Source organism: Microcoleus sp. CZ3-B2, from assembly GCF_036705055.1.
Classification (GTDB): Bacteria; Cyanobacteriota; Cyanobacteriia; order Cyanobacteriales; family Microcoleaceae; genus Microcoleus.
Genome location: NZ_JAUBTN010000013.1, coordinates 1 through 54,883 on the forward strand (window position 1 = coordinate 1; position 54,883 = coordinate 54,883).

Annotated in this window: 64 protein-coding genes (1 of these 64 cut by a window edge); 21 read left to right on the top strand and 43 right to left on the bottom strand. The window is 44.9% G+C overall.

Annotated elements, in window-relative coordinates; genetic code table 11:
- Positions 1-287: 287 nt before the first annotated feature.
- From QUA97_RS08065 to QUA97_RS08100, 8 genes are all read right to left on the bottom strand, one after another.
- Positions 288-449: a hypothetical protein gene (locus tag QUA97_RS08065; protein WP_333194316.1), complete on the bottom strand. Its 162-nt coding sequence runs from the start codon at positions 447-449 to the stop codon at positions 288-290.
- A complete protein-coding gene (locus QUA97_RS08070) occupies positions 450-1,631 on the bottom strand; it encodes a YcjF family protein (RefSeq protein ID WP_194066541.1) in 1,182 nt (393 codons plus the stop codon).
- Between the two features lie 143 nt (positions 1,632-1,774).
- On the bottom strand, positions 1,775-2,314 hold the full coding sequence (locus tag QUA97_RS08075) for a Uma2 family endonuclease (RefSeq protein WP_333194318.1): 540 nt from the start codon (positions 2,312-2,314) through the stop codon (positions 1,775-1,777).
- A 74-nt stretch (positions 2,315-2,388) separates the two neighbouring features.
- Complete coding sequence (locus QUA97_RS08080; RefSeq protein ID WP_194066539.1) at positions 2,389-2,886, bottom strand: DUF29 domain-containing protein; 498 nt, start codon at positions 2,884-2,886, stop codon at positions 2,389-2,391.
- Between the two features lie 182 nt (positions 2,887-3,068).
- Positions 3,069-3,452: a hypothetical protein gene (locus QUA97_RS08085; RefSeq protein WP_333194321.1), complete on the bottom strand. Its 384-nt coding sequence runs from the start codon at positions 3,450-3,452 to the stop codon at positions 3,069-3,071.
- An 11-nt stretch (positions 3,453-3,463) separates the two neighbouring features.
- Positions 3,464-3,901 (bottom strand): hypothetical protein, encoded by a 438-nt coding sequence (locus QUA97_RS08090; protein ID WP_333194323.1) that lies wholly within the window; start codon positions 3,899-3,901, stop codon positions 3,464-3,466.
- A gap of 375 nt (positions 3,902-4,276) precedes the next feature.
- Positions 4,277-5,551, bottom strand: a complete 1,275-nt coding sequence (locus QUA97_RS08095; RefSeq protein WP_333194325.1) for a phospholipase D family protein — start codon at positions 5,549-5,551, stop codon at positions 4,277-4,279.
- A 451-nt stretch (positions 5,552-6,002) separates the two neighbouring features.
- A complete protein-coding gene (locus tag QUA97_RS08100) occupies positions 6,003-6,446 on the bottom strand; it encodes a hypothetical protein (RefSeq protein ID WP_194066535.1) in 444 nt (147 codons plus the stop codon).
- A gap of 253 nt (positions 6,447-6,699) precedes the next feature.
- On the opposite strand from QUA97_RS08100, the gene QUA97_RS08105 reads away from it, so the two are divergent.
- From QUA97_RS08105 to QUA97_RS08120, 4 genes are read left to right on the top strand one after another with little or no spacing between them, the layout of a single operon-like run.
- Complete coding sequence (locus tag QUA97_RS08105) at positions 6,700-6,912, top strand: helix-turn-helix domain-containing protein (RefSeq protein WP_106149040.1); 213 nt, start codon at positions 6,700-6,702, stop codon at positions 6,910-6,912.
- A gap of 58 nt (positions 6,913-6,970) precedes the next feature.
- Positions 6,971-7,183, top strand: a complete 213-nt coding sequence (locus QUA97_RS08110) for a helix-turn-helix domain-containing protein (RefSeq protein WP_106333817.1) — start codon at positions 6,971-6,973, stop codon at positions 7,181-7,183.
- A 56-nt stretch (positions 7,184-7,239) separates the two neighbouring features.
- Complete coding sequence (locus QUA97_RS08115) at positions 7,240-7,452, top strand: helix-turn-helix domain-containing protein (RefSeq protein ID WP_106149042.1); 213 nt, start codon at positions 7,240-7,242, stop codon at positions 7,450-7,452.
- Between the two features lie 34 nt (positions 7,453-7,486).
- Positions 7,487-7,768, top strand: coding sequence for a DUF2442 domain-containing protein (locus tag QUA97_RS08120; protein ID WP_333194328.1), 282 nt, complete (start codon positions 7,487-7,489; stop codon positions 7,766-7,768).
- A 296-nt stretch (positions 7,769-8,064) separates the two neighbouring features.
- On the opposite strand, the gene QUA97_RS08125 is transcribed toward QUA97_RS08120, so the two are convergent.
- The 9 genes from QUA97_RS08125 to QUA97_RS08165 all read right to left on the bottom strand — a co-directional run bounded on the left by QUA97_RS08125 (position 8,065) and on the right by QUA97_RS08165 (position 15,207).
- Entirely contained in the window at positions 8,065-9,015 is a 951-nt protein-coding gene (locus tag QUA97_RS08125) for a F0F1 ATP synthase subunit gamma (RefSeq protein ID WP_333194330.1), read from the bottom strand.
- A 184-nt stretch (positions 9,016-9,199) separates the two neighbouring features.
- Positions 9,200-10,717, bottom strand: coding sequence for a F0F1 ATP synthase subunit alpha (gene atpA / locus QUA97_RS08130; protein WP_333194332.1), 1,518 nt, complete (start codon positions 10,715-10,717; stop codon positions 9,200-9,202).
- 309 nt (positions 10,718-11,026) lie between these two features.
- Positions 11,027-11,572, bottom strand: coding sequence for an ATP synthase F1 subunit delta (gene atpH / locus QUA97_RS08135; protein ID WP_194066532.1), 546 nt, complete (start codon positions 11,570-11,572; stop codon positions 11,027-11,029).
- Between the two features lie 3 nt (positions 11,573-11,575).
- Complete coding sequence (locus QUA97_RS08140; protein ID WP_194066531.1) at positions 11,576-12,103, bottom strand: F0F1 ATP synthase subunit B; 528 nt, start codon at positions 12,101-12,103, stop codon at positions 11,576-11,578.
- 101 nt (positions 12,104-12,204) lie between these two features.
- Positions 12,205-12,672, bottom strand: a complete 468-nt coding sequence (locus tag QUA97_RS08145) for a F0F1 ATP synthase subunit B' (RefSeq protein WP_228042322.1) — start codon at positions 12,670-12,672, stop codon at positions 12,205-12,207.
- Between the two features lie 27 nt (positions 12,673-12,699).
- Complete coding sequence (gene atpE, locus QUA97_RS08150) at positions 12,700-12,945, bottom strand: ATP synthase F0 subunit C (RefSeq protein ID WP_194009253.1); 246 nt, start codon at positions 12,943-12,945, stop codon at positions 12,700-12,702.
- Between the two features lie 140 nt (positions 12,946-13,085).
- Positions 13,086-13,841, bottom strand: coding sequence for a F0F1 ATP synthase subunit A (gene atpB, locus QUA97_RS08155; RefSeq protein WP_194009252.1), 756 nt, complete (start codon positions 13,839-13,841; stop codon positions 13,086-13,088).
- A gap of 27 nt (positions 13,842-13,868) precedes the next feature.
- Positions 13,869-14,300, bottom strand: a complete 432-nt coding sequence (locus tag QUA97_RS08160; protein ID WP_442922495.1) for an ATP synthase subunit I — start codon at positions 14,298-14,300, stop codon at positions 13,869-13,871.
- A gap of 457 nt (positions 14,301-14,757) precedes the next feature.
- Positions 14,758-15,207 carry a nitrate reductase associated protein gene (locus QUA97_RS08165; protein WP_194066530.1) on the bottom strand — a complete coding sequence of 150 codons (450 nt, stop codon included), beginning with the start codon at positions 15,205-15,207 and terminating at the stop codon, positions 14,758-14,760.
- A 370-nt stretch (positions 15,208-15,577) separates the two neighbouring features.
- Between QUA97_RS08165 and moaA the strand changes: the two genes are divergently transcribed.
- The gene (moaA, locus tag QUA97_RS08170; protein WP_194066529.1) at positions 15,578-16,567 is read left to right on the top strand and encodes a GTP 3',8-cyclase MoaA; all 990 of its coding nucleotides are present in this window, start codon (positions 15,578-15,580) and stop codon (positions 16,565-16,567) included.
- Positions 16,568-16,672: 105 nt separating this feature from the next.
- Here moaA and QUA97_RS08175 read toward each other — a convergent pair whose 3' ends face one another.
- On the bottom strand, positions 16,673-16,891 hold the full coding sequence (locus QUA97_RS08175) for a type II toxin-antitoxin system HicA family toxin (RefSeq protein WP_194066528.1): 219 nt from the start codon (positions 16,889-16,891) through the stop codon (positions 16,673-16,675).
- Positions 16,888-17,091: a type II toxin-antitoxin system HicB family antitoxin gene (locus QUA97_RS08180; protein ID WP_194066527.1), complete on the bottom strand. Its 204-nt coding sequence runs from the start codon at positions 17,089-17,091 to the stop codon at positions 16,888-16,890. The genes QUA97_RS08175 and QUA97_RS08180 overlap by 4 nt, the downstream gene beginning before the upstream one ends.
- A 459-nt stretch (positions 17,092-17,550) precedes the next feature.
- On the opposite strand from QUA97_RS08180, the gene QUA97_RS08185 reads away from it, so the two are divergent.
- On the top strand, positions 17,551-18,600 hold the full coding sequence (locus QUA97_RS08185) for a restriction endonuclease (protein ID WP_333194340.1): 1,050 nt from the start codon (positions 17,551-17,553) through the stop codon (positions 18,598-18,600).
- A 336-nt stretch (positions 18,601-18,936) separates the two neighbouring features.
- On the opposite strand, the gene QUA97_RS08190 is transcribed toward QUA97_RS08185, so the two are convergent.
- A complete protein-coding gene (locus QUA97_RS08190) occupies positions 18,937-19,182 on the bottom strand; it encodes a hypothetical protein (protein WP_194066525.1) in 246 nt (81 codons plus the stop codon).
- Between the two features lie 89 nt (positions 19,183-19,271).
- Between QUA97_RS08190 and QUA97_RS08195 the strand changes: the two genes are divergently transcribed.
- Positions 19,272-19,448, top strand: coding sequence for a hypothetical protein (locus QUA97_RS08195; protein WP_194066524.1), 177 nt, complete (start codon positions 19,272-19,274; stop codon positions 19,446-19,448).
- Positions 19,449-19,655: 207 nt separating this feature from the next.
- Here QUA97_RS08195 and QUA97_RS08200 read toward each other — a convergent pair whose 3' ends face one another.
- Together QUA97_RS08200 and QUA97_RS08205 are read right to left on the bottom strand one after the other, a co-directional pair.
- The gene (locus QUA97_RS08200) at positions 19,656-20,843 is read right to left on the bottom strand and encodes a class I SAM-dependent methyltransferase (protein WP_194066523.1); all 1,188 of its coding nucleotides are present in this window, start codon (positions 20,841-20,843) and stop codon (positions 19,656-19,658) included.
- A gap of 228 nt (positions 20,844-21,071) precedes the next feature.
- Positions 21,072-21,329, bottom strand: coding sequence for a hypothetical protein (locus QUA97_RS08205; protein WP_333194343.1), 258 nt, complete (start codon positions 21,327-21,329; stop codon positions 21,072-21,074).
- Between the two features lie 147 nt (positions 21,330-21,476).
- On the opposite strand from QUA97_RS08205, the gene QUA97_RS08210 reads away from it, so the two are divergent.
- The 3 genes from QUA97_RS08210 to QUA97_RS08220 all read left to right on the top strand — a co-directional run bounded on the left by QUA97_RS08210 (position 21,477) and on the right by QUA97_RS08220 (position 27,741).
- Positions 21,477-24,257 carry a phycobilisome rod-core linker polypeptide gene (locus tag QUA97_RS08210; RefSeq protein WP_194066521.1) on the top strand — a complete coding sequence of 927 codons (2,781 nt, stop codon included), beginning with the start codon at positions 21,477-21,479 and terminating at the stop codon, positions 24,255-24,257.
- 973 nt (positions 24,258-25,230) lie between these two features.
- Complete coding sequence (locus QUA97_RS08215) at positions 25,231-26,607, top strand: P-loop NTPase fold protein (RefSeq protein ID WP_194070989.1); 1,377 nt, start codon at positions 25,231-25,233, stop codon at positions 26,605-26,607.
- A 576-nt stretch (positions 26,608-27,183) separates the two neighbouring features.
- A complete protein-coding gene (locus QUA97_RS08220) occupies positions 27,184-27,741 on the top strand; it encodes an HPP family protein (protein ID WP_194070990.1) in 558 nt (185 codons plus the stop codon).
- A gap of 472 nt (positions 27,742-28,213) precedes the next feature.
- Here QUA97_RS08220 and QUA97_RS08225 read toward each other — a convergent pair whose 3' ends face one another.
- Entirely contained in the window at positions 28,214-28,399 is a 186-nt protein-coding gene (locus QUA97_RS08225; protein WP_194070991.1) for a hypothetical protein, read from the bottom strand.
- Between the two features lie 215 nt (positions 28,400-28,614).
- On the opposite strand from QUA97_RS08225, the gene QUA97_RS08230 reads away from it, so the two are divergent.
- Both QUA97_RS08230 and QUA97_RS08235 read left to right on the top strand, forming a co-directional pair.
- Complete coding sequence (locus QUA97_RS08230) at positions 28,615-29,592, top strand: shikimate dehydrogenase (protein ID WP_333194346.1); 978 nt, start codon at positions 28,615-28,617, stop codon at positions 29,590-29,592.
- 115 nt (positions 29,593-29,707) lie between these two features.
- Entirely contained in the window at positions 29,708-30,139 is a 432-nt protein-coding gene (locus QUA97_RS08235; RefSeq protein ID WP_194070993.1) for a hypothetical protein, read from the top strand.
- 240 nt (positions 30,140-30,379) lie between these two features.
- On the opposite strand, the gene QUA97_RS08240 is transcribed toward QUA97_RS08235, so the two are convergent.
- The 4 genes from QUA97_RS08240 to QUA97_RS08255 all read right to left on the bottom strand — a co-directional run bounded on the left by QUA97_RS08240 (position 30,380) and on the right by QUA97_RS08255 (position 32,031).
- Positions 30,380-30,667: a YggT family protein gene (locus QUA97_RS08240; RefSeq protein ID WP_194012794.1), complete on the bottom strand. Its 288-nt coding sequence runs from the start codon at positions 30,665-30,667 to the stop codon at positions 30,380-30,382.
- 236 nt (positions 30,668-30,903) lie between these two features.
- The gene (locus QUA97_RS08245; RefSeq protein ID WP_194070994.1) at positions 30,904-31,227 is read right to left on the bottom strand and encodes a hypothetical protein; all 324 of its coding nucleotides are present in this window, start codon (positions 31,225-31,227) and stop codon (positions 30,904-30,906) included.
- 156 nt (positions 31,228-31,383) lie between these two features.
- Positions 31,384-31,752, bottom strand: coding sequence for a YkgJ family cysteine cluster protein (locus QUA97_RS08250; protein ID WP_194070995.1), 369 nt, complete (start codon positions 31,750-31,752; stop codon positions 31,384-31,386).
- Between the two features lie 60 nt (positions 31,753-31,812).
- On the bottom strand, positions 31,813-32,031 hold the full coding sequence (locus QUA97_RS08255; protein WP_194070996.1) for a hypothetical protein: 219 nt from the start codon (positions 32,029-32,031) through the stop codon (positions 31,813-31,815).
- A gap of 203 nt (positions 32,032-32,234) precedes the next feature.
- Here QUA97_RS08255 and psb30 point away from each other — a divergent pair, with 203 nt between their 5' ends.
- Positions 32,235-32,375 (top strand): photosystem II reaction center protein Ycf12/Psb30, encoded by a 141-nt coding sequence (gene psb30, locus QUA97_RS08260; RefSeq protein ID WP_106149210.1) that lies wholly within the window; start codon positions 32,235-32,237, stop codon positions 32,373-32,375.
- 275 nt (positions 32,376-32,650) lie between these two features.
- On the opposite strand, the gene recJ is transcribed toward psb30, so the two are convergent.
- Positions 32,651-34,726 carry a single-stranded-DNA-specific exonuclease RecJ gene (gene recJ, locus QUA97_RS08265; protein ID WP_194070997.1) on the bottom strand — a complete coding sequence of 692 codons (2,076 nt, stop codon included), beginning with the start codon at positions 34,724-34,726 and terminating at the stop codon, positions 32,651-32,653.
- Positions 34,727-35,034: 308 nt separating this feature from the next.
- Between recJ and QUA97_RS08270 the strand changes: the two genes are divergently transcribed.
- Positions 35,035-35,940: a bestrophin family protein gene (locus QUA97_RS08270; RefSeq protein WP_194070998.1), complete on the top strand. Its 906-nt coding sequence runs from the start codon at positions 35,035-35,037 to the stop codon at positions 35,938-35,940.
- 362 nt (positions 35,941-36,302) lie between these two features.
- On the opposite strand, the gene lnt is transcribed toward QUA97_RS08270, so the two are convergent.
- On the bottom strand, positions 36,303-38,087 hold the full coding sequence (gene lnt, locus QUA97_RS08275; RefSeq protein WP_333088002.1) for an apolipoprotein N-acyltransferase: 1,785 nt from the start codon (positions 38,085-38,087) through the stop codon (positions 36,303-36,305).
- Between the two features lie 499 nt (positions 38,088-38,586).
- The gene (locus QUA97_RS08280; RefSeq protein WP_194071011.1) at positions 38,587-38,934 is read right to left on the bottom strand and encodes a histidine triad nucleotide-binding protein; all 348 of its coding nucleotides are present in this window, start codon (positions 38,932-38,934) and stop codon (positions 38,587-38,589) included.
- Positions 38,935-39,261: 327 nt separating this feature from the next.
- Between QUA97_RS08280 and QUA97_RS08285 the strand changes: the two genes are divergently transcribed.
- Positions 39,262-40,791: a YifB family Mg chelatase-like AAA ATPase gene (locus tag QUA97_RS08285; RefSeq protein WP_333194348.1), complete on the top strand. Its 1,530-nt coding sequence runs from the start codon at positions 39,262-39,264 to the stop codon at positions 40,789-40,791.
- A gap of 22 nt (positions 40,792-40,813) precedes the next feature.
- On the opposite strand, the gene QUA97_RS08290 is transcribed toward QUA97_RS08285, so the two are convergent.
- From QUA97_RS08290 to QUA97_RS08320, 7 genes are all read right to left on the bottom strand, one after another.
- Positions 40,814-41,035, bottom strand: coding sequence for a type II toxin-antitoxin system HicB family antitoxin (locus QUA97_RS08290; RefSeq protein ID WP_333194349.1), 222 nt, complete (start codon positions 41,033-41,035; stop codon positions 40,814-40,816).
- Complete coding sequence (locus QUA97_RS08295; protein ID WP_333194350.1) at positions 41,032-41,289, bottom strand: type II toxin-antitoxin system HicA family toxin; 258 nt, start codon at positions 41,287-41,289, stop codon at positions 41,032-41,034. Before QUA97_RS08295 ends, QUA97_RS08290 begins: the two co-directional genes overlap by 4 nt.
- A gap of 22 nt (positions 41,290-41,311) precedes the next feature.
- On the bottom strand, positions 41,312-41,758 hold the full coding sequence (locus QUA97_RS08300) for an excisionase family DNA-binding protein (protein WP_333194351.1): 447 nt from the start codon (positions 41,756-41,758) through the stop codon (positions 41,312-41,314).
- A 108-nt stretch (positions 41,759-41,866) separates the two neighbouring features.
- Complete coding sequence (locus QUA97_RS08305; RefSeq protein WP_333194352.1) at positions 41,867-44,287, bottom strand: dynamin family protein; 2,421 nt, start codon at positions 44,285-44,287, stop codon at positions 41,867-41,869.
- Positions 44,288-44,340: 53 nt separating this feature from the next.
- Positions 44,341-44,571: a type II toxin-antitoxin system HicB family antitoxin gene (locus QUA97_RS08310; RefSeq protein ID WP_333194353.1), complete on the bottom strand. Its 231-nt coding sequence runs from the start codon at positions 44,569-44,571 to the stop codon at positions 44,341-44,343.
- On the bottom strand, positions 44,568-44,774 hold the full coding sequence (locus QUA97_RS08315; protein WP_106148795.1) for a type II toxin-antitoxin system HicA family toxin: 207 nt from the start codon (positions 44,772-44,774) through the stop codon (positions 44,568-44,570). The genes QUA97_RS08310 and QUA97_RS08315 overlap by 4 nt, the downstream gene beginning before the upstream one ends.
- Positions 44,767-45,009 carry a type II toxin-antitoxin system HicB family antitoxin gene (locus QUA97_RS08320; RefSeq protein WP_333194354.1) on the bottom strand — a complete coding sequence of 81 codons (243 nt, stop codon included), beginning with the start codon at positions 45,007-45,009 and terminating at the stop codon, positions 44,767-44,769. The genes QUA97_RS08315 and QUA97_RS08320 overlap by 8 nt, the downstream gene beginning before the upstream one ends.
- Before the next feature lie 144 nt (positions 45,010-45,153).
- Here QUA97_RS08320 and purB point away from each other — a divergent pair, with 144 nt between their 5' ends.
- The gene (gene purB / locus QUA97_RS08325; protein ID WP_333194355.1) at positions 45,154-46,449 is read left to right on the top strand and encodes an adenylosuccinate lyase; all 1,296 of its coding nucleotides are present in this window, start codon (positions 45,154-45,156) and stop codon (positions 46,447-46,449) included.
- Between the two features lie 16 nt (positions 46,450-46,465).
- Here purB and QUA97_RS08330 read toward each other — a convergent pair whose 3' ends face one another.
- Together QUA97_RS08330 and QUA97_RS08335 are read right to left on the bottom strand one after the other, a co-directional pair.
- Positions 46,466-46,807, bottom strand: a complete 342-nt coding sequence (locus QUA97_RS08330) for a type II toxin-antitoxin system PemK/MazF family toxin (RefSeq protein WP_194071020.1) — start codon at positions 46,805-46,807, stop codon at positions 46,466-46,468.
- Complete coding sequence (locus tag QUA97_RS08335; protein WP_194071021.1) at positions 46,807-47,043, bottom strand: hypothetical protein; 237 nt, start codon at positions 47,041-47,043, stop codon at positions 46,807-46,809. The genes QUA97_RS08330 and QUA97_RS08335 overlap by 1 nt, the downstream gene beginning before the upstream one ends.
- A 94-nt stretch (positions 47,044-47,137) precedes the next feature.
- Here QUA97_RS08335 and QUA97_RS08340 point away from each other — a divergent pair, with 94 nt between their 5' ends.
- The gene (locus QUA97_RS08340; RefSeq protein WP_333194356.1) at positions 47,138-47,887 is read left to right on the top strand and encodes a M15 family metallopeptidase; all 750 of its coding nucleotides are present in this window, start codon (positions 47,138-47,140) and stop codon (positions 47,885-47,887) included.
- Between the two features lie 259 nt (positions 47,888-48,146).
- Here the strand turns inward: QUA97_RS08340 and QUA97_RS08345 are convergent, their stop codons facing one another.
- Together QUA97_RS08345 and QUA97_RS08350 are read right to left on the bottom strand one after the other, a co-directional pair.
- Complete coding sequence (locus QUA97_RS08345) at positions 48,147-48,470, bottom strand: transcriptional regulator (RefSeq protein ID WP_333194357.1); 324 nt, start codon at positions 48,468-48,470, stop codon at positions 48,147-48,149.
- A gap of 358 nt (positions 48,471-48,828) precedes the next feature.
- A complete protein-coding gene (locus QUA97_RS08350) occupies positions 48,829-49,671 on the bottom strand; it encodes an SH3 domain-containing protein (RefSeq protein WP_194067050.1) in 843 nt (280 codons plus the stop codon).
- A 241-nt stretch (positions 49,672-49,912) separates the two neighbouring features.
- Between QUA97_RS08350 and QUA97_RS08355 the strand changes: the two genes are divergently transcribed.
- Both QUA97_RS08355 and QUA97_RS08360 read left to right on the top strand, forming a co-directional pair.
- Positions 49,913-51,280 (top strand): NACHT domain-containing protein, encoded by a 1,368-nt coding sequence (locus QUA97_RS08355; RefSeq protein WP_333194358.1) that lies wholly within the window; start codon positions 49,913-49,915, stop codon positions 51,278-51,280.
- 174 nt (positions 51,281-51,454) lie between these two features.
- Entirely contained in the window at positions 51,455-51,736 is a 282-nt protein-coding gene (locus tag QUA97_RS08360) for a type II toxin-antitoxin system HicB family antitoxin (protein ID WP_228049896.1), read from the top strand.
- A gap of 86 nt (positions 51,737-51,822) precedes the next feature.
- On the opposite strand, the gene QUA97_RS08365 is transcribed toward QUA97_RS08360, so the two are convergent.
- Together QUA97_RS08365 and QUA97_RS08370 are read right to left on the bottom strand one after the other, a co-directional pair.
- Positions 51,823-52,398: a Uma2 family endonuclease gene (locus tag QUA97_RS08365; RefSeq protein ID WP_194067052.1), complete on the bottom strand. Its 576-nt coding sequence runs from the start codon at positions 52,396-52,398 to the stop codon at positions 51,823-51,825.
- A 43-nt stretch (positions 52,399-52,441) separates the two neighbouring features.
- Positions 52,442-52,576, bottom strand: a complete 135-nt coding sequence (locus QUA97_RS08370; protein WP_255515840.1) for a hypothetical protein — start codon at positions 52,574-52,576, stop codon at positions 52,442-52,444.
- A gap of 13 nt (positions 52,577-52,589) precedes the next feature.
- Between QUA97_RS08370 and QUA97_RS08375 the strand changes: the two genes are divergently transcribed.
- Together QUA97_RS08375 and secD are read left to right on the top strand one after the other, a co-directional pair.
- Entirely contained in the window at positions 52,590-53,573 is a 984-nt protein-coding gene (locus QUA97_RS08375; protein ID WP_194010298.1) for an alpha-ketoacid dehydrogenase subunit beta, read from the top strand.
- Positions 53,574-53,713: 140 nt separating this feature from the next.
- Positions 53,714-54,883: the 5' portion of a protein translocase subunit SecD gene (gene secD / locus QUA97_RS08380; RefSeq protein ID WP_194067053.1), read on the top strand. The gene runs 222 nt beyond the window's last position; the window shows 1,170 of its 1,392 coding nt (coding positions 1-1,170); its start codon is at positions 53,714-53,716; its stop codon lies off the right edge, out of view.

Genomic DNA, 54,883 nt, shown 5'->3' on the forward strand with positions numbered 1-54,883 from the left:
TTGTTAGTTGTTAGTTGTTAGTTGTTAGTTGTTAGTTGTTAGTTGTTAGTTGTTAGTTGTTAGTTGTTAGTTGTTAGCTGTTAGTTGTTAGTTGTTAGTTGTTAGTTGTTAGTTGTTAGCTGTTAGTTGTTAGTTGTTAGTTGTTAGCTATTAGTTGTTAGTTGTTAGCTATTAGTTGTTAGTTGTTAGCTATTAGTTGTTAGTTGTTAGCTATTAGTTGTTAGCTATTAGTTGTTAGCTATTAGTTGTTAGTTGTTAGTTGTCAATTGGTAATAAAAAATGGGTAATTAGTAATTGAAACTAACCAATTCCCAATTCCCAATTCCCAATTCCCAATTCCCAATGCCCAATGCCCAATTCCCAATTCCCAATTCCCAATGCCCAATGCCCAATGCCCAATGCCCAATGCCCAATTCCCAATGCCCAATGCCCAATTCCCAATGCCCCATTTACTCAATATTAATTTGATTGGGAGGCTTCGGTTGATTCTGCTTGTCATCCCTCAAAGTTTTGCGTCCCGAACTAGCATAATCCTTGTACAATTCCACAAACATCTTTGTCAACTGCTGCAAAGAAACTTCTTCACCATTAATTTGAGCTTTCATATAAGTTTTAAGCACTTCAATGTAAGCCAAACCGAGGGCAAGGGTGAGAGTTGCCGCCGTTGCACCGGAGATTGCACCGCCGACAACAGTACCAGCACCGGGAATCATTTTGATCAAATTAGTCACAATACTTCTACCCACAGCAGTAACCCCGCCAGCACCGCTAATCGCAGATAGCATCGCCGAAACAAACCCCTTATCAAAGGGCATTCCAAAAATCACAGTAATATTAGCAATCATTGCCGTTTGCATCGCCATCAAAATCGGCGCATCAGCAAACGGTACAGGAGTCGCACCGACAATTGCAGAACCGGCAACATAACCAGTTACATACTTAAATGCCATGTCAGATTTGAGCGAAACATTGGCAATTTGTTCTTTCACAAAAGCTTTTTGAGCGACTTCCGGCAGCAGTTGAAAAGTTGCATCCACCAATTTGTCTAAACCGTGAGATTTTACTGTATAATCCTCATCTATTTCTTCCGGTTCTGCCATGACGGGGATGATTTGACTGACTGGCAAATTCATGTGTTCGAGTTGCTTGAAAAACTCGCTGGGCTTTTTCGATGTAGTTTGAGTGAGCACTAAAATCACTGGTACATCTTTGACTTCCATTTCTTTTAGCCAGTTTTCCTCGACTGATTCTATTCTATTGGCGCTGTGATTGATGCAGTACCAGATGACGTGAATGTGTTCTTTGGGGTGCAGGAGTCTTTGGTCTTCAATTAGTTTAGCAACGTTTAATTGAATAATTTTAATTTGTTCGGCGTTGAGTTCTAGTCCGGGAGTGTCGTAAACTGCGATCGGGCAATTCGGTTTGGTATATTGGCGAATACCGTGAGTGACGGGGCGGCCGACTCCGGTTTCTGCCAAGCGCTGGCGAAACACAGAATTGATCAGGGTACTTTTGCCGACTCCGGTTTTGCCGATGACTAAAACATTGCACTGTCCCACTTGGTTTTCTGCTTCTTTGAAAGCGTCGTAACTTTTGTTTAACAGCTCGTCTAGGGAAAAGTCGTCTGACATGGCGGTTTGTGCTCCGAGAAGGATGGGAGATTAAAGCTGGATTTCAAACACCACCGAAGAGAATTCGGAGGCTCTACAAACGAAGTCCGCACAACGCGAGACTGGGGGAGTCTTAAAGATATTGTAGCAATTTAGTTTGATGTTTAAGCTAACAGTCGATCGACATCAATGCTGAAACCGCTGAGGATTTGTTGAGTGGTGGCAGTTTCACCGGCTCTAAATGTCAGCATTCTATCTTGAGTTATCACGAATATTAAACGACTTTCTGGAAAAACTAACCAGACTTCCTGACAGCTAGATGCTAAATATTCCTGTGCTTTGAGAAAGACATCTTCCGCGATATCGGTGGGTGAAACTATTTCGGCAATTAAGGGGAAACTTTGGGGTAAAGTGGCAATATTACCAAATTGTGCAACTAATTCGGGTGTGAGATAAGCGACATCGGGCCGGCGAATTTGTCGGCTAGTGCGACAAGGTGGTGAAATATAAAGTTTACCTCCATTTTTGCTTAAAGTTCTGTAATTTGCCCAAGCACAACCCAGCCTTGATTGAATTTTACCATGCTTGACTGTGACTCCATCTTTCTCAACGAGTTTTCCATCCACCCATTCGATTTGGTCGAGGGGATTAGCCGTGAACTCTTCTAGAGTAAAATGCTTCTGTGCGACAGTAGCAGCGACCATAGTTATGTATTGGCTTTTGCATATTCGCCGATCCTATTATGACAGATCGGTACAGAGAAGGATATCTGATTCAATTATTCAATATTCTCAGAATTTTCAGATTGATCGCTGTCAGGCGGTAAAAAATCAGGATTAAGAACTTCTTCTTCCGTAAAAGGAGACTCTGGGGGGAATATCGCAATAGATAAACCTGTTTCATCTGCGGCTAATTCCCTAGCATCTTGATAAGATTCATTAAATATCTCTTCAAAAAAACGATATAAACTCGGACTGGTTTTGAAGGTATCTCGGATGCGTTTACGATGTTCACGAATGGTGTACACCCAACTATTTGTTCGTTTTTCTGGCTGATATTTATACTTAAGTAAGTGCATTAAAAGTACCCTCAAATTACTTTTTAAAGCATTTTTATCGCTTTTTCCCATACTTTCTAGTTCCTCTAGTAAGTTCTCTAAATCTATTTCGGCAAACTTTCCCTCTTTTAATAAGTTGATAGTTGTCTGTAACCACAGATAAAAATCCCGTTCGTAAAGGGATGTTATTGCAGTTGTTATTGATTGGATAGTTGTCATTTTGTTTGACTCCCTTTCTCTTCTCTAGACATAAAGTGTAACATATTCGATAATTTATCGCTGAAGTTAGCTTTACGGGCTCAAATGAGCCGAAATATGCAAGAAGTGCGATCGGTTTGTTTAAAGGTATGGATGACAACCCCTAAATTTCCTGTTTCATCTAAGCCTATTATGATGTTCGATCAAACCTTCACCAATGGCGCAAACTCCTCTAATTTCACTTGTAGGTTATCTACCAGCATTAAACGATAGCTTTCTGTAGCTTTCAACTTTTGGAAAACATAACTAGCAAAATCATCACACCACTTTTGCCTCTCAAGTTCATTCGAGATGTTCAACGCTCTGATTGATAGGTTATAAGGGTATTCTTCAAATTTGATATCTCGATCGTTTTCAAAATCATGCTTTCCTACAGTAAGAGTGATTGTTGAGTTGTGAAACTCATACCAGTTATCAGTACCATCAGAAATCAGCTCGAACTTGAGAGCCAATATAAACTCTAATTCTTTGATTAAATGTTCGATGTCCTGCGGAAAGTCTACAAAAATATCTAGTGTGCGAGACATAAAAACCTCCTTTATTGAAACTCAGTAAAAGTGATGTCATAGATATCGCCAATAATTCGGACGCTATCAATTTTTCCGCGTGTAATATTTTTCGCCCTCTGCAAACCTCGTTCAGCCTCAGCCTCTATCAACCCAGACACCCTAGCATCTATAATTATATCCCTAGCTTGTCCTCCTCGTCTAATCGAGTTGTTGATCTGATTTTTTACTGTCGCGCTTGTAGCACCGGCATCTAGACTTTTGAATTCAGTGAATTTTCCATCTACCTCAGCATCGGGATTTCTACCTCCATCGGTTTTTTCCACCAAGGCTTTAACATTCTTTCCCTCTCTTTCCAGAAATTCAGCGATCGCTCTTTCGTTTGCACCAAAAGCTCTTTCTGATTCATCAATACTGCCACAATTAGCCGAAGTTTGCTTAGGGGTTTGGTTAGTCCCGTTATTCACCATTTTTGGTTATTTAAAATTTTGGTGAATTATCGCACATTATGAGCCAAGTAACTTGAGAAAAAGAACCGGGTTTCTCACTTAGTCAATACAATGATTCCTCTCCCATCAGGTTCTACTATTACCCTAATACTAACACTATCTCTAGTTCCTTCAATATGCCATCTTACAGGCTTACCAGCAAAGAAGTTACTTAAACTTTTAGCAAAGACTTAAGATAAGTATAAACTCTGAAACAATAAATTATCTTTGATTTTCTGACAATTAATGGCACTTTTGCAAGAAGCCTGGTATTAATATTATGGCCGGTAAAGACGATGATTTTATCCCATAATCATTGTAAAATTAAGTTGGTATTGAGAACACAATGATGGCATATTAAATGGATTGACGGAGTAATTCTAGCGCTTCCTTCATTAAAGTGGGATCGCCAATTTCTAATATTCTGTCAATAATTTCTAATTGCCTCTTTTTCTTATCTTTTTCTATCCATTTTTGATATTTCGGCTCGGCGAGCATTTTCTGATATTCCTGATATTCATTAACTTCTTCTTCAAAATCCTTTAGAATTTCATAAGGTAATTCCTCCATATCCTTAGCATCAGATATTATTTTATACTTTTCATTCGTAAGAATTTCATCAATATCATCAGAAGGCTTATAAGTTACATTTACTCTATATCTTACAAAACATCCTTCTGTCGTTTCTTGATCGGAACTATGAGGCATTATTTCACCAATTTGGAATATCTTGTTTTCTGTTGAAAATAAGAGGCATAAAGAACCTTCGCGAAAATCCTCTTTCGCTTCCTCTAGAGTTGTGGGTGACGAGTGAAAACAATTTATCTTCTCCCTACCATTAACGAGATTAGTTGCCTTGGCAATAAGATCACTATCAGTCAAGACACCTAGTTCAATGAATTTACCATCTGATCTGTTTGGTATGGGTTGTTGATCTTGATTTACAGACGTAGAGTTTTCTTGAGACGGTGGGAGAACTTCATTTTGATTTTCAGAAGACTCTCCATTATATTTATTAATTTTTTCTGCAAATTCCTTGATTTTTTGTTCCCATGAATTATATTGATTGTTCTGGTACTCGTCAATTATTTTTTCCCATAAATCATATTCCTTAGAATCAATATATATCTCAGACAAACGAGCAATTAATGTTTTTGTTAAGTTGAAGTTGTGGATACTAATACATAATTCTCCCTCACATTCAAGACCTGGCCGAGTTAGATTAGATGACCCTATGATCGAAACACCTATCTGAATGTCAGCTTTTATCTTCACATTCCGACTCCGACCTAAAAAACAATAGGCTTTGATATGAAAGTTCTTCTTAGGGCATATAAAGTGAACAGATTTATTATTAGGTTTTTTTGATTTTTCTGATTCGATAAAATCTAATATTTTTTTAATATTTTTAATCTCATTAAAGAAGTTTTTGCTGCCGATGGCAATCACAACTTTCGCATCTTCTGTTAAAAAATCGGCTGAAAGAATTTGTTTTACTTGTGTCACCCCAGCATCATCAAAAAAAGCAGAAAAAATATAAATTTCACTCCAATAAAATTGTTCGGAATCTAATAAAGTATTGATTTTATTTTTTAAGCTTTCTTTGTCGTCGTACAAAAACTGATAATTCATCGTAAATACCTCCAATTAATTGATATAAAACTTTTTAGGTAAGATGTAAACCACAATTTGATTATCTTCCCTAAAACTGCGCGATCGCACCTAATAAAGTTGACTAAAAACATAATCAGCCAACTCAATCACAGCCTACTTCGACTCCGACGGCGGGAACCCACCAAACGCATAACCGCAGACTGAGCGGACTTAGCCTGTAATTCCCGCGATCGCCTGGGATGTTTGAAAGGTTACTCATGGGCTTAACAAGGGATAGAGAGGGAAACGCATGGAGAAATTATAACTGTTGCAGTCGAGCTTGAACCAATTTTTGAATATTTGTGGCAGAGATCGGATTTATGGCAGTTACGCACAGCAAAGAAACCGGGTTTTTCACTTAGTTAAAGGCTTGGATACCGTATTTTCGCAAAAAAACCCGGTTTCTAATCACCCGTGTTTTAGTCATAATTTAAAAATGTTGCAGCAGAGATTTCTCTTGTGCATAAACCTTTCGCAGCGATTCCAGGGCGATCGCACTTAACATCAATTTAATCACCCCCACCATTTCCCCCCACTCCAACAATTCAGAAACACAAACAGCTTTGTGAAATTTCTCCGCATAGAAATCCACCCAAAAATCCGGCGCGTGTCTCTCTTTCTGACTCGCTATCCGGCGCTTCCAATAACCAAAATCTAAACCAGAGGGCGATTCCACTCCCACCACTGGCGGAAAGTCGGCATAACTCACAAACCGACTCATCCCTTGGGCGTGTACGTACAGGATATGCGCCCAGCACTCGAAGCGATATATTTGTTCTACCTTGATTTTCAGCAGCCGCGCGATCGCCTCTTTGGTGACAAACCGGCTCAATCTGTGTCTGGGGGTTGATTTTCTCGAAAAGCTTGCTAACATTATAGAAATCTCCTTCGCTTGATGTCTCTCTTGAGTTAATGTCTCTCTTGATTGATGTGTATCTCTTGACTGATATGTCTCTTGATTTGGGAATTTAGTTGATAAGTTTCTTGTTTAGGGAATGTGGTTGATGAGTCTCCTGCTTAGGGATTTGAACTTTGACAGGCGATCGTCCTTGAGTTTTCCAGGCCTGGGGGCGATCGCTTTTTACATTATAATCTTACGACCTATATCAATCATCTGTCAAGAGCTTATGGGCTTAATTAGATTGCGGGTTAGAGAATTTGCTGGTGAGAAAGGCTGGACGATCAAAGAGGTTTCTGACCGATCGGGAGTCAACTACAGCACCCTCAGCACCTATTCACGTTCTCCGGGAATGGCGATGGTTGATTTTACTTGTCTGCTCAAGTTGGCACGTACTTTTGATGTGATGGTCGAAGATTTGGTTGAGGTCGTCAAAGAGTAGGTCGATCGCCTTTTGTAGTATAATTTCATGACTGATATTAGTCACACCTGAAGAGCTTATGGGCTTAATTAGATTACGGGTTCGAGAGTTTGCTGCTGAGAAAGGCTGGACGATCAAAGAGGTTTCAGAGCGATCGGGCGTAGTCTACAGTACGCTCAGAACCTATGCCCGATCGCCCGGATTAGCAACAATTGACGTGACAGCCTTGGACAAGTTGGCGAGGACTTTTGACGTGATGGTCGAAGATTTGTATGAGATTGTCGAAGATTAGCCGATCGCCTTTTGGAATAAAAATATCTTATGATGGTACACCATCATTCGTCAAGTATGGGTTTAGTCAGACTAAAAGTTAGAGAATTCGCCGCTGAGAAAGGTTGGACGCTAAAAGAGGTTTCAGAGCGATCGGGAGTAATTTACAGCACCGTCAGACACTACGCCCGCTGTCCGGGAGTGTCAACCATTGACTTTATTTCTATACACAAATTGGCTCGCACCTTTGATGTAATGATTGAAGACTTGGTGGAAATTGTGCAGGAGTGAGCGATCGCCCAAGCTAATATAGAGAAGTAAGCTTTTGACATCAGTAATGGTTGAATTGCTACAAATCCCCCAAGCACAAAACGTAGTTGTTACAGACGACGCGCTAACAGTAGATATCTCTGATGGTCGTACTATTTCTGTACCTTTAGCTTGGTATCCTCGGCTATTGCACAGCCCACCAAACGAACGCAATAATTGGCTATTTATTGGTGGAAATGATGGAATCCACTGGCCTGATATTGACGAAGACATTAGCATCAAAAATATTATTCTCGGTAAACCATCTGGAGAAAGTCATACCAATTTCATAAAGTAGCGCTAGATATTACCCCCCCCAACCCCCCCGCGATTTCGGGGGGGGAGCTAAAACTTCATCTATACCACATCTTTAGAAAAATGGTATCAGAAGTCATTTCAGGGGTGGTTAGACGAACGCGCGAAAATATTCTAATCCCAAATCCGCCTTAAATACCTTTCTTAGTCCGCTAGGAGTGGACTTCGTTTGACAAGAAGCGGTTGCAACCGCCGAATTATAGAAAGTATCACTCCAAAAAAAAGCGCCTGAGTTCCCCCAGACGCATAGCATAAAATCAACAAATTGTCAACCCTAACTTAACCGTTCAAAGCCTCAGCACCGCCGGAAACTTCCAGGATTTCCTGGGTAATTGCCGCCTGCCGCGCCTTGTTATAAGTCAGCGTCAAACTACGGATCAAATCGCTAGCATTCTCACTAGCATTATTCATCGCCGTCATCCGCGCAGCCAACTCGCTAGCTGCAGATTCTTGCAAAGCCCGCAGCAATTGGTTGTTCAAATACAAAGGCAAAAGTGCCTCCAGAATTTGTGCCGGATCTTGCTCGAAAATCATGTCGGCCGGCAAACTCTTTGTAGGTGCAGCAACCTTCTCCCGCGATACTTGAAACTGTCCGCCTTTCGTTGTCAAGCGGAAGATTTCATCATCGGAACTTTCCAAACCTTGGGGATCGAGGGGTAACAAGGTTTGGATTACCGGACGCGAACTAATTAGCGACACAAACTTGGTGTAAATTAGTTCAACTCTGTCCACAGTTCCCGACAGGAACAGAGACAGCAATTGGTCAGCAATTAGCGCTGCTTCCGGTGCTGTCGGAATTTGTTCTAAGTTAGTGTAAGTAGCATCGATCGGCTGTTCGCGGCGCTGGAAATACTGAGTAGCTTTGCGTCCTACCAACACGTATTTGTATTCTAAACCTTCAGCTTTGATTTCCTTAGCGCGATTTTCGGCGTATCTGATGATGTTGCTGTTGTAGCCACCGCACAAACCCCGATCGCCCGAAACTACCAAAATTCCAACTGTTCTGACTTCGCGTTTTTGCAGCAGCGGTAAATCCTGGCTGTCAAACTGCAAGCGTTCCGCCAAACCGTACAATACCTCTGCGAGGCGATCGGCAAAAGGTCGAGTAGCAGTCACTTGTTCTTGAGCGCGGCGCACCTTAGCAGCAGCCACCAAACGCATCGCTTCTGTAATCTTTTTAGTGTTCTTGACCGACTTAATGCGATCGCGAATAGTTTTTAGATTTGCCATAACTTTCTCCTTTTTTCTTGGTTTTTATTTCCGAGTTTTTAGTTCCTCGCCATCAGTTTTAAGTTGGTAATTTTTTACTTACGTCTTTACTTTAGCTTTCAGTCATTAGCAATCAATCATTAGTTACTTCACTAATAACTAATGACTGATGACTAATGACTGATGACTGATGACTAATGACTAATTACGCAGAAACCAAGAAACTTTGCTTGAATTCCGCAATGCCTTCTTTCAGCAGCTTCTCAGCTTCATCAGTCAAGGCCTTTCCGCCTTGAACGATTTCGCCGTACTTCGGCTTGCTAGTCCGCAAATAATCGCGCAAACCAACAGTAAACTTGCTGACTTTTTCCACAGCGATATCATCCATGTAGCCGTTAATACCGGCATAGATTATAGCCACTTGTTCGTTCATCGGCAGGGGCGAACTTTGGTCTTGTTTCAGGAGTTCCCGCAAGCGTTGACCCCGCGCCAATTGATTTTGAGTAGCTTTATCCAAGTCAGAAGCAAACTGAGAAAATGCTGCCAGTTCTTCAAACTGCGCCAATTCCAATTTCACCTTACCGGCTACTTTTTTCATGGCCTTAGTTTGAGCCGCCGAACCTACCCGCGATACCGAAATACCGGGGTTTACTGCCGGACGCAAACCAGAGTTAAACAAGTCAGAAGAAAGGAAGATTTGACCGTCGGTAATCGAAATTACGTTCGTCGGAATGTAAGCAGAAACGTCGCCAGCTTGGGTTTCGATAATTGGCAAAGCAGTCATGCTGCCTTCGCCCAAATCGTCGCTCAATTTAGCAGCGCGTTCTAGCAAGCGAGAGTGCAGGTAAAACACGTCTCCGGGATAAGCTTCGCGACCGGGAGGACGGCGCAGCAACAAGGACATTTGGCGGTAGGCCTGTGCTTGCTTGGAAAGGTCATCGTAAATGACCAAAGTGTGCTTGCCTTTGTACATGAAATACTCGGCTAAGCTAGCACCAGTGTAGGGCGCCAAATATTGCAGGGTTGCGGGGTCGCTAGCGTTGGCTGCTACGACGATTGTGTAGTCCATCGCGCCCTTTTCTTGCAGGACGTTGACGATGTTAGCTACTGTAGAAGCTTTTTGACCGATCGCCACGTAGACGCAAATTACATCTTCCGATTTTTGGTTGATGATTGTGTCAATTGCGATCGCAGTTTTACCGGTTTGACGGTCGCCAATAATCAGTTCCCGCTGTCCTCTTCCCACAGGAATCATCGCATCAATAGCGGTAATTCCTGTTTGCATCGGTTCGTAAACAGAACGGCGAGAAACAATCCCTGGTGCCGGAGATTCAATCAACCGAGACTCAGTAGTTTTAATTTCGCCCTTGCCGTCAATCGGACGCGCCAAAGCATCAACTACCCGTCCCAACATTGCTTCACCAACGGGGACTTCAGCAATTCTGCCAGTAGCAGTAACTACCGAACCTTCTTGAATACCTAGGCCTTGGCCCATCAACACTGCACCGACGTTATCTTGTTCGAGGTTCAGTGCGATGCCCACGGTGCCGTCGGCAAATTCTAGCAATTCCCCAGACATAGCTTTATCCAAGCCATAAATCCGGGCAATGCCGTCGCCTACTTGCAAAACAGTACCGACGTTAGAGACTTTTACATCTTGGTCGTACTGTTCAATTTGCTGGCGAATAATGCTGCTAATTTCGTCAGGTCTGATTGCTGCCATGTTAATTATTATGTGTCAGTTGTCAGTTTTCGATCGATGTTTTCGGTAAGAAAGAATTGAGATTTGGTAGTAAGAATTTGGGACTAGCAACTCGAAAACATAAATTCATTTATTCCTGTTTCCTGTTTGATTCTTCCCGAAGGCCGGCTTCCTTCTTCCTTCTTCCTTATCCCTTCTTCAAGAAAGAATTGAGATTTGGTAGTAAGAATTTGGGACTAACAACTTGAAAACATAAATTCACTTATTCCTGCTTCCTCTTTGATGCTTCCTTCTTCCTTCTTCCTTCTTCCTTCTTCCTTCTTCCTTCAATTAAGAATTCAAGCGAATTCCCAGACGGCGCAATTGTCCCCGCAGGCTGGCATCAATTACTTGAGAGCCTACTTTGATGACCACACCGCCGATTAAATCTGCGTCTATTTTGGTTACAATTTCTACGCTTTGAGCGCTGCTCATCGCCTGCACTTTCTCGCGAACAGTCTGCATTTGAGCATCTGAAAGCGGGACGGCAGATGTAACTTCAGCCAATACTGTTTGGTTGAGCTCTCGGAGCTTTGCCAAGTATTGTTGACCAATTCCTTCTAAAAAAACAATTCTTCCTTTGTCTACTAATAGCTTCAGGAAGTTGTGCATCAAGGGGTTCATTTCTTCACCCGCTATTTGCCCAATTACGGCTTTTTTATCATCCGGTTTAATCAGCGGATTGCCTAAAAATTGACGCAAATCTTCCGAACCTTCTAGCAGACCGAGCAAAGAACGAACGTCTTCGCCGAACTTTTCTGCAAGATTGCTCGACTGAGCCAGTGACATCAAGGCAGATGCGTAAGGCTGCAAGACTTCTGTGCTGACTTTACTCACGTTTTAGCCTCCCAGTAACGCAATGCTGCGATCGATTAATTGGTGTTGAGCGCTGTCATCCAAGCTAGTTTTTAACTGGCTTTCCACCCTTTCTAGTGCCATTAAAGCCACTCTTGCTCTGAGTTGGGCGATCGCTCTTTCTTGCTCTGCTTCCAACTCTTGACCTGCTGTTGCTTTCATGCGTTCAACGTCCTGCGCCCCTTGAGCTAAAATTGCTTCTTTGGCTGCGATCGCATTTTCTTGTGCAGCGGCTCGAATCCGTTCTGCTTCTGCTTGAGCCTCAGTCAATTGTTGCTGCTGTTCTGCGAGAGCTGCTGCGGCCTCTTTTTGGCGAGTTTCTGCTTCTTTAATTGCCTCTTCGATAGCGGAGCGTCTTTCGCTGAGGATATTTCCTAAAAAGCCGCGCCCGAAGTAAAAAAGCAATCCAACAAGAATGATCAGGTTAATCAGGTTGGCTTCTAAAATATCAAAATTTAAACCGAAACCACCTTCCCCGCTAGCTTCTGTGGCTAGCAATAAAACAGTCCCCATGATTCTCTTCCATAATTGCGCGTGCAGGTTTGATGAACCGATTTTAGATTTTAGATTTTAGATTTTCTAATTTACCCAAAATCTAAAACTGTTCGATCGAGCTATTTGACCAATGCTTTGCCTAATAGCTTCTCAAGAATTTGTCGGCTCAGGGCATCTACTTCTTTTTCTAGCGAGCGCATAGCCTCTTGTTTTTGCTGCTCTATCTCTTGGCTTGCCTTTTCTCGCGAAACTTGAGCTTCTTTTTGAGCCTCAGCTACTTTGGCCGACGCGATTTTTCTGGCATCCGCTTGAGCCGTAGCAATTACGGCTTGAGACTGTTTGCGAGTTTCTCCCAGTTTTTGTTCGTATTCCTTCGCTAATTTCTCGGCTTTCGCCAACCGTTCCTGAGCTGACAGTTTAGTGGTACGAATGTATTCGTCCCTATCGTCGAGCATCTTAGACATCGGCTTATAGAAAATCGCATTCAGAACTACCGTCAAAACTAGGAACTGCAACGCCATCAAAGGCAAAGTTGCATCAAAATCAAACACTTTTAGTTCCTCCTTGTTTTTGGGGCGGAAACACATCCGCCCCCTTTTGGCAGTCCTTCAGTATTAAGCGAAGGGATTAGCAAACAACAGCACCAATGCAATAACCAGACCGTAGATAGTCAAGGATTCCATAAATGCTAAGCTGAGCAGGAGAGTACCGCGAATTTTGCCTTCTGCTTCCGGCTGACGAGCAATACCTTCTACTGCTTGAGCGGCGGCATTACCTTGACCGATACCAGGGCCGATCGTACCTAAACCAATAGCTAGACTGGCGGCGATAACTGAAGCTGCGGCAATTGTCGGATCCATGATAAATTTCCTTAACCTTAGTGTACAGAATGAAATACAGATTTTGGGCGATCGGTCATTAGTAATCAGCCATCAGTCATCAGTCATCGGACATGAAACTGCAGACTGTTCCCTATTAACCTTTACCCACTTGAGGAGTGTTAATCGTGCTGTTCGTCGCCGTGTCCTTCCAATGCTTCGTGAATGTAAGCTCCTGCCAAGGTGGCAAATACCAAAGCTTGAATCGCACTGGTAAACAGACCCAACATCATTACGGGCAGAGGTACGAACAGCGGAACTAATACCACCAGAACCGCCACCACTAATTCATCCGCTAAAATGTTACCAAATAAACGGAAGCTCAGAGAAAGAGGCTTGGTGAAATCTTCCAAAATCGCGATCGGTAACAAAATTGGGGTTGGTTCGATGTACTTACTAAAGTAACCCAAACCCCGCTTACTGAAGCCCGCATAAAAATATGCCAGAGAAGTCAGCAAAGCAAGTGCCACCGTCGTGTTGATATCGTTAGTCGGAGCAGCTAGCTCGCCTTCTGGTAACGTAATTAGCTTCCAAGGAAGCAAAGCCCCCGACCAATTGGATACAAAAATAAACAGGAACAAAGTGCCAATAAACGGCAGCCACGGACGGTACTCTTTCTCGCCGAGTTGATTTCTAGCCAAGTCTCGAAGAAATTCTAAGGCATACTCCATAAAATTTTGCATTCCGCGCGGAATTCTCTGCATATTGCGAGTTCCCGCGAAGGCAGCTATCAGGAGGATAGCAATCACAATCCAGGAGGTAATGAATACCTGACCGTGAACTTTGAGACTACCTATGTGCCAGTAGAAATGCTTACCTACTTCCAACTCAGCGAGGGGAAAAGCATTAAAAGCATTTAAGACATTTAGCATTTCCATTCACAAGAAGTTCACACAGTGGAGGATTCACCGACTGCCTGACCCGTTCTCCGGGTCGGGAACAAATAGGTTTTGCACCACATAAAAGACGATCGCGCCCTTATACGTCAGAAATCCCAAAAATATGGGCAAAATCTGTAACTGATTCCACTGAGTTGCTACTATAATCAACCCAATAAAGACAGCTAACCTATTTTTACTCAGACTCGTCTTTTGCTGGCCGATGCGCTCAACGTCTTTAGCCAACATTCTCAAGTAAACCACACCGGCGATCGCCCCAATCACATAATTTAGGGCAATGTTGAGCGAATACAAAATCCACACCGAGACAAAAACTATTCCCGTGAAAGCAAGCGTGACTACAAACAACTGTTGTTGAAGCTTGTAGAAATCTTGCATAGCGTCGGTGGACTCCGGTTCGGGCGATCCCGTATGAGAGATGTCCTCCGTTTCAGCGATGGATGCGAGAGATTTATCTGACAAGGTTACTTGACTTTTAAAGCAGTCGGTGTTAGTTGACTCCCACTACAATTAATTCGGTTGAAACCGTCTTGTAGCGATAAGTGTGACAAAAGCTACAGCTCGTACACTTCAGATCGAATAATACCACGTGCAGGTAACATAACTTAAAAAAAAATGAATTTTTTGATCGGCGTCAGAGAAGAGTAGAGCCGAGGTACTGTGGCGAGGCAAGCGTGCATACCATAAACGTTTTACGCTCGTAGCAGGCAGCCGTTGTATCACAGATCGATCGCCCTTACCACAATCACTGTTCTTATGCTGCAATTATATTTTTTTTTGATGTATTTCTCAATATATATAATCTTTTAATATAATGCGGAACAGTCTCCGATCTCGCTCCTCTGTAGAACAGGCGTCTGGTCGGTAAATTTCTGCGGTTAATTAAAACTCCAACTCATTCAATCACCTTAAACTCTTGCAGCGCCGGGATGAAATTTTTATTCTCGTGGCTCGATCGACTAAGCTTAATCAAAGCAAACCGCTGCAGAGGCTGCAAACTCGCCCACTCTGCCAAACTAATCACAATATCCAACTCTTGAGCTTTTGCAGAAACAGACTCCGGTATAGTTGCAGCATCCATCCAGGGGGGATTCTCATCAACCGCCAAATCAGTACCCGGTTGACCAGTCTGTTTGATTAATACTTGGTTTAACTGTTCTCGGTAATCGCTAATTTCTGATTCAGTCAAACAAGGTAACTCGACAAGCATTTGACGTTCTGCTTGGTTGAAGTGATTCCAATCTTGTAACTTTAATTTAATCCCGCAAGTATCTAATTTCAGTCGTACCTGCATCGGAACGCAGCGCAGGGCTTCTACAAAGTCAGCTTCAAATTCAAAGAACATATATTTAGGGAGTTTGTTGGATTTGTGATTGAGATTTTTTTGATTTACCGCAGAGGGCGCTGAGGGCGCTGAGGAGAGAGTAAGAGAGAGAAGAAGTTGAGTAGGAAGTTTGTTGGATTTGTGATTGAGATTTTTTTTTATTTACCGCAGAGGGCGCAGAGGGCGCTGAGAAGAGAGTAAGAGAGAGAAGAAGTTGAGTAGGAAGTTTGTTGGATTTGTGATTGAGATTTTTTTTATTTACCGCAGAGGGCGCTGAGGGCGCTGAGGAGAGAGTAATAGAGAGAAATCGATGCAGGTTTCTTGCTTTCAATTAATAATTGCAGAAAATCGAGTCAGGATTTATAATTAAGTAATATTACATAGTATTGACATGAATCCCGTAGACTACCTTCGGATTAGTTTGATAGACCGCTGCAATTTCCGCTGTCTCTACTGTATGCCGGAAGGTAGCGAGTTGGACTACGTGTTGCAGCAGCAGTTGTTAACTCACTCGGAATTGCTAACTCTGCTGCGCGAAGTTTTTATACCTGTAGGATTTACTAAGTTTCGGCTGACTGGTGGGGAACCGCTGCTGCGCCCTGGGGTGGTGGATTTGGTGAGGTCGATCGCCTCGATGCCCGAAACGCGAGATTTATCCATGACAACCAACGGATTTTTGCTTGCGGGAATGGCCGAAAATCTCTACAGTGCAGGTTTGCGGCGGATTAATATTAGTTTGGATTCCTTGGAACCGGAGACTTTCGATAAGATAATTGGCAGTCGGGGACGATCGCGCTGGATGCAAGTTTGGGAAGGAATTCAAGCGGCTTATCAAGCTGGATTTGACCCGCTGAAACTGAATGTTGTGGTAATTCCCGGTGTGAATGACGGGGAAATATTGGATTTGGCAGAGTTAACTATTAACCGGAATTGGCACGTTAGATTTATTGAGTTTATGCCGATCGGCAATGGCGACTTATTTGGCGATAAAGGTTGGGTAGCTTCGGCAGAATTGCGGCAACAAATTAGCGATAAATACGGGTTAGCCGAGTCGGGAATTCGCGGTAACGGGCCGGCGGATGTGTTTCAAATTCCGGGGGCGAAGGGCACTTTAGGATTTATCAGCCAGATGTCGGAGTGTTTTTGCGATCGGTGCAACCGGATGCGTTTGTCTGCTGACGGGTGGCTGCGGCCTTGTCTGCTGAACGAAACGGGGCAAATTGACTTAAAAACTGCTCTGCGGAATGGGGTGTCTACGGTTGAATTGCGCGATCGAGTGCGGCACATATTAGAGATTAAACCGGAGATTAATTTCAAGCAGCGGGATTCGGGAACTACTCAAGGAAATTACAGCCGCACCATGTCTCAAATCGGCGGGTAGTATCAATTCCGGTAACACCGGAATGATATAGAGGAGACGGCAGTGCCGTGTCCCTACAGTATTATTTTCGGTAGGGACACGGCACTGCCGTCTCCTAATTTCGGCTTAAGACAAACTTTGTAAATCTTCCTCAGATAGCTGGGCTATTTTCATTAAGGCTTTTAAGGTTCCAACTTTCAAATCTTGATTCCGGTGAACGGGAATTGACAAAATTTGGTCTATTTCGGGGTTTTCATAGATATGATGACTGCCAGTAATTCTTCTCAAAACCCAACCTTTATGCTCTAGTATTTTGCCCAGTCGCTTCCCTGAAATAGATTTCATACAGCAATTTCAACAATTTTATCTGTGGAGGCAATTGCTTCACAACTATTAGCAACATCGAGCCAACCGACCATCGCATCTTTTAAATTAGCCATCACTTCTTCCATAGTATCTCCTTCGGTAATGCACCCAGGAAGTGCAGGTACTTCAGCCCAATAGCCACCTTCTTCTGCAGGATGGATGATTGCTCTAATTTTCATACATTTATTTAGTCCTTTGTTAAGGATATTATAACGATTATTAATAAATACAGGAAAACTTCTTTTTCTCGCGGTCTGCGGCAAAAGCAAGGCAGGCTTTGATGTCTGCGGAAGTTAGTAGGGTTTTCCACCAATAAGACTCCAAAATTGGCGGCAGTCCGATCGACACGGGGCGATCGCCCCGACACCACAAGCAAGGCTACAAAATGCACCATCTGGCGGGGTCTAGCGGGTTTTGGGATGATTCCACCTGTGGCAGTGGCAAGGCTGGCAGAGTTGCATCACAGGCAAAGTTTGCGGGTCTAGCGTGGGTCTAACGTCTGGCAAGGTTGCCACGGTCGGAGCGATCGGATTGGAGCGGTGGCCGTCTAGCTTTTTTGCGTCACAATTGTACTGCAACTGCGCTATAATTATAAGTTAGGCATAGTAGTCTGAAAATGCACTTTCGTAATAAATCTAATGATTGTTCAACCTGATGAAGTTGATGCGTTTGAGGCTTTCCTCGACGATTACGAAGACAAAACCGCTTGGGTACGCGCCCTGCATTTAGGTATTCGTAAAAATTCAGGTCAATTGTCAGCTAACGAATTTGTTGCGTCAGTTTTTTCAAATATTTCCCCTGAACAGTTTCGGCATGGTCTTGAACGCTCAGGACACATAGATCCTTCTGCAATATTTTTTAAGTACCTATACAGTAATCCTCATTTGCTTATTCCCTTGGGTTTTGATGAAATTCGCATTGAGAGAGCACAAGCTGAACAACTTGCATCAGCCTTTAATAAAGGCATGAAAAAACATGGATGGATATCAGAAGTTGATGCATCTTTTCGCTTACCTAACCATGAATCTTTTGAAGTTATGCTCGGTTTACACTGCCGTCAACTTTCTTCTGGGATTTGGTATCAAGGTGTAGCTTTAGATTTAGCAGAAAATTCGCTTCAGTTTCGCTCTACTCTTCAAGGAGCCTCCCTGAAAGTCTCGTTACGTGAAATTGTTGCTTGCTGTCGTACAGCGCTGCAAGGAGATTCATACCCTTCCGTGTTATTACTTCCAAACCTTTGGCATTCACCTTCTACAACACCATCTATTCAGATCGCAGACGCTACACGAGATATTGTAATGGCGCTTTCGCAAGGCTATAAGACTTTGCAAGACTTGACATGGAGACAACTAGAAGAGTTGGTCGCTGAGCTACTCAGATCAAGAGGTCTTGAGGTGAAACTTACGCCACCGTCAGGAGATGGAGGGCGAGACATTATAGCGCGTGGAGAATTAATTCCAGGCGAAACTGTATTATTAGCAGTTGAAGTTAAACATCGCCCTGTTGTAGGAGTGAGCGATGTTAGAAGTGCTTTGTACGCAAACCAAAATTTTCCTATGTTGCTCGTTGCAACTTCAGGTAAATTCACAGCAGGAGTAGTAAAGGAGAAAAAAAGACGAGACAACTTTCTACGCTTGCATTTAAGAGATGGCTTGGCTTTACAGTCATGGATTAACGACTATGTGTAATGATTTGCGTAATGCTTCTTCCTCATTGTGCCTTATGTATTGCCTAACACGTCACGGGAGCGGACGGACGAAAAATGCTGGTGCTTAGTTCAAGGTTATCTGCCGCCGCTGCGTTTTGCCGTTAGCTTGCCAGCCCACTCATACTCCAACTCTTACAACTCTGCCTAGTTCCTATAAAGAATGGGAAATTAGAGTTTCCCCGCCTAGCTTTTTTTATAGATGTTTCAGCCTCTAAATTAGGATATGCTCTTATCCTGATTTAGTAAAGTAACGTGCCTGAGATTTGTTGGTCTTCTTAACTGGTTCCCAGGCTCTAGCCTGGGAACGAGCAAACACCTACGCTTTGCGCTTCCGACGGCGAATCAGCACACTCATCACTTGCTTCGGATTGGCTGCACGTTGTAGGGGACTCCAATCGCCAACTTGGGCAAATCCCAGGCGGTACAAGGTGAGTATGGTTTCCCTGACACCCGATTGCGAACCTGTCACCGTTACACAAACCACATCCTGTTCCGATTCTGCTGCTGAGTCGTCATTTGGCCGTGCAAATTTGTTGTCGTCAGGCAAGAATTCCTGTGACATAATTATGTTCTCCTGGTTTTGGGTTTTCTAAAAAAACCCAAAAACCCAGCCGCCCCGCTTTTCAAGACATAGCAGGGCGGCTACAGAGAGTGTTATCATACTCCGTTAGCCTCCAGACTGCTGTGATCAGTTTGGCGGTTATGCTGTCCATTGCTGTTACCAGCAGCTTTGGGCGCAGCGAAGCGGAGGGAGTGCAACTAGATTTTTGGGCGGAGCGAAGCGGAGGGGACGCGGGCTACTTCCTCTACAAGCAAAGCAACCTCTAACTTCAAAGCGTAGCCGCAGAGGGGGGCCTGTGTCAATCCATTTGGGATTTTGGATTTTACGGGAAGTTACCCACAATCAGGAGACGGCAGTGCCGTTTCCCTACAGTTAATCTGGCGATGGTTATATCTGTTGCGAGGGGGATCGATCGATTATTTTGGGGTAGGGAAACGGCATTGCCGTGTCCTCAATTCCCCTGTTGTCGATTGTTATATCCGATCGCACGGTGTTAGCAAAATTAGCTGTTTTGATAAGATCGATCGCACTTCATCCAATCCCATGTCCACATCCGCCAAAATCTCCCCCACAGTTCTGGTATTGCAACCTTGCAGAAACTCAAACTCAGCACTTGACAAATCCATCAATTGATAATTGCAATCAAACACTTGTTGACTAGGCCAACCGTGGATACAAACACTCAACTCTGGAATTGCAGCCAAAAGTGCCTTGTCGTCCGACCAATCAATTTTATTAACAGGCTTTTTGCCCAAGAAAAACTCGTAATGAGTGATTTCCGTATCCAACAATTCAATTAATCGATAAAGCTCTCGTTCCGTCAAACCCTGAGCTCTTTCTATCAATTCCGGTGCTTTCCCTAACAGTCGTTCTAATTGCCAATATCCCGGATTTGAGAAACCGAGAAATTCCAATCCCGAAGCGTCAATTAACTCGAACAAAGTCTCGATGTTGTAGTCAATTTCCTGCGGGTGAACGTACATATCAGCAAAACATTCGTCTCGCTGATTTTCTCCTGCCCAACGCTGTTTTTCGTACTTGACAAGACGGTTGTTTTCTGGTAAAGAAGCAAAGATTTGACGGCCGACTTTCACACCATCAGCATAGTCGCCTTTTTGGCTGCCTTGGAGAAGTCCGATCGCCCTTTGCATCAGTTGAATCTCCCAGCGGCCGAGCTCAGCATACACAAAAATGTGCATCAAACCGCCCTCCGCCAACTTCGCCGCCAGCGCTTGAATGCCCCGGATCGGATCGGGTAAGTGGTGCAGCACGCCGACGCAGTTGATCAGATCGAACTCGCCCTCTAACTCGGCCGCATCGTAGATGCTGAGGTGGCGAAAATCGGCTTCTCGCGCCCCCGATCGCCTGCAGCGTTCTTGTGCTACCTTCAAGGCACCGGAACTAAGGTCGATCGCCGTTACGGACGCTTCCGGGTTGAGGTGAATCAGATAATCCGTACTCGAACCAGTGCCGCAGCCCGCATCTAAAATCCGAATATCGAGTTTTGGCGGCTTTTGGCCAGTGCAAAAATTGTAAGCATCAGGCCAACTCCAGCGCCAGTTATACCCTGGGGGCGGTTCGTCGGACAAAGGATCGGGAGGAAAAGGGAAAGTATCGTAAAGCCGCCGCACGGCAGCGCTGATATCGGGCGTAGTATCCATAGGTGGGTGAGGGGTTAGTGCGTGAGTTTTGAGATTGTCCCGAGCTCCGACAGAAGGGCGCTACGTGGTAAACTGTTATTGTTTCGCGCGAGTCAATCTCAAATCAAAAATCTCAAATTTTAAATCGACTGACAGTTGGCGCGTAATAAAACTTATCATTTTTTCTCATATAAGCTCTCGTGAATCTATACAATAAGTCTCGACAGGCTTTTTAACAAACGAGGACTGTCAATCACCCAATGCTGAGCTTTCGGGTAAAGCGGAGGCGTCTTTCGGCAAAAAGTAAAAGGCCCAGCAAAAGGCAGAAGAAAATTTTGGATTTTCTTGTTCCTGAATAAACGGCAGTTGCTGCGATCGCCCGCTCGCGAGCTTTCCTGCAAATAATTTTTGCCGGGGGTCTAGGGCCAAGCAAGGGCGGAGGAAGTGCCGCGTGCCTGTCTTCGGGTCGGACATTTCCCGGCAGGACGAAAGATGAAACCAAAACATTTTAATCTAAGAAAGTAAGCGCCCCAACCTCGTGACAGGTCAAGGCAAAAAGTAAACAAAGCAAAATACCTAGTTGTACTTGCATCAGAAGGCAAGGTTAGTCTGGGTAAATGCTGCAACGATTTAGATAGGGAGCGAAGGAGTCTAATGACTGTAAAAGCAAGTGGTGGAAGCTCAGTTGCGCGTCCGCAACTATATCAAACTGTACCGGTCGCAACGATTTCGCAAGCAGAACAGCAAGACCGCTTCCTACAGCGGGGCGAACTTAGCGAACTGGCAACTTATTTCAGTTCCGGTGCGATGAGAATCGCAATTTCTGAGACGCTGACGAGAAACTCAGAACTGATAGTGTCTCGGGCCGCCAACCGAATTTTTGTCGGCGGTTCCCCGCTGGCATTTTTGGAAAGACCGGCAGAACCTGTGATGGCAATGGCTGGTGCGGCTCGTGGCGGCTCGGTTAATGTCTCTGAAGGCATGAAACTGGGAACTGTTACCTACGTTGAAGGTCGCGCGGGTGGCGGCGGCAACGGCTCTGGTTCAGGTGGCGGATTGTTGGGTTTGGGAAATCTGTTTTCGAGCAACGGTGGCGGTGGCGGCCCAGTTCCTGCTGGGTTTGGGCCGATTAATGTCTCGCGCTACGGCCCGAGCAACATGACCAAATCTCTGCGGGATTTGAGCTGGTTTTTGCGCTACATCACCTACGCGATCGTCGCTGGCGACCCGAATATTATTTCGGTGAACGTGCGCGGATTGCGGGAAATTATCGAAAATGCTTGCTCTTCCGCGGCTACAATTGTGGCAATGCAGGAAATGAAGGCTGCATCCTTGGGTTATTTCAAGAATGATGAGGCCGGACGCACGATCGTCGCACAGTATTTCGACGTAGCAATTACCGAATTCAAAGCTCCGACACCTTCAGACAAGGTGCGCCAGCGCGAAACCAAGGATCAGCAAGGCCTGCAACTGCCTCAAATCTACTTCAACGCATCGGAACGACGCTCGAAATTCGCGATGAAAACCGGTCTGTCGTCGGGCGAAAAGCAAGAAGTAGTCAAAGCAGCTTACCGCCAAGTATTCGAGCGCGACATTACCCGCGCTTACAGCCAAAGCATTTCTGACCTGGAATCTAAGGTCAAAAACGGCGAAATCTCGATGAAAGAGTTTATCCGCCGTTTGGGTACATCTCCTCTGTACCGCCAGCAATTCTACGAGCCCTTTGTCAACAGTCGCGCTGTAGAACTGGCGGCCCGCCACTTCCTCGGCCGCGGTTTGAGCTCGCGGGAGGAATTTAGCAAGTATTTTGCGATCGTCACCAAAAGCGGCCTCGCAGGCCTCGTAGACGCAATGGTTTATTCCCAGGAATATTCCGACTACTTCGGCGAAGAAACAGTTCCTTACCTGCGCGGTTTGGGCCAAGAAGCTCAGGAATGCCGCAACTGGGGCCCACAAATTGATCTGTTCAATTTCAGCGCTCCGTTCCGCAAAGTTCCTCAGTTCATCACCTTGTTTGCCGGCTACACCCAGCCGCTACCAGACCAGCACGTTTACGGTGTTGGTAATGACCCCTTAGAAATTCAGTTCGGCGCGATTTTCCCGAAAGAAACTCGCAACCCCAAGAGCCGTCCGGCTCCCTTCGGCAAAGACACCCGACGCATCCTGATCCGTCAAGGTGCTGGTATTGAAAACCAATTGAGCAACCCGGATGCCAGAGGTAAGGCTCCCGGCTCTCTCGGCCCCAAGGTCTTTAAATTAGACCAGCTCCCCGGTGGTTACACATCTCCGAAAAAATCAACTCGCGGTGTCTCTAGCGGCTACAGCAGTGCTTCCAGTGTCAAATATACCGAAAGCTCCACCCAAGCGGTGATTCGGGCTGCTTACCTGCAAGTGTTCGGCCGCGATGTGTTCGACGGCCAGCGCCAAAAGGTGGCGGAAATTAAGCTGGAAAACGGCGACATTCCGATGCGCGAGTTTATTCGGATGTTGGCGAAGTCTGATGTGTTCCGCAATATGTACTGGAGCAAGCTGTACGTTTGTAAGGCGATCGAGTACATCCACCGCCGACTCCTGGGACGCCCTACCTACGGCCGCCAGGAAATGAACGCTTACTTTGACATTTGCGCCAAGAAGGGTTTCTACGCGCTCGTCGATGGCATCATGGACAGCATGGAGTACAACGAAGCTTTCGGGGAAGATACAGTCCCCTACGAGCGCTACGTGACTCCGGCTGGTTTGTCGATGCGGACGATGCGTACAGGCTCCTTTGGTGAGAAAAAGGTCAACCTTGAGACGGCGACAGAAACACCTAGGTTTGTTGAACTTGGTACTGCCGGCTCTCCGGGCGATGTCGAGTTGCAAAATCGGATTGCTCAAGGTGTCAGCAAGCGGCGCGAACAAACTAAGGTGTTCAAGCTGACGACTACTTCGGACAAAGTAGCTTTGAAAACTTTAATTCAAGCTGCTTACCGTCAAGTTTTTGAGCGCGACATCCATCCGTATGTTGTGAAGAATGAATTCACGGCGCTGGAAAGCAAACTGGGCAACAATGAAATCAATCTCAAAGAGTTTATTGAGGCTTTGGGTTGCTCGTCGCTGTACGTGAAACAGTTCTACGCACCTTATCCCAATACTAAGGTGATTGAGTTGGGAACGAAGCACTTCTTGGGCCGCGCTCCTCGCAATCAAGCGGAGATTCGGACGTACAACCAAATCTTGGCAAGCCAAGGGATTAAGGGCTTTATCAACGCGATGTTGAACAGCGTTGAATATGCTGAAGCGTTTGGCGAGGATACTGTTCCTTACCGCCGCTTCCCGACTCTCCCTGCTGCTAATTTCCCGAATACTGAAAGGCTTTACAACCAGTTGACTAAGCAGAATGCTGATGTTGTGGTTCCGAGTTTTGAGCCGGTAGCAGCGATCGACAGAAGTTAGATTGTTTTGAGATTTGAGATCTTAAATTAGTTGTAATTTAATGTCTCCAATTAGTTGAGGGGCTGGCCTAATTGCTAGCCCTTTTTTTGTTGTATAATTTGGAGTTTTTTAACCGCAGAGGGCGCAGAGGGCGCTGAGTGAGGGAAGAGAGGGAGGAGAGGGAAGCGCGATCGCGAATTAATTTATTGAAGTTGGTACAATTCGAGCATCCGTTTTATTTTTTGCTGTTGTTTTTCTGATTTTCTGAACGCCAGCCAAATGCGATTGTTGACGGTGGGTGAGGGTTTGAGGATGAGAGTTAGATCAATTCCGGTTGCACTCATACATGATGTTAACTGTTAATTTACTATTCCGATGAAGAGAGGATTTGATATTATACCATTTTTATAAAGATGTGCTATGGATGAAGTCTTAGCCCCGCCTTACTCGCGGGGGGGGTTGGGGGGGTAATATCTAGCGCTACTTTATGAAATTGGTATTAACCGATTTTCTTTGACAGAATCTGCACGCAAGTAGTCGGGAATCACGCTTAAGCCAAATCCCAATGCTGCGGCTTGTCTAATTGCTCTTAAATATCGATTTCCGATCGGGAAATTATCTGTGTTTATGTGCCTAGCACCTGCGGTTGAGCTATAAATCAAAGATATATGCAATGCAAATCGATTCGGTTAACCGCAATAAAATACCCTCTTTCGAGAACATTCCCGTCAATTCTTCGTCTTTGATTTTAATATACAAATTCGCGCAATCTGTTTGTAGTGATGGCTTGAGTTGTCTTGAAAATTACAGGACTAAAGTTCTAACGCTTGAATCAACTGTATTTAACTAGGAGTTTTGATAGCGGATTCCGCTATACATCTAAATATTTGCCGCCCAATAAAACATCAAAATTAACTGACCAATTGTTCGGATTCTTACAATAGTTAAATGAAGAAGTTATTAAGGCATCATGTTATCAAACAGAGAACAGGGTATGGAACTAAATTTACAGAAATTTTATAAAGCTTGCAATCCCAGCTACACCTTGGCAGTAGCAAATACAGAAGACCGACAATACTATATCGATTTCTCTTCAGTGCGGGGCGGCACAATCGTAGAACAATTGGAGCGTACCATCAGCCGTCTATCCCCGGACGTGCCTACCTGTCAATTATTCACCGGTCACATCGGCTCTGGTAAATCAACAGAATTGCTGCGGCTGCAAGCACAATTGCAGCAGCAAGGATTTCATGTTGTTTATTTTGAGTCTAGTAAAGACTTAGACATGGCTGATGTGGATATTACTGACATTTTGCTGAGCGTTGCCCGTCAGGTGAGCGAAAGCATTGAAAAAATGCAAATTAAGCTGCAACCAACGGGTTTTAAAGCTTTGCTGAAAGGGGTTGCTGATGTTTTTCAAACTCAAATAGATTTGAGGGCTGAAGCTAATATCCCTGGTTTTGGGGAAATAAATGCTAGCACTGAGGGAGAATTTTCTCTGGCGCTGGGAATTGGCAAAATTACGGCTAAGGCGAAAGATGCTCCGAATTTGCGATCGGAGTTGCGGCAATATTTGGAGCCGCGAACTAATGTAATTTTAGAAGCACTGAATAAGGAGTTGCTCGAACCGGCCAATCAAGAACTGAAACGCCAAGGGAAACAGGGACTTGTGGTAATTATCGACAATCTCGATCGCATACATCTGTGCGCGAAACCGACGGGGCGCTTGCAGCCGGAATATCTGTTTGTCGATCGCGGGGAACAGTTGGCAAGACTAAATTGCCACATCGTGTATACAATTCCTTTGGTGCTGATTTTCTCTAACGATTTGGGCCAGTTGACCAATCGCTTTGGGGTAGATCCGAAGGTTTTGCCGATGGTGCCGGTGCAGTTGAGCGACGGTTCTGAGTGCTCTGAGGGTGTGGAATTGCTGCGACAGATGGTTCTGGCGCGGGCTTTTCCGACGGTGGAACCATCTGGGCGCTATGCTTTGGTTGACAAAATTTTCGATTCTGCTGAAACTCTCGATCGCCTGTGTCGAGTTAGCGGGGGCCATGTCCGCAATTTGTTGCAACTTTTGTATAGCTGTCTGCAAAAACAAGACCCTCCTCTGTCGCGGGAAACTTTGGAAAATGTGATTGTCCAGCGCCGCCACCAGCTTACTTTGGCGATCGAAGCTGATGAGTGGAATTTACTGCGCCAAGTATCCGCTACCAAAACTGTCAACGGAGAAACTAAATACCAAATTTTGTTACGCAGTCTCTGGGTGTTTGAATACCGTTACGGCGAGGATTACTGGTTTGATGTCAATCCGATTTTGGCGGATGCAAAGGAGTTTCGCGAAACTGAAGATGTGGCGAAACAGCTTTGATTTGTCAAATACTCACAACGCTAATTAATTAGCTCTATTGTCCGCTGCAAGTTTTCCTAAATGCTTTGCACTGTATTTAATAAGAACAATGTGTGCCGTTGCTGAATCAAGGTTTGATATACTCCCCGCCCGCTTATGTGCGGGGATTCTTGACACTTCATTTGTCGATCGACAGTTTTTTTTAAGTATTATTACTGATTGACAAATGCAGCCAGTGTCTTAACTTATCAGGAATGACCGGAAAAGGGATCTCGCACGGCTAAACCAGAGGCCGCTCCAAAGCGTGGGTGCGATCTGTCAATTCATGCTTACTCGGTATCGCACCTGACAAATAACCTCTCGTTTTACCCAGAGCACTCGGAGGGCTACGGGTGAAGTTTTGCCGTGGCCGGTAACGTATGTTGCACCGAGAAAACTTGCTAGTCCGTTCCAACCGAGTTGCGAGCTGCGACTCAAATTGCATAGAAGTAAAAAAATCTGTGCGTTTAACTACTTTTTTACGAATTGTTATGGTATGTTAACTTTAGTAGAGGCTGGCTCAAACAATTTAAAACGCCCGGTTATCAAATAACGTTTATGGTTGACCCTAAAAAAATCCTGCTGCAATGGGAAAGATATTGGTTTAAAATCCTTGGTAGATGGCAATCCTGTGCATTGACCTGCCCAATAGAAAGACCTCATCACCGACATATTGTTTGGAGTTGGATTGGCAGTTTTTTGGCAATTACTGCAACGTCCTATCTTGCTGTAAAAACTAATTCTCCTTTACTAATGGCTCCGTTTGGCGCTACAAGCGTTCTAATCTTTGGTGTGCCTGACAGCCCCTTGGCTCAACCCCGGAATGTGATTGGGGGCAATTTCTTAGCTGCTTTAGTCAGTTTAATAATTCTGCATTTTTTCGGTTCTTCTCCCTTTGCGATGGGGATAGCAGTTTCTAGTGCGATCGGCATTATGCAGATGACCGGCACTCTACATCCGCCTTCGGGAGCAGTTGCGTTAGTCGTCATGATGACCAAACCAGACTGGCAATTTTTGCTAACACCTGCTTTTGAAGGATCGATGATCTTGGTCTTGTGCGCCGTGATATTTAATAATTTAGCGGAAGAAAGGACGTATCCCAATCACTGGCTATAGCAGGGTCTCTGATTAGTTAAAGTTATAAGTGCGATCGCAATTTCATATATAATTTCGGGGCGGGTGACAAAGATATTTAGGAAATATACTGTTAGGGGGGTTGCAGCACGCAACCCTTTTCTATCGAAGTGGCATTTATTTGGAGTTAATGTTATTAACTGTTGCGCCTCTTCAAAATATTTTCGTCGCGATATCTGGGTGTGAAAATTCTCCCGTGCTCAAAAAAATATTCAGCACCACAATGGCAAGTGTGTGAGTGCCGATAGATTGCGGGATTGCGAATATACTATTGATTTTGGGGACATAATTTTTGCCCTAGGGATGAAGAGGTTATTATTAAGTAAGGGTTTTGATCGTCCATCGATGGCGAGAAAAAATTGACGATACTAGACTCAAGAGATATCGAAAAAAATTACAGGAAAGATTAACCGAAATTTTAAATTTAGCGCCCGAATATAAGGGTGATATCTGGTTACGAAAAGCCTAGGGTTGGCTGATTGACAATGTAGTTATATTTCTGGAAGATGCGACAATTCCACCCACGAATAATCAGAGTGCGCTGGCGATTCGGATGAGTGTAATATTTGGTCGCGTGGCTAAGGGCTTCGGTTCCGAATGAATCCGGGATGGGGAAAGCAGCGGTGCGTTCAGTTGTCAATACTGGCAAAGGTTTGGCTGGAACTGCCGATCGCTCTATTCAACCAGCGCTCCCTACTAATGGCTCCCTTTTTTTCCTGGTTGAGCAATTACCAAAAAATGTATAATAGCGCTATCAAAATTATTCTTGATTCTTCTTTTCTGCTTCCATCAAAAGCCATCGGTTAAATCGGTTAAAACAATTGGTTGCCGAACTTCCTTCCACATCAAACTACTATGATTCAAGGCACTACTAAACTGCTCGGAGTAATCGGTCATCCCGTCACACATTCTCTGTCGCCGGCGATGCACAATGCTGCTATTGCTCACTTTGGAGTCGATTTTGTTTATCTCCCATTTCCGGTAAAACCAGAGGATTTAAAGGCTGCGCTTGCAGGATTTGCGGCGATCGACCTTCGGGGATTTAGCATCACGATTCCGCACAAACAAGCCATCTTACCGCTGCTGTCGGAAGTTTCGCCGATCGCCCGGGCGATCGGCGCAGTCAATACCGTCTACCGAACTGACAAAGGCTGGTGCGGCACAAATACTGACGTAGAAGGCTTTCTCGCGCCACTGCAACCCCTCCCAAACTCTCCTTACGAAGGGGGGGCTAAAGACGTGATTTCTCCCTTAGAAAACGACGATACGGCTGTTGAATCCAGTCCCCCCCCTTACGAAGGGGGGGCTAGGGGGGGTTCCGATTGGAGTCAGAAAGTAGCGGTAATTTTGGGGAATGGCGGGGCGGCGAGGGCTGTTGTGGCTGGATGCGCTCAATTGGGATGTGCCGAGATTCACGTTGTCGGCCGCAGCGCCCAAAATTTAGCGGAATTTCAGCAGAGTTGGGTAAATTCTCCGATGCCGGTGCAAAATTTGCAGGTGCATACTTGGGATAATTTGTCAATGTTGATTTCGCAGGCGGATTTGCTGGTGAATACGACTCCTGTGGGGATGCACCCGCACGGGGAAAAGTCGCCGGTTTCTGCTGCTGCGCTCGATCGAATTTCTGCCGGTGCGATCGCCTACGATCTAATTTACACCCCGAATCCTACTCAGTTTCTCAAAGATGCACAGCAAAGAGGGGCGCTAGCTATTGACGGACTCGAAATGCTCGTTCAACAAGGAGCAGCCGCCTTGAAAATTTGGCTGGACACAGAATCAGTCCCAGTCGATGTGATGCGCCAAGCATTGCGGCAGCATTTAGGCTTAGACTGATGCTATTTGTCTGGCGGTAGGGAAACCGCGCAGTGCTGTTTCCCTAAAGATGTTGAAAATTAGATCGTGAATTCGCGCTAAGCTGGGAATTAAAATATACGCTAAGCTGCAATTTATGAAATTTCGAGCTATCAGTCTTTTTTTTGCTACTTGCGCGATCGCAATTTTTAGTTTGGTATACACTCCGCCCGCTTGGGCTCTGACACAGATCAAACTTTCAGATCTTTCTTATCGCGAATGTCCGGCCGAAATGGCAGAAGGAACAGTCACTAGCGGCAGTTCTATGGAAGCTAACTGCTTTTTGATTATAGGGAAAGCGGAAAATAGTAGCGGCAAACCTGTTGTCAATGCCGATATTTTCGGCCGCATTTATGATGCAGATGAAAATCCGGTGATGCAAAACCGAACTCGCTTGGGTTCCATCGCAGAAGTTCCTCCCGGAGTTAGCGATTTTCAGATCAGAATTTCGGTGTCCAGCAATCAGCGAACACCTTTGAAGCTCAAGCAATTTAAGGCTACAGGTTTTACTGGCGTGGTTCGTCGCTAACAAAACTATTTGAGCTTTTGGGTTGGCTACCCTGAAATTGCGATGCAGTTTTCGATTTTTGCTTGTAGATTTTAGATTGTTGAGTTGCTGGCAATTTCTAATTTCTAATTTACAACGAAGAACTCCCCAGCTTTTCAACCGGGGAGTTCATTTAAGAAGGTCAAATCTAAAATTTAGTTGCCTGCAGCTACGTCTGCCAAACAATTTACGCTTGCTGCTTAACAAATTAAGCTTTTTTAACTACAAGGCTGTTTGCAAGCTGGTTAAAAGACCGATCAAGAATTCCGAGCCAAACTGAAGTAAAAAGAATGCAATCAGCGGCGAAAAGTCAATCCCTCCTAGGGGTGGAATAATCGATCGGAACAGATTTAGGTAAGGATCTGTTAGCTGACTCAAAATCGAAAACGGGGGATCGTACCAATTGATGTTGGGGAACCAGCTTAAGAGCACCCTAGCAATCATTAGGAATGTATAGATTTGCAGAAATGTGGACAGCGTGGTTGCCAAAAGACCTATGGAATAACTCATATATTCTGGTGGAAGTTTGAGTAAAGTTTACAGACGCTTCAATTTTAAGCTTAGCATAGCTGGGGGAGCGGGCGAGGGTGGGAGCATCCCGATTTGGTAAAAATGTTGTTTGGAAATGCGATTTTCCGGCTCTCTTGTGTTTGTCTCTGGCTTCGTGCTGTGCAAGCGAAACACTCCGGCGTGAAAGTCGATCGCCCGGATGCAACTGGCATACTAATCTAAAATTTTAAATTGATTCAGGAGTCTCGGGCGATCGAACCCTCGCTGCTGTGCGCTGGCCCATTCCCGTTGACATCGCCTAGTTGCAGCCGCACGTCATCGATGGTCTGATTTAGCTGGGCAATTTTATCTTCCAAACTTAGCCTTGCTACTTCCATCCCTTCGGCTTCGAGTTGGCTGGCTTTTTTCTGGCGGATCTTTCTTACCTCTGCTTCTGAAGGTTCACTCAGCAAAGCTTCCGCAGCGCGCCGCGACAGCAAAGCGCCGAAAAATGCGCCCACCAAGCCACCAACTGCGGCTCCGGCAATGAATCCCCCTGTAAAACCTTCTCGATTGCTCATGGCTCAACTCAACTGCGCGATATTTCCGTAATTTATTTATTTTGACACTATCGGCTGGAGAAACTGGCAGACGATCGTTCAATTTTAGATTTTAGATGGAGATAGCGATCGGGCAAAGGAGCTGGAGGGACAAAACCCAAAGGAACATCAACTCGGTTAATTACCGGGTAAGGCGAGAATTCCCACTTCGGAGTTGAAGCGGATCATTTCCAAAGAGCGATCGCCATAAAGGTCTTCAATGTGCTCCTTGCAGCACTCGATCGCGAAATCGTTCAACTGGGCCGGCTCAATCCCGTACATCTCCTCAAACACCTCAGAGTCTACCCGACAAAAGCGCGGTCGATCGGCATATATTCCGCATTCTCGCGTATTCCTGTCAAAATTGACACACCAACCGTCATCTCCGACCAAGCCCAAATATAGCTCTAATTCCTCAGCAGACAAATACTCGTCTAAGTCAGGGCGCTCTGTTGGTTCTAGGTAACAACAAGCACCGCATTGTTTTACGCAACGCCAATTCGCCATAGTTCGATTTTAGATTTTAGATTTTAGATTTTAGATTTTAGATTCTTCGACTCGCTTCGGCTACGCCAGCGGACAAGTCGCGATCGTACAAGTTTTAGAGTTTAGATACTGCGACGGAGCCCTACAAGTTTGAGATTTTAGATTGGGCCCGCTAGCGGGAAAATCGGAAACCCCAGAATATTTCAGCTTTTGGTAGTATATCAAGTGCCAGCGCCGGAGGCGGGAAAGTCCCGGCTTCGGATGCGTACAAAATCCTAGTTTACTCGCTCGCTCGTTCATTAGTTCCTGTCGGATTCTCTTCCCCTATCGAGCAATAGAGGAGTTTTTGACCGGAATGCGCGATCGCTGGGAGGTCGATCGTTCTTTACATTTTGTTGAATTTTGTAAACTTCCTTAAAAAATAGGGACAATAGCCCGGTAAAATCAGAAGCGGATTTTCTAATTGAACAATCTAGACTTAATAACTACAGTCAGGAGGACACATGGACTTTATAACCGATCTTTTCAGCGGCCTCGACGGTGTAAACTACCAACTCATTGTTCAAGTAGCTTTACTCGCAGCAGTCGTGCTTTCGGGCCCGATCGTGATTTTTCTATTGGCCGCTAAAGGCGGCGATCTGTAATTATAGCATATTCCAGGTTGATAAAGTACAGTAGCAGCCTTAATTGTTATGATACATAATTTGTAGGGTGCGGATCTGCCAGATGTTGAATGAAACTTGTAGATTGTCGAGAGATCCGCACCTTACCTACTACCAGGTTGTGTGTACCGCACATACATGGAATATGCTGTATAACACGCTAGACAGCGATCGAGAGTTGGGAGTTTTGAGTTATTAAATTATTCAAAATTCAAAACGCTCGATCGCCAATTTTCCCAGCAACACGAGCTTTCTTATCAAATACCCAGGGCGTGTTTAGCAGTTTGAATCAAATTCTCAAAAAAAGGTAAAGATACATCGACTTCTCTAGCATCGAGGCGGGAGTTGCCCAACAAACCGATGTTTTGTCCCGGTGCTACAGCCAAAACTTGCCCTTGAGAGTTGCGAATTCTCAACTCCTCTTGAGAACCGGCGGGAGACAGACTGCAAGAATAAGTGCGATCGCAATAATCAAACTCAACTTTTCCAAACACCTGCCGCCTCGAACTTGCAGCACTAGCAGGCAAGCGGACACCCAACAATTCTAACTCAACCGATGTCTTGCCCTTAAAACTATTTTCCCGCAATCGGTAAGCAATATCAACCCGCCGAGGCAAAGGAAAATATTCCCCCCAACGCCAAGCAATCCCCTTCACACTAGCCGAGCCTTTTTCATCTTGAGTTGCAGTTAGTTTAACGTGGCCTCCTTCACCCACAATTTTCTGTTCAGTGATGCAAACATTAGCCGTCCAAAATACAGGAGCCTTATTTTCAATTCCGCAAGGTTCCAAAGCATCAATTTGTCGGTAAAGATCGAGATTAATCTCAGCCAAATCCGCTCGCACATCTACAGAAACCAGCGGCTTGAGGTGTTCTGGCTGCAAACATTGATTGGCAAAAACTGACAGTTGATGGCGAAATTGTTCGAGATTCTGGGCCGGCATAGAAAAACCGCCAGCCGCTTTATGTCCGCCAAATTTAGTTAACAAATCAGCGCAAAAATTCAGCCCGTCAAATACATTAAATTCAGGAATTCCCCTCGCCGAGCCCCGGATAATATTACCCTTTTCGCCACCCTCATCCTCAAAAGTACCGATAAAAACGGGTACGCCGTAACGTTCCAGCAACCGAGAAGCCACAATCCCGATCACCCCGTGGTGCCAACCGGGTTGCACCACAACTAACACCCGTTCCTGCTGCAAATCTATCGCACTTTTCTCGCACCAAGCAATCGCTTCCTGCTCAATTTCCTGGCACAACTCCTGCCGGCGCTGATTGATTTGTTCGCACTGTATCGCGTTTTTGAGTGCCAATTCGCGATCGTCCGTCGTCAGCAACTCGATCGCAATTTGAGGGTCAGCCAGCCGCCCCACAGCATTAATCCGCGGCCCCAGCCGAAAACCAATATCTTCAGGCTTTAACGTATTATTAGCTTGACTTTTTGAATTAAAAAGAGGTAAAGTTTCCGCACTTGGCACCTGTACTCCCGCCACCTGAATCAAAGCTTGAACCCCCGCCAATTGCGAGTGAGGCAGCAGTCGCAAACCCCGCTTTACCCAGCGGCGATTAACCCCAGTCAAAGGAGCTAAATCCGCAATAGTTCCCAAAGTAAATAACTCCAGCAGCGGATTTACCAACCCACCAACTTTATTCAAATCTTGAGCTAAAGTAATCGCCAAAACATAGGCCACACCTACCCCAGCCAAGCCGCGATAAGGCGAAGATTCCGCAATTAATTTCGGGTTGAGAATAGCATCCGCCGGCGGTAGTTTTGGCGGCAAATCGTGGTGGTCTGTAATAATAACTTTAACACCGAGTTCTCTGGCTCTGGCAACGGGCCCATAGGCTGCAATCCCGTTGTCAACTGTCAGAATCAGAGCGACACCTTCAGCGTGAAATTCTTCTACAATGCGATCGTTAATCCCGTAACCTTCTCGCATCCGGCTGGGAATAGCATAATCCACCTTCGCCCCCAGAGCCCTGAGAGCTCGCAGCAACAAAGCCGTGCTCGTCATCCCGTCAGCATCGTAATCGCCGCAAATCGCAATTTTCTGCCCTCCCGAAATCGCCTCCCGCAACAATTTGACACTCGCAGCCAAATCGGGAAACTCATCCATTGGCGCGGGCAAAACCAGAGATTCCGGTTCGATAAACCCTTGCACTTCTTCAACAGAATCGATACCTCGGTTAATCAGTACCTGTGCTAGCAAAGACGACAAACCGATTTCTGCGGCAAACTGTTCGGCTTGCTGCGGTTGAGGCGCATAAATTTGCCACCGTTGGTTGGGCAATCGGGGAGAATTCGGGGGCAAAGATGTCGGTAGCTCTTGCACGGAAGCTGAGATATTAAAGATACACAACCAATCTTACCTAATTAAGTGCATCAGTCAATCAATTTGACATTGGCGATCGATCCTAAAGATGAGTTTTTTCGGTAAAATCCAAAGGTTGTTTGTAGGAAAGCTTTTTTCGGAAGCTCTCACCGCACCCCAACAGGGATACCAGCGCCCTATAGAAGTTGTGAAAAGCCCCAATTTTAGACCAAAGTTCCAACCCCCAGATTGCATCTGCCCTTGTCAATCGCCAATCGAAAATAGACTATGGGCGCAGACGAGTGATTTAATTTTATGAGGAGAATTGCATGAATGTCGATCGACCGTCTTGGTTTAAAATTGCATTACAGCTTCGCGGCTCTGTCATTCTCTCAATTTTGCCCCGGGTTTTACTGTGCGGCGGCTTTGGAATTTTTATTTCCCTGCTGCACTTTTTGAAATGGCCGGTTTCCTTGCCCATTTTATCTAGTATTGTACCGAGTATTGTGCTGGGTTTACTGTTAGTTTTTCGGACAAACACAGCCTACGAGCGATTTTGGGAAGGTCGGAAAATGTGGGGAACCTTAGTCAACAACGTCCGCAATTTAGCGCGCCAAATCTGGGTAGCAATTGAGGAAAAAGACCCGCAGGATAACACCACCAAAAAGTCAGCCCTGCGCCTGTTGCCTGCCTTTGCAGTATCGATGAAATTGCATTTGCGCCAAGAATCAATAAATTCAGAATTGGAGCCGTTGATGTCCCCATCGCAGTATCAAAAGCTCAAGTTGATGAACAATCCGCCGCTAGAAATTGCCTTTTGGATTGAGGATTATTTGCACAATCAGTACGAGCGAAATTGCCTCGATGTATATCAGTTAACTGCTATGAAGGAGTTGCTCAGCTCTATGATTAATGTATTAGGTGGCTGCGAGCGGATTTTGAAGACACCTATCCCTTTGGCTTACACAATTCACCTGAAGCAGCTATTGTTGATTTACTGTTTGGCACTACCCTTTCAAATGGTGAAGGACTTGACTTGGGGAACCGGCCCTGTTGTGGCTTTAATTAGTTTTACTTTGTTCGGCATCGAAGAAATCGGCATTGAGATAGAAAATCCCTTCGGTCACGATGACAATGATTTGCCTTTGGACAATATTTGTGCTGCCATGCAGCGCAATATGGACGATTTAATTTCTTTATCTCCTAGCGTTCACCAACAGGTGAAAGATAAGTAGAGTCATTAGTCATTAGTCATTAGTCATTAGTCATTAGTCATTAGTCATTAGTCATTAGTCATGAGTCATTAGTCATTAGTCATTAGTTGTTAGTTGTTAGTTGTTAGTTGTTAGTTGTTATTTGTTAGTTGGTAGGGGCGGTGGATGGTGCGTGCCCGCCCTCAGTTGTTAGTTGTTGGTTGTTAGTTGTTAGTAACTGTAGGGTGCGTCGCTATTGAAAATTACTGAAAAAAATCGATAATTGAGCGAGCGACGTACCTGAGCAACGAGTGAACTGTAGGGGCGAGTTCACCAATAATCCTGACAGTGCAGACAGATTCAATAAACCCGCCCCCACCCCACCAGCAAACCCTTTACTAAAATTAATTTCTAACAATCAACCGCATCAACCCAGCTAAAACTAACAATAAAGGTGTCAGCCAATCTCCCCAGCGCACGTACAAAGTCCGAGTTTTTCGCCGATAAATAGTAGCATCTCGGACTTCGTAGGTATTGAGTCGAGATTTCCAAATCGTCTCGCCGTGAGGATTTACAAAAGCAGAGTACCCCGTATTAGTTGCGATAACTGCCCATCTATCTGTTTCAATTGCACGCATCACATCGAGGGCGTGATGTTGGGCCAGCATCGGCGGTTTGTAATGGGCATTGTTGGAAGCTGTAATCATAAATTCGCCTCCCTGTGCTGCTTGGTATCGGAAATTTTCAGCAAAGGCGGAATCGTAACAAATTCCGACGATGGCGCGGCCAAAGGGCGTATCAAATAATTGTTTTGAGTTTCCTGGTACTAAACGAGCATCTAAGGGTGACAGCCGATTTATAATCCCGCCTAAGATTTCGTAAAAAGGGATGTATTCGCCTAAAGGTACTAGCTTTAGTTTATCGTAGCGGCCGACAATTGCTCCAGTGCGATCGATCGCCAATAAGCTATTAGTGAGACCGTTTTCTTCTTGTCCAAATCCTCCAACCCAAGCCACTAAACCGCGTTCGAGAATAGCTTGATAAAAGGAAAGAGTGGAACGCTGATACTCGTTTGTCCAGATAAAAGGCAAAGCTGTTTCTGGAATTAACACAGCATCGACTTTTCTGTCTGCTAACTCTTTGTATCCCGCGGTGTAACCTTCCAAAGCGCGCCGCCACCCGTCTGAGTCAAACTTAATTGCGTTAGGAATGTTTCCTTGAATAATCCCAATTTTTAATGATGTTCCGGCTTCTTGAATTAAGGGGCGATTGTACAAACTCCAGCCGACAATATGCAAAACTAAAAACAAACCCGCAGGCAAAATATAAGCAACCCAATTCTTCCGTCTTCCTTCTCCCTTCTTCTTTCTTCCCTCCTCCTTCCTCCCATCCGTTACATCCCGTACATTGCTCGTTGCCGAACTTCCGACTTCCCTCGGACTTCTTCCTTCAATAAAAGCTTCGGCAATTAAGCCATTTACTGCTACAATGGCGGCTGTTACTGCAGCGGGGCCGGAGAGTTGACCGAGGTGCAATATTGGTAAATTGTGCGGACTTTGGGTGTATGATAGTGATGTCCACCACAGCGAACCTGTGCTCCAAATACTTTCTAAGGCACACCACAAAGCTGTGCCAATTAAAACGCGGGTTAATGCTAAGAATTGAGTTTCCCCCCCCCCAGCCCCCCCTTTACAAGGGGGGGAATTGAGAATAAGAATAGGATTTTTGCCGGGGAAAGTGAGGGAGTTGAGAATTACACATAGCCACGCCCAAACGGTGACTAATGCGGCTCCCCAAAGGGTGATGAATGTCCAGCAAAAAAGTGCGATCGCCAAACTGGGCCACCAAGGAACTCCCAACCAAGTCATGGGGTGTATTCCCATAATCCAAGATAGGGCTAATCCGTGATAGCCAATTCCCCAGAGAGAAGGAAGAAGGAAGAAGTCCGAGGGAAGTCGGAAGAAGGAAGAAGGAAGAACTTTTTGTTTTTTTTCTGTGATTATTGGTCGTTCATAACTGACAACCATAACCCACAGCGGAACTAATGCAATCCAGGCTAACGGCCAAGCATTGAATGGTGCTGTTGTCAATGCCATCAAAATGCCGCTGAAAAATGCGATCGCCCAAGCTAATACTTGAGATTTCCCAAGCGCGAGTTTTTCAAATTTAAGCCAATTAAATATTGCCACTTTGACGATCGCCAAATATAATAATTCTTAATTAAGATATCACGTCCGGTAAATTAACTGTTTGTAGTGAGGACTTCAGTCCGCATCCATTACCAGGAGTAAAGTCCTCACTGCGAAGCATTTTGATGGCGAGCGTTGCAGCGGAAATAAGATGAGACATAAGTCTCTTAAGTTATATTTTCTCAAACAAAAAGCTAATTTTAGCTGTTGATTGAAGGAGCAATCGTTGCTACCGGGGTGACTTCACTGGCGGCCAAGTCGAGGGGGAAGTTGCGATCGAACTACATTCTCAATAGACTGGTTGCATTCATGCCAAAACCATCTTAAAATTATCTGCCCCGCATCTGTGTCGATCGGCCTGACATCTGCGGTTGACCGACTCGCATCAAAGATATGCGGCAAAAATTTGTTGACCAAAAAACCCGGTTTCTGAGGCGCTAATCGCAATCAACCGGGTTTGTGAAGATGAGTTCGTAAATGGAGCCTGCAAAATTAACCTTTAGCCGGGGGGCCAGTTCATCTGCCGTCCGCCGAGAATGTGAAGGTGGAGGTGGTCTACAGTTTGGCCGCCGTCATTACCAGTATTGATCGCGACGCGATAGCCGTTGGACAGGCCCTCTTGTTCTGCTACCCGCTTGACAGTCAGCAGCAGGTGTCCCATCAAATCCTGGTCTCCCGATTCGGCATCGGCTAATTTGGGAATAGGTTTTTTGGGAATGACGAGGATGTGGACTGGCGCTTGGGGATTGATATCTCTGAAGGCGAGGGCCAAGTCGTCCTCATAAACGATGTCTGCTGGAATCTCTTTGCGGATGATTTTGCTGAAAAGCGTTTCTTGAGTTGTCATGGGTGTTAAGGAAGGAAGTCATTAGTCATCAGTCATTAGTCATTAGTCATCAGTCATCAGGAAGACGGAAGACGGAAGAAGTGGCAAGGCCCAAGAGGGAAGGTGGCAGGCAGAAGGCGGAAGGGTGAAGGCGGAAGGCAGAAGGCGGAAGGCGGAAGGCAGAAGGCGAAGAGGGAAGAGGGAAGGGGGAAGACTCAGCAGCAGAGGAGCAAAAAGAGAAAAGGAAGAGGCAAGGAAAAGTTTTTCTTGCTTCTTCCGATATTCATTAGTCATTGTTAATCATAATATATGATGAATCAAAGACAGGCAAATTAGGGATCGAGAAAAATGCTTGCTAGGGTTTGGAGTGCATCGATCGTAGGCATTGACGCGGTAAAGGTGGGCGTGGAGGCTGATGTGTCGGGGGGGCTGCCGAAAATTGTGGTGGTGGGGTTGCCCGATTCGGCGGTGCAAGAAGCTAAAGAAAGGGTTAAGGCTACGCTAAAAAATTCGGGTTATGCTTTTCCGATGCGGAGTATTGTGATAAATTTAACTCCGGCGGATTTGCGGAAGGAAGGGCCGAGCTTTGATTTGCCGATCGCCATTGGCATTTTGGCAGCGTCGGAACAAGTCAGCGCTGAACTTTTGGGAGATTATTTGTTTTTGGGCGAACTGTCCTTAGATGGAAGTTTGCGGGCTGTAACTGGGGTGTTGCCGATCGCCGCTGCTGCTGCCAAAATGGGTGTTTCTGGGTTAATTGTACCGGCTGGTAATGCGGAAGAAGCCGCTTTGGTGCAGGGAATATCTGTTTACGGTTTTGAAAATATTTTTGCAGTTACTGATTTTTTAAACAATCCTCAAGTTTATTCGCCGTTACAAGTAAACGGTCGAGAAGAGTTAGCAAAAAAGCGGATTCCGGGTCTAGATTTAAAGGATGTAAAGGGGCAAATTCACGCGCGGCGGGCTTTGGAAATTGCGGCGGCGGGGGGACACAATTTGATTTTTGTGGGGCCGCCAGGGAGCGGTAAGACGATGCTGGCGAGACGTTTGCCGGGGATTTTGCCGCCGCTGACTTTTGAGGAAGCTTTGGATGTGACTCAAATTCATTCGGTGGCGGGGTTGTTGAAGGATAAGGGAATGCTGGTGAGCGATCGGCCTTTTCGCAGTCCTCACCATTCGGCATCGGGGCCTTCTCTGGTTGGCGGGGGCAGTTTTCCGCGTCCGGGTGAAATTTCGTTAGCACATCGCGGCGTACTTTTCCTGGATGAATTAACAGAGTTCAAAAGAGATGTTTTGGAGTTTTTGCGTCAACCGCTGGAAGATGGTTATGTGACGATTTCTCGGACTAGACAATCCGTGATGTTTCCGGCACAATTCACTTTAGTTGCTAGTACAAATCCCTGCGCTTGCGGTTACTATGGCGACTCGATCCAACAGTGTACTTGTTCGCCGCAAAAGCGGGAGCAATATTGGGCAAAACTTTCGGGGCCTTTGATGGATCGGATTGATTTGCAAGTGGCGGTTAATCGTTTGAAACCGGAGGAGATTACGCGACAGCCGACGGGGGAGGAGTCGGAACCGGTGCGGGTGAGGGTTCAGCGGGCGCGAGAGATGGCGACTCGCCGTTTTCAGTCGGAAGCTGGCTTGCGGTGTAACGCGCAGATGCAAAGCAGCCATATTAACACTTGGTGTCAGTTGGATGATGCTTCGCGGAATTTATTGGAGATGGCGATTCGGAAATTGGGGCTTTCGGCGCGGGCTAGCGATCGAATTTTGAAGGTTGCTAGGACTATTGCTGATTTGTCCGGGGATGAAAGCCTGAAAACCAATCATGTGGGGGAGGCGGTGCAGTATCGCACGATCGATCGGATGCAGTAAGGTGGATTTGTGCGATCGGCTTTCAAGTCGTAAGTTGATATATTGCAGGTCGGTATTTTGGTTCGGGAATGGGTTTTCCCGCAGCTTTTGCAGCTTCCAGCCATGCTGTTTTAGCAATCTGTACTTCCTGCAAAGCTAATTCTGGGGTTTCGCCAAAAGCGGAACAGTATTTTAAATCAGGAATATCGGCAATGTAGCCTTCATCTTGGTTGCTGTAAAAAATATTGATGTGATAGTCTTTCATGGTTCATCATCCTCTATTGTGAGAGCGTATTCCTCGATTATCGCTAAGAATTGACGGACTTGATAGGGTGTCACCTCGCCTTTCTTATTTTGAATATTAATGATTTCCGGCACTTCAGGATGATTGAATATGTGATGACTGCCGCTGACTCTCGCCAGACTAAAGCCAAAGGCTTCAATCAGTGTCACCATTTCATTAAATTTGATGTTTTTTGACCCAGATAGCACCTTTTCTAAAATTTTACGCTTTTTCATCGCTTTAAAAAGTGAATTAATCCTATTCTTCGTATAAACCAGCTTCTTCAGTCATCTCGATTAGCTGATCTAATAGTTTACGGCGCTTTCTGTCGCGATGTTCTTTATAAATGATTAAATCCTTAAATTGAATCCGCCGATGGGAACCTACTTTGATATAAGGAATTGCTCCTTCATCTAGCAACTTGACAAGAAATAGTCGCGATACATTTATGATATCAGCAGCTTGCTGCGTCGTCAATTCGCGATCGTGAAGGACGATCGAAACAGCCCGATCTGATGCTATTGCTTGCACGGCTTGACGCAGGATGTTGCAGACTGATTCTGGAATTAGAATCTCTTCTCCGTTACTTGTGACTAATTTGGGCTGTGCAGATTCTCGGCTGAGTATCTGTGCTAATTGTGCTATTGATTCTTGTTCTTTTTCTTGCAGCCGAACTGACTCTAGCGATGCTTTTTGCTTCAACATAGCAAGATGTATTTTTTGATTTGTTTATTCAGAATAACATTTCATAAATTAATCCTAATCCTCGTATAAGCCAGCTTCCTCAGTCATGTCAAGAAACACAAACGCATCTCATCTTGCTATTAATAGTTTCGTCTGATTCAGAAGTTCATTAGCCTTCTCTTTCAAGTTATCCACCTGTAATTTATCATTACCTACTGAAAATGATTCAAGCGCTTGCTTTAATTCTTTCAGTGTTTCTAAAGGTAAAGCTTGAGCTTTTAGTGATTGCTCCAAATCCTTCCTATAATCACCTACAAGAGAGTCTAGAGCCTCAAAGTATCTTTTAATTTGTTGATCCAATGATTGCTCAATCAATCGGTTAGATTGTTCTTGAATTTCTTCGACTTTATTGTCAAAGAATTTAACTATTTCAGCCTTGAAAAGGATTAGGTTAACTCTATATATTTCTTTATATAGAAGTTTGTCTAAGTCCACACGGAACCAACCAAAAAAGGTGCTAACTGCACCATAAATTGCGCTGAGTATTGGACTGTTAGCTACCATTGCCACTAAACGAGCAGCAAACTGCACCAACAAACCACCAAATGCTTCTTCAAGCAATGCTGCGAGTAAATCAGATAACCCATACCCTCTGAATTCAAGATCAGGGGTATTCACTTCTATGTAAATATCAACTAGCTTGAGTATATCTGGCTTAAAAATAACATCAAAATCTCTTTTTAACCGCTCTTGAGCGCATTCAATAATAGGCTTAGTTTCATTATCTAGTAACTCGGATAATTTTTGAATCCTGCCTTCAATCTGTGTATCCGTCTCTTTACAAGCGACATCCAATTGACGTTCAATAATTTGCTTCGCCGAAGCTGCTATTTGCTCAGCGAATAGCTTGGCATCTTGCTTACTCTCAAATTCAAATTCATCCTTATCTCTATTAAAGATGTTGGATATGTTGTCCAACCACTTGGAAAATACTGTTATAGCAGAATCTAAAACATACTTTTTCAATAGTGTGTCAAGTTCGTTTTTAACGTCTTTTTTGAGGGTTTCTAGGTTGGCGTTTACGGTTTCCTTTATTTGCTTTTTTGTTTGGGCAACCTCTTCATCTAGACTCCGACGGCAAGCAGTTAGACTAGAAAGCTCTTTGTTAAGATCCTCAATTGCTTGCTGAAGCTTTTCAGCATTACTGTTAATGTAAGTCAGGTCATTTTTTGCATTATTACATAAATCATCTAGATGAATAAGACAACGATTCAATGCAAACTCCATGCAGCGGGGGGCAACTTGTCGCAAAATTACATTAATTGCTTCTTCCAGAAAAGATGCAAACTTTGATCCTTCCCAAAGTTTTACCGCTTTCTTTTGTAATTTCTCTACAGTTGCATCCTTCAGTTCATCCTCCCAATCAACAGTCCATACTTCTCTAGCTAATGCTTGGGCAGCTTCAGCATCTTTAATATCTTGACTACTGAGAGATGATTGACGGAGAAAATCCTTAGCGCAGAATGCTTGCCTAGCAGAAACTTCAAATACGCGGTCTGTGTTGGCCAGTTCGAGGTTATTAGCAACAAATTGTTTTACCATTTCGGTATCTATGTCACCTCGACGACGCTCATCAATTTTATTAACTAAAATATATAAATTTTCTTGACTGCTTGTTCTGATAACTTTTTGAACTTCTGCTTTAATTCTTTCGGCTGCTTCAGCCCTCAATTCAGTGAAATTAAGGACAAGTAGCACAAGTTGGCTACGCTTAAGTTGCTTAGAAACTACAATTTCTAGTTTTTCGCTGACTCCGGCTTCACTTGGCCCAGGCGTATCAACGATTACAAGATTACCTAGCTTCTCTAGTTGTTGATTTTGCTCTGTTCTGAAAAAAGGAGTTTCGATAGATGGAATGTCATTGTCATTGAGCAACTGGAGAGGATCTTGATCTTGGGATACGGCCAAAATGTTGCAAAGACGGATAATATGATTCAACTCTGTCAGGATCTTGTTAATATTCTTACTGCCATAGATTTCTTCGGAAATCCCAAAATCTGTATCACTGTGGATTTCTTGGAGTAAACTTGCTAAATGCGGATATTCACCAGTCTGCTTAAGAACTTCTGCCATCCCTTGCTGCTCAATTGTCAGCCTGATAGCATCCAATGCTTTCTTAAATGCTTTACAAATTCCAGGACTCAATTTTAGAATCGGCTCTGCTGCATTTTCTTTCAATACAATCTCTGTTGGCAGTGTGGTCATCGCTGTAGCAGAACTTGGCAGGAGTTCTTGACCAATAATGGCATTAATAATTTTGGATTTGCCAGCATTCATCGGTGCGGCAATAGCCATTCTGAGTTTTAGGTCTGTGACTCTACCAATCTCCTTTTCAATTTCCTGTTGATATATCTGGTACTTGCTTTTTGGGCTATCCTCAGACTTAAGTTCTTTGCTAGCGCGACCCATCAGAGTGCTAACTTCTTGTAACAGGGCAATCACCTGTCTTTGCAGGTCTTGGACATTTGGGTTGGAGGCTTGAGAAGTCATAGGGTTTTTAGTTGGTGTTTATGGTGAATGGTAGCAGAAATTGTATAACAACTTTAAGCAATTTGTAGTCGTTTCCCCAACGTGTGAGGTTCTGGTAGAGGTTTGCCATCTTCTTGATAAAGTTCAATCAATGTTTCTAACAATTCTTGTCCGTGTTTTGCCGCTTCCTCGTAAGTGTGTCCGTGAGTGCAAGGCTGCATGACATCCGTAAACTCAGGCAAGCTGACAACAAAAAGTCGATCTTCTTTTGACCACTGGATGATGAGACTATAATGGCTATTCATTCTTCTATCTCCTTCAGCTTCTGTAAATCAGAAATTACTCTTTTTTCGTGATAATTTGGCGCATCATCACCATCATTACCTGATAGTGTAATTTTTTCAGGTAATAAAGGGTGTTCCCATACAGTGTGACTGCCCTTTCCCTGTCGGTAAGTAAACCCTGCTTTTAGTAATAGGCTTTTTAATTCTCTGATCTTTTTAGGCATGAGTGAATTGTAGCGTAGATTGAAATAATCGTTCTAGTTTCTTAGTTGCTGGTAATGGTTTGCCTTCAGCTTGACAACTCTCGATTAGTAATTCTATTACCTCTCGCGCATTATCAATAGCTTCTTCATAAGAATCTCCGTGAGTTACCGGCTGCATTACATCCTCAAATTCCGGCAAAAATACGACAAAGCATCGATCGCCCTCTGACCATTGGATAACAACTGTATATTTCATGGTTCTGAAGTTTCGGGTTTAAATTATTGTACCCGATCGCCATTTCCCCCACTTTTACCCGATCGCCCGAAATTCCCCATCCTGACTCAAGACCGATACCTCACAGATGTACAATGGTGAGATCGCATTCCCCAATTCCCAACCGTGATTGACCGCTACACTCTGCCCGAAATGGGCAACATCTGGACTGAAACCGCCAAACTCAAAAGCTGGCTGCAAGTAGAAATCGCTGTCTGCGAAGCTCAAGCCGAACTCGGCTACATCCCCGCCGCCGCAGTCGAAGAAATCAAAGCTAAGGCTAATTTTGACCCCAAACGAGTCCTCGAAATTGAAGCCGAAGTCCGCCACGACATGATCGCTTTCTTGACAAATGTCAACGAATATGTAGGCGATGCCGGACGCTACATCCACCTCGGCTTAACCAGTTCCGATGTGCTCGATACTGCTTTGGCGCTACAGTTAGTCGCTAGCGTCGATATTTTGTTACAACGTGTCGAAGATTTGAGTCAAGCTATTCGCTATCAGGCTCAACAGCATCGCAATACCGTCATGGTTGGCCGATCGCACGGAATTCACGCCGAACCCATCACCTTTGGCTTTAAACTAGCTGGATGGCTGGCTGAAGTGTTTCGCAACCGCGCCCGATTGGTGAATTTGCGATCGTCGATCGCAGTCGGCAAAATCTCCGGCGCAGTCGGAACCTATGCTAATATCGATCCGCGAATTGAAGCCATTGCCTGCCAAAACCTCGGACTCGAACCCGATTGTGCATCCACTCAAGTCATTTCGCGCGATCGACACGCCGAATACGTCCAAACCTTAGCACTGTTAGCAGCATCGATCGAGCGTTTTGCAGTAGAAATCCGCAACCTCCAACGCACCGACGTGCTCGAAGTCGAAGAGTTCTTTTCCAAAGGGCAAAAAGGCTCATCCGCCATGCCCCACAAACGCAACCCAATTCGATCGGAAAGACTCACGGGGATGGCAAGAATCGTCCGCGCCAACGCCGTCGCAGCCTTAGAAAACGTAGCGCTGTGGCACGAAAGAGACATCTCTCACAGTTCCGTAGAACGGATGATTTTGCCCGACAGTTCCACTGTCACTCACTTCATGTTAGTCGAAACCACAGACTTAGTAAAAAACCTGCTAGTCTATCCCGAAAACATGAAACGAAACATGAACCTGTACGGCGGAGTAATCTTCAGCCAGCGCGTGATGCTAGCCTTAGTAGAAAAAGGCATGAACCGCGAAGAAGCATACAAAGTTGTGCAATCTTGCGCTCACCAAGCTTGGAACCAACCGGAAGGCAATTTCTACAATTTAATTGCCAAAGATGTGAGCGTTACTGCTCGCATGACGACCAAAGAAATTGATGATTGTTTCGATCCGCAGTATCAATTAAGGCATTTAGATTTAATCTATCAGCGCTTGGGAATTTAAAAATCTTTTGAATTTCCTAGTAAAGATACAAGATCGAGCGTAATCCTTCATCTATGTCTTCCTGTAAATCCTGTGGTATTGTGCAAATGCACTCAATTAAAAACGTTTTGTCCACAGTAAAAAGCTGAGAAATATTAGCCACAGAATCCTTGGGTAAACCTGTGGCTTTACTCGGTAACAAGACATTACCTGGTGCTTCCGCTAACCGCAGATTAGAAGTAATGATGACGACGATTACAGTGCTAATACGACTCTGAGTAAAAGTATCATCCTGAACAATTAAAACTGGACGACGATATCCAGGTTCTGAAGCAACTGGATCTGGTAAATTAGCCCACCAAATTTCTCCGCGATACATTACCAATCCTCATGGGGTAAGGACATAAATTGCATCTTTGCCAAGACTGGATCTAGTTCAGAAGACTCTTCAGAATAGACTTGATTTAGTTTGCTCAAAATTCGAGATCGGTTGTATCGCCGCAAATACGCTTGCAAGGCTTTTGTATAAAGCTCGCTGCGTGATAATCCTAACTGATCGGCCAAAGCCTCGGCTTCTTCAAAAACTAAATCTGGAAGTGAAATTGCAGTTTTCATAGTTTTCCCTGCAGTCACGGTGACATCATAATATTGATTGTACCACAGAAAAACGACCTCAATCTACTCTCTAAAACTCACAATCAGAACAGCTATGAAATTTAATCGTTTTGGAAAATACCCGATCGCATTTATGCTAGTGTTGCTATGTGCGATTCCCTACGGGATAGCTTCGCTTCACGGCCTGCACCATCCCGCATTTGTCCGCGCCCAGGAGCAACCAGAAGTGCAATCTCCCCAATCAGAAGCAACCCCAATAACACCTGAAAGCATTTTCATGAGTCAACTTCCCAGTTGGGCGCGCCTTGTTGACATCCGCAAAGTAAATCCCAACATTCGCCTCGATATCCGCTACGCCACTGCGAACAATTTCTTGAAACGAAAGCTTTACTCTCAAGCCAAATGCGCTTTGAGAAGTTCTGTCGCTCAAAAATTAGCCCTAGTGCAAACAGATTTAGAAAAAATTGGATTGGGTTTGAAAGTTTACGATTGCTACAGGCCTTTTTCTGTGACTGAGCAAATGTGGGCAGTTTTACCAGATCCGAACTATGTTGCTAATCCTGCTAGGGGTTCGCGGCACAATCGCGGTGCGGCTGTGGATTTAACTTTAGTCGATCGCACTGGCAAAGAATTAGAAATGCCTACACCTTACGATGATTTTACCGAAAAAGCTCACGGAGATTATCAAGGCGGCAGCGCCCAATCTCGGAAAAATCGTCAAGTGCTTAAGGATGCGATGAAAAAACACGGATTTATTGGTATTACAACAGAATGGTGGCACTTTGATTCGGAAGATTGGCAGAAATTTGCGATTCTTGATATCTCGCTTGGAACAATTCCTTGATTACTGGAGTAGCGTCGGCGAGGCACTACAAGATACAAGAGCCCGATCGTTCATCGGTTAATGAAGCTCTACATCGCACAAATCCCGCCGTCAGAAGGAATTGTGTTAGCAGGCGATCGCGCCAGGAAAGTCGAGACCGCTTGCCAAAACCCTTCAATAACGTATTTAATACGCTGTAAAAATAAGTCGCGCTTCTGAATTTCTTCGGCAGTTAGCGTGACATTGAAATATTGAATAAATGGATATTTTTTTCTTCTTGTTAAGACGATTTCCGATACTTCTGCTGTCCTGCTCTTTTTTTACGAGCGATCGCCTCATAGGGATCTTCATCCCCTTCCGCATATTGCATCAACTCTGTCATAGACCAACCGATCGCATAGGCAAACTGAACTAACTTTTGCAATCTGGGATCGGCTTTGCCCTCGTTCCAGTTCACCAGGGTGTTGAATGAAATTCCTGTAATCCTTCCTAGTTCCCTAGAACTACCAACGCGCTCATCCTCCACCAATGCCTCTATTAACTGACCGAGACGTTTATGGATTCCAGTATCGCTCGCTAGATTTTCCTCTACTTTTGTTGACATTCCTGTTTTCTACTAGCTTGCAGAGTTACCGCAGGCATAATTGTATAGCCTGTATTCTACCAGAATAATTCGTTTTACAGTCAATCAACGCAGCCAAAAATACAAACAAAGTCGGGATAGGGCATTGCCACGACTCGCTTGACTGACGCAGAGGGGACGTAAGACTACCGAAGGTATAGCAATCCTTGCAGGAGTCGTAAATATTGTTACCCCACCCCAACCCTCCCCGAACTCGCGGGGAGGGAGTAAGAAATTCACAAATGATGCGAGGATTGCTATAGCAGACCCCAAAGAAGCGTCAAGAATCATAGTTCGACTACGCTCACTAACCACCCCACATGAAAGGGCGGTGAGTATGTCAACGCACTCGCACATAAAATTCGTATTCATATCCCCGGAAATTTGAGTCGAGTTGAAATGTGTAATTGGCAGTAACAGGGATTTTTCCAGTCCACTCTGTTTCATTGCCTGTATAATTATCTCCCGTCAAAGCTTTGCCATTAGAAGTCAGAATTAGTGGAAAAACACCTCTCCGATTCTTAACAGTCATTGTTTGATTCTTGGCGGCGCGAATCTGGTAAGAGTGACTGCCACCGCCGATAATTCGACCTTTAACAATGGCTTCATTTCCCCCAGGCAGAAAATTAATTTGCTGGTTCACATTCACACAACTGCTTTCGGTGCGATTTTTGGCAATCCAACCGGGTGGTTCGGTAATTCGCAGCCAACCGTTTTGTTCTTCGGCGACTGAAACAAAGGTATTATTTTTGAGTTTTCCTACTATTTTGCTGCCGTTGACTTGCGGGTGCGATCGCACATTTAGCGGTGGATTCGGATCGCTGACTACAGCCTGAGTAATTTTACACCCGGAATTGGGAGGTGTGACAACTACTGGCTCAACTTTTTGCGGAGAAACTGCGACGATTTGCGGTGGTTCAAGTGCGGGGCTTTGGGCTGGTTGAGATGGAGATGGGGGAGATGCCGCAGCCTGGGTTTCGGCTTGCAGGGGTTCTGGTTGCAGAGATTGGGGGTTGTTTGCCGGCAGCGCTGCAATGGGGTTTCTGGTTGCTGCTGGCGATTCTGCAACGGGATGAGGGGATTGTTTCATCGCGCCAGACTGTATAGTTGCAGCAGCGACTCCCACCGCTGTTGCAAGTCCTGCTAAGCTGACTGTGATGATTTGACTGTTGGTAAATGACATAATTGACCTCTCTGTATTTATACTAATAATTTTTGTTTCGGAGTTGGGGCGATCGCCAGTTTATTTATAGTGGAAATACTTAGTGCGAGCCGCTGGGTCAGGATTTTTATCTACCATTTCAGATGGATAATTGTCGCAATAATTTCCGTCAATATATACTGGATGCCTTTACTGATGGTAATCTTGCTTGTCATTTGCGCGCAAATCTGGCAAGGTAAGTGTTCAGCACGAGGTGTATAAAATGTCAAGATTGATTCCTCTGAGATTACAACCGCCCCGCGATCGATTGTTGGAGGAGGTGAAGCAGGAAGTTGTCGCCGCGATCGCGCAGTCTTTGCACGCTGCTGTGCTGGCTAACTTCAGCCCAGATTCGCAGCCTCTGGGTGCTAGCCGCTGTTGGGATGTGGAAGTCAAAGCCGGCAACCGTCCGAGTTTTCGCCTTCCTCCCAAAGCTAGCATTTCTAAAGTGTTCGATCGCAGCGGTGGCAAATTGGTCATTTTGGGAGCGACGGGTTCCGGCAAAACCACGACCCTGCTAGAATTGGCTCTGGTGTTAGTTTCCCGCGCCCAAAAAGATGCTAGTTTGCCTCTACCAGTGTTGTTTGAACTCGGATCGTGGAAAGCCGAATCCGGGGCGATCGCCGATTGGTTAATTGCTCAACTTCAGTACAAATACGGCATCTCTCCCGCTACGGGCAAAAAATGGATCGCCGAACAAAAATTGTTGCCTCTCCTCGACGGCTTGGACGAAGTAGAAAGCCAGCGCCAAAACTTGTGCATTCAAGCAATCAATCAGTTTCTTGAAAGCGAAATTAAACCAAAACATTTAGTAGCTTGCAGCAGTTTTGAAGTTTACAAAAACTGCCAAACTAGATTTAAACTCCAAGCAGCAGTTTTGCTAAAACCTCTGACAGAAATTCAAATTCAAAATTATCTGCAAGCAGCCAGAAGCCGCGAACTTTGGTACAGCATCGAGAAGGAACCAGAATTGTTGAAACTGGCAAAAGTTCCCTTATTATTGAGCATGATGGCTCTGGCTTATGACGATATTTTAATCGAAGCTTGGAAGCGCATAAGTTCCGTAGAAGAACAGCGCAAATATCTGTTAACTGCCTATATTCGCCACCAAATTAGCCGCGAAGTCAAGCAGTATCCGAGAAACAAGGAATTGCGGCCCGAACAAATTCGCCACTGGCTGGGATGGTTGGCCAGAAGGATGGAACAGCAAGGACTTCAAGAATTTTACCTCGATCGCATACCGTCTAGCTGGCTGCAAACAGGCGAGGAACGGCGCAAGTATCAGTTTGGAGTTAAGTTGCTTGGCGGGCTGATTTGGGTGATTTTGGGATTAATTTTCACCCTAGTCTCCGGGTCTATTTGGGGGTTGATTGCGGGTGCTGTTGTGGCGGTAATTAGTGCTTTCTTGCCGGGAATTCCGGGGATTGAAAGTTTTATTTTGCACCTTGTACTGTGGTCTAGCGGTCATATTCCTTGGGATTACCAGCGTTTTTTGGATGCTGCGGGCGATCGGCTGTTGCTGCAAAAAACGGGCGATCGGCGCTATCGATTTATTCACGATTTGTTGCAAAAACATTTTGCTGAAATCTAAATCCAGGAGCTTGACAAAATCCCCTACTTGTGATAAAAAATGGTAGATTTTTAGGTAGGAATTGGCAAATTGTTGAAGACAGCTATTAGATCAGAAAAATAATATAATAAATGTAACTGCGGAGGTCATCTAAATACCCAATAACCAAATATTCGCCAAGCGAAAGGAAACTCAATGACTGTAAAATTCATTCTGAGCGAATACGTTGACAAAGCAATGGACGAGGCGAGCTATGACAAACTTGAAGATAATAGTTTTGTCGGTAAAATTACTGTTTGTAAAGGAGTCATCGCCTTTGGTTCAACTTTAAAGGAGTGTCAAAATGAGTTACGATCGACTTTGGAAGACTGGATTTTGCTGGGGTTAAAATTGCGACACCGTTTGCCAGAAAACTGGGCGATTGAAACCGCTTCTACACAAACACTCACGCGCCGACGCGGGTTGAAGAGTACCTAGTAAAAATGCGTTACTTTCTTCATTCCGCGGAGGCGGAATTCGTTTTTATAGACGCGGTTTCAACCGCCGTCTTATCTTATTGGATTCTAAGACAATTTTGGTGGTATTTTTGCCATCTGAAATAGCTGTTCCGCAGTAAATTCTAATCCCTCAAAAAGTGGATCTTTTAACAGTGTATCTCCCAGATAAGTCTGCGGTGCTGCATCGGGATAAAAAACTGTAATACTTCTAGCCTTACTATCTACTACCCAAACCCGCAACACCTTAGCATCTAAATAATTTCTCGCTTTAGCTGCTAACTGACCGAAAGTTTGTTCGGGTGAAATAATTTCTATGACTAATTCTGGGACAACAGGACAGGCTTCATCTTGATTCCAGTCAGGAGATAAGCGTTCGTAAGAAACATATAAAAGGTCTGGGACTGGAACCCAGTCTCGCCCCAGCCTGGTTAATTTTACCGCCCATTCTACACCAATTTCTCCCCGTTCTTCACCCCACTGTTCGAGAATTTTGATGAGGCTTCTGGTGAGGCGAGAATGAAATTTTTTGGGTGACATCTTCGGTACTGCTTGATTGTCAATAAGTTCGTAGGTAATATCGCCTTCTCCTTCGGGGAGAGCGAAAAACTCTTCCACAGTTAGTTCAGTTTTTGTCTGGAGCATGGTATTTTTCTGCTATGGGCAGGCAAGTTAGTAGTATTTTAACTTAAATATTGATTGACATAATACAAATGTTATGATATATGTTGGCAAAATCTCCAGTCTTAACTGTCAAATGTACGATCGCATCCTCATCCGCACCCCAAAAGGTTAAGATTCTAATCTGACCTCCTGCAATCATTGCTTCACCTCCTATGGCAGAAACCTTATTGTTCAACGCCCTCCGCGAGGCGTTAGACGAAGAAATGGCCCGCGACTCCTCCGTATTCGTACTCGGCGAAGACGTAGGCCAATACGGTGGTTCCTATAAAGTCACCAAAGACCTCTACGAGAAATACGGCGAACTCCGAGTGCTCGACACCCCGATCGCCGAAAATAGCTTTACAGGCATGGCAGTAGGCGCGGCAATGACCGGATTGCGGCCGGTCATCGAAGGCATGAACATGGGCTTTTTGCTGCTGGCGTTCAACCAAATATCCAACAACGCCGGAATGCTGCGCTACACCTCCGGCGGCAACTTCAAAATGCCGATGGTGATTCGGGGCCCCGGCGGCGTGGGCCGGCAACTCGGCGCGGAACACTCCCAGCGTCTAGAAGCATATTTCCAAGCAGTACCGGGTTTGAAAATAGTCGCCTGTTCGACTCCCTACAACGCCAAAGGACTCTTAAAATCAGCCATCCGCGACGATAACCCCGTTCTGTTCTTCGAGCACGTCCTGCTGTACAACCTCAAGGAAAATTTGCCAGAAACAGAATATTTAGTGCCGTTAGACAAAGCGGAAATTGTGCGATCGGGCAAAGATGTCACCATCTTGACATATTCCAGAATGCGGCACCACGTCCTGCAAGCCCTGCCCGCACTGCTAAAAGAAGGTTACGATCCCGAAGTAATCGACCTAATTTCTCTCAAACCCCTGGATATGGAGACAATTGGCGAATCCATTCGCAAAACCCACAAAGTAATTATTGTGGAAGAATGTATGAAAACCGGAGGCATCGGTGCCGAACTAATTGCTTCGATTAGCGATCGATTTTTTGACGAACTCGACGCACCAGTTTTGCGCCTGTCTTCGCAAGATATTCCCACACCTTACAACGGTAATTTGGAAAGACTGACAATTGTCCAGCCAAACCAAATTGTCGAAGCCGTCCAAAAAATGGTAGCTTTGCGAGTATAAATAGTTATTGGTAATTTGTAATTTGTTGTTGGTTATTTGTTATTTGTTATTTGAAAACCGAAAAAAACTCGGGACGAACCAATAACCAATAACCAATAACCAATAACCAATAACCAATAACCAATAACCAATAATTAAATATGCAAAAACAACGTTCAGTATTAGCCCTAATTTTTGTTTTGATCGTGGCAGCCATTACTGTAATAGTAACAATTCCGACGCGGCTGGGATTAGACTTGCAAGGAGGGTCGCAACTCACAATTCAGGTAAAAACTACCCCCACAATTCCCAAAATTGACCCGGGAATGTTAGAAGCAGTGCGACGGATTGTCGAAAACCGCGTCAACGGTTTGGGCGTTTCCGAAGCATTAGTGCAAACAGTAGGAGAAGACCAAATTCTCGTACAGTTACCCGGAGTAAATGACCCGCAGCAAGCAGAACGAGTTTTGGGTGGCACCGCCAAGCTAGACTTTCGGGAACAACTGCCGGGAACAGAAGCGCAATTAGGCATTGAAAGGCAGTTGCAGCAAGAATTGCTGGCAAAGCAAAAAGAATTGAGAAACAGCAAAAATGAGGCGGCAATTAAAGAAAATCAGGCTGCTTTGAAAAGAAGCAATGAGGCGATCGCCAAACTCTACAAAAGTAGCGGACTCGGCGGCGAAAACCTCAAAGATGCTCAAGCTCAACCCACTGGTAACGAGTGGAATGTCGCTCTCCGTTTCGATACTAAAGGAGGCGAATTATTTGGGGAACTCACTAAAAATTTAGCAGGAACCGGACGGACTCTCGGCATTTTTCTAGACGAAAGAATGATCAGTTCTCCTGTCGTAGGTGTTGAATTTGCCCAAACAGGAATTACTGGCGGCAATGCCGTAATTCAAGGTCGGTTTACAGCGCAAGAAGCGAATGATTTAGGAGTGCAATTGCGGGGCGGTGCTTTACCTGTGCCGGTGGAAATTGTCGAAAACCGCACCATCGGTGCCAGCTTGGGACGAGATAGCATTCAAAGCAGTATTAATGCGGGTATCGGCGGCTTAATTTTAGTCTTGATGTTCATGGTTGCCTACTATCGACTACCAGGCGTAATTGCCAATATTGCTCTGTTAATTTATGCTTTGTTAACTTGGGCCGCTTTTGTGCTGTTGGGGGTGACATTAACCCTGCCTGGAATTGCTGGTTTTGTACTCAGCATCGGGATGGCGGTAGATGCTAACGTGCTGATTTTTGAGCGCACCCGCGAAGAGTTGCGGGCGGGGAAGACGCTTTATCGATCGGTCGAATCCGGTTTTTACCGCGCTTTTTCCAGCATT

Bases quoted from the DNA above. Each gene is read 5' to 3' on its own strand.
- QUA97_RS08065 (WP_333194316.1), bottom strand. From the start codon at position 449: ATGGGGCATTGGGAATTGGGCATTGGGCATTGGGAATTGGGCATTGGG.
- QUA97_RS08070 (WP_194066541.1), bottom strand. From the start codon at position 1,631: ATGTCAGACGACTTTTCCCTAGACGAGCTGTTAAACAAAAGTTACGAC.
- QUA97_RS08075 (WP_333194318.1), bottom strand. From the start codon at position 2,314: ATGGTCGCTGCTACTGTCGCACAGAAGCATTTTACTCTAGAAGAGTTC.
- QUA97_RS08080 (WP_194066539.1), bottom strand. From the start codon at position 2,886: ATGACAACTATCCAATCAATAACAACTGCAATAACATCCCTTTACGAA.
- QUA97_RS08085 (WP_333194321.1), bottom strand. From the start codon at position 3,452: ATGTCTCGCACACTAGATATTTTTGTAGACTTTCCGCAGGACATCGAA.
- QUA97_RS08090 (WP_333194323.1), bottom strand. From the start codon at position 3,901: ATGGTGAATAACGGGACTAACCAAACCCCTAAGCAAACTTCGGCTAAT.
- QUA97_RS08095 (WP_333194325.1), bottom strand. From the start codon at position 5,551: ATGAATTATCAGTTTTTGTACGACGACAAAGAAAGCTTAAAAAATAAA.
- QUA97_RS08100 (WP_194066535.1), bottom strand. From the start codon at position 6,446: ATGTTAGCAAGCTTTTCGAGAAAATCAACCCCCAGACACAGATTGAGC.
- QUA97_RS08105 (WP_106149040.1), top strand. From the start codon at position 6,700: ATGGGCTTAATTAGATTGCGGGTTAGAGAATTTGCTGGTGAGAAAGGC.
- QUA97_RS08110 (WP_106333817.1), top strand. From the start codon at position 6,971: ATGGGCTTAATTAGATTACGGGTTCGAGAGTTTGCTGCTGAGAAAGGC.
- QUA97_RS08115 (WP_106149042.1), top strand. From the start codon at position 7,240: ATGGGTTTAGTCAGACTAAAAGTTAGAGAATTCGCCGCTGAGAAAGGT.
- QUA97_RS08125 (WP_333194330.1), bottom strand. From the start codon at position 9,015: ATGGCAAATCTAAAAACTATTCGCGATCGCATTAAGTCGGTCAAGAAC.
- atpA (WP_333194332.1), bottom strand. From the start codon at position 10,717: ATGGCAGCAATCAGACCTGACGAAATTAGCAGCATTATTCGCCAGCAA.
- QUA97_RS08140 (WP_194066531.1), bottom strand. From the start codon at position 12,103: ATGGGGACTGTTTTATTGCTAGCCACAGAAGCTAGCGGGGAAGGTGGT.
- QUA97_RS08145 (WP_228042322.1), bottom strand. From the start codon at position 12,672: ATGTGTTTCCGCCCCAAAAACAAGGAGGAACTAAAAGTGTTTGATTTT.
- atpE (WP_194009253.1), bottom strand. From the start codon at position 12,945: ATGGATCCGACAATTGCCGCAGCTTCAGTTATCGCCGCCAGTCTAGCT.
- atpB (WP_194009252.1), bottom strand. From the start codon at position 13,841: ATGGAAATGCTAAATGTCTTAAATGCTTTTAATGCTTTTCCCCTCGCT.
- QUA97_RS08165 (WP_194066530.1), bottom strand. From the start codon at position 15,207: ATGTTCTTTGAATTTGAAGCTGACTTTGTAGAAGCCCTGCGCTGCGTT.
- moaA (WP_194066529.1), top strand. From the start codon at position 15,578: ATGAATCCCGTAGACTACCTTCGGATTAGTTTGATAGACCGCTGCAAT.
- QUA97_RS08175 (WP_194066528.1), bottom strand. From the start codon at position 16,891: ATGAAATCTATTTCAGGGAAGCGACTGGGCAAAATACTAGAGCATAAA.
- QUA97_RS08180 (WP_194066527.1), bottom strand. From the start codon at position 17,091: ATGAAAATTAGAGCAATCATCCATCCTGCAGAAGAAGGTGGCTATTGG.
- QUA97_RS08185 (WP_333194340.1), top strand. From the start codon at position 17,551: ATGATTGTTCAACCTGATGAAGTTGATGCGTTTGAGGCTTTCCTCGAC.
- QUA97_RS08190 (WP_194066525.1), bottom strand. From the start codon at position 19,182: ATGTCACAGGAATTCTTGCCTGACGACAACAAATTTGCACGGCCAAAT.
- QUA97_RS08200 (WP_194066523.1), bottom strand. From the start codon at position 20,843: ATGGATACTACGCCCGATATCAGCGCTGCCGTGCGGCGGCTTTACGAT.
- QUA97_RS08205 (WP_333194343.1), bottom strand. From the start codon at position 21,329: ATGTTTTGGTTTCATCTTTCGTCCTGCCGGGAAATGTCCGACCCGAAG.
- QUA97_RS08210 (WP_194066521.1), top strand. From the start codon at position 21,477: ATGACTGTAAAAGCAAGTGGTGGAAGCTCAGTTGCGCGTCCGCAACTA.
- QUA97_RS08215 (WP_194070989.1), top strand. From the start codon at position 25,231: ATGGAACTAAATTTACAGAAATTTTATAAAGCTTGCAATCCCAGCTAC.
- QUA97_RS08220 (WP_194070990.1), top strand. From the start codon at position 27,184: ATGGTTGACCCTAAAAAAATCCTGCTGCAATGGGAAAGATATTGGTTT.
- QUA97_RS08230 (WP_333194346.1), top strand. From the start codon at position 28,615: ATGATTCAAGGCACTACTAAACTGCTCGGAGTAATCGGTCATCCCGTC.
- QUA97_RS08235 (WP_194070993.1), top strand. From the start codon at position 29,708: ATGAAATTTCGAGCTATCAGTCTTTTTTTTGCTACTTGCGCGATCGCA.
- QUA97_RS08240 (WP_194012794.1), bottom strand. From the start codon at position 30,667: ATGAGTTATTCCATAGGTCTTTTGGCAACCACGCTGTCCACATTTCTG.
- QUA97_RS08245 (WP_194070994.1), bottom strand. From the start codon at position 31,227: ATGAGCAATCGAGAAGGTTTTACAGGGGGATTCATTGCCGGAGCCGCA.
- QUA97_RS08250 (WP_194070995.1), bottom strand. From the start codon at position 31,752: ATGGCGAATTGGCGTTGCGTAAAACAATGCGGTGCTTGTTGTTACCTA.
- QUA97_RS08255 (WP_194070996.1), bottom strand. From the start codon at position 32,031: ATGAACGAGCGAGCGAGTAAACTAGGATTTTGTACGCATCCGAAGCCG.
- psb30 (WP_106149210.1), top strand. From the start codon at position 32,235: ATGGACTTTATAACCGATCTTTTCAGCGGCCTCGACGGTGTAAACTAC.
- QUA97_RS08270 (WP_194070998.1), top strand. From the start codon at position 35,035: ATGAATGTCGATCGACCGTCTTGGTTTAAAATTGCATTACAGCTTCGC.
- QUA97_RS08280 (WP_194071011.1), bottom strand. From the start codon at position 38,934: ATGACAACTCAAGAAACGCTTTTCAGCAAAATCATCCGCAAAGAGATT.
- QUA97_RS08285 (WP_333194348.1), top strand. From the start codon at position 39,262: ATGCTTGCTAGGGTTTGGAGTGCATCGATCGTAGGCATTGACGCGGTA.
- QUA97_RS08290 (WP_333194349.1), bottom strand. From the start codon at position 41,035: ATGAAAGACTATCACATCAATATTTTTTACAGCAACCAAGATGAAGGC.
- QUA97_RS08295 (WP_333194350.1), bottom strand. From the start codon at position 41,289: ATGAAAAAGCGTAAAATTTTAGAAAAGGTGCTATCTGGGTCAAAAAAC.
- QUA97_RS08300 (WP_333194351.1), bottom strand. From the start codon at position 41,758: ATGTTGAAGCAAAAAGCATCGCTAGAGTCAGTTCGGCTGCAAGAAAAA.
- QUA97_RS08305 (WP_333194352.1), bottom strand. From the start codon at position 44,287: ATGACTTCTCAAGCCTCCAACCCAAATGTCCAAGACCTGCAAAGACAG.
- QUA97_RS08310 (WP_333194353.1), bottom strand. From the start codon at position 44,571: ATGAATAGCCATTATAGTCTCATCATCCAGTGGTCAAAAGAAGATCGA.
- QUA97_RS08315 (WP_106148795.1), bottom strand. From the start codon at position 44,774: ATGCCTAAAAAGATCAGAGAATTAAAAAGCCTATTACTAAAAGCAGGG.
- QUA97_RS08320 (WP_333194354.1), bottom strand. From the start codon at position 45,009: ATGAAATATACAGTTGTTATCCAATGGTCAGAGGGCGATCGATGCTTT.
- QUA97_RS08330 (WP_194071020.1), bottom strand. From the start codon at position 46,807: ATGTATCGCGGAGAAATTTGGTGGGCTAATTTACCAGATCCAGTTGCT.
- QUA97_RS08335 (WP_194071021.1), bottom strand. From the start codon at position 47,043: ATGAAAACTGCAATTTCACTTCCAGATTTAGTTTTTGAAGAAGCCGAG.
- QUA97_RS08340 (WP_333194356.1), top strand. From the start codon at position 47,138: ATGAAATTTAATCGTTTTGGAAAATACCCGATCGCATTTATGCTAGTG.
- QUA97_RS08345 (WP_333194357.1), bottom strand. From the start codon at position 48,470: ATGTCAACAAAAGTAGAGGAAAATCTAGCGAGCGATACTGGAATCCAT.
- QUA97_RS08350 (WP_194067050.1), bottom strand. From the start codon at position 49,671: ATGTCATTTACCAACAGTCAAATCATCACAGTCAGCTTAGCAGGACTT.
- QUA97_RS08355 (WP_333194358.1), top strand. From the start codon at position 49,913: ATGTCAAGATTGATTCCTCTGAGATTACAACCGCCCCGCGATCGATTG.
- QUA97_RS08360 (WP_228049896.1), top strand. From the start codon at position 51,455: ATGACTGTAAAATTCATTCTGAGCGAATACGTTGACAAAGCAATGGAC.
- QUA97_RS08365 (WP_194067052.1), bottom strand. From the start codon at position 52,398: ATGCTCCAGACAAAAACTGAACTAACTGTGGAAGAGTTTTTCGCTCTC.
- QUA97_RS08370 (WP_255515840.1), bottom strand. From the start codon at position 52,576: ATGATTGCAGGAGGTCAGATTAGAATCTTAACCTTTTGGGGTGCGGAT.
- QUA97_RS08375 (WP_194010298.1), top strand. From the start codon at position 52,590: ATGGCAGAAACCTTATTGTTCAACGCCCTCCGCGAGGCGTTAGACGAA.